This is a genomic window from Kocuria aegyptia, assembly GCF_039530085.1.
Lineage (GTDB): Bacteria > Actinomycetota > Actinomycetes > Actinomycetales > Micrococcaceae > Kocuria > Kocuria aegyptia.
The window spans coordinates 1-56964 of sequence record NZ_BAAAOA010000028.1 but is presented as its reverse complement, the minus strand read 5'-3'; the positions used below and the strand labels follow the sequence as shown (position 1 = coordinate 56964).

49 protein-coding genes (1 of these 49 only partly in view) are annotated in these 56964 nt (G+C 72.9%); 34 read left to right on the top strand and 15 right to left on the bottom strand.

Going from position 1 to position 56964, the window contains the following annotated elements:
* Positions 1-1494 carry the 5' portion of a GntP family permease gene (locus ABD220_RS11545; protein WP_344122713.1) on the bottom strand. Its footprint begins 12 nt before the window's first position, so only the first 1494 of its 1506 coding nucleotides appear in the window; it begins with the start codon at positions 1492-1494; the stop codon falls past the left edge of the window.
* A 189-nt stretch (positions 1495-1683) separates the two neighbouring features.
* Here ABD220_RS11545 and ABD220_RS11540 point away from each other — a divergent pair, with 189 nt between their 5' ends.
* A complete protein-coding gene (locus ABD220_RS11540; RefSeq protein ID WP_344122711.1) occupies positions 1684-2415 on the top strand; it encodes a FadR/GntR family transcriptional regulator in 732 nt (243 codons plus the stop codon).
* A 31-nt stretch (positions 2416-2446) separates the two neighbouring features.
* On the top strand, positions 2447-3223 hold the full coding sequence (locus ABD220_RS11535; RefSeq protein ID WP_344122709.1) for an SDR family NAD(P)-dependent oxidoreductase: 777 nt from the start codon (positions 2447-2449) through the stop codon (positions 3221-3223).
* 68 nt (positions 3224-3291) lie between these two features.
* Here ABD220_RS11535 and ABD220_RS11530 read toward each other — a convergent pair whose 3' ends face one another.
* The 3 genes from ABD220_RS11530 to ABD220_RS11520 form a co-directional block, all read right to left on the bottom strand.
* Positions 3292-4704 carry an alpha/beta hydrolase family protein gene (locus ABD220_RS11530; RefSeq protein WP_344122708.1) on the bottom strand — a complete coding sequence of 471 codons (1413 nt, stop codon included), beginning with the start codon at positions 4702-4704 and terminating at the stop codon, positions 3292-3294.
* Positions 4705-4817: 113 nt separating this feature from the next.
* On the bottom strand, positions 4818-5294 hold the full coding sequence (locus ABD220_RS11525) for a MarR family winged helix-turn-helix transcriptional regulator (protein ID WP_344122707.1): 477 nt from the start codon (positions 5292-5294) through the stop codon (positions 4818-4820).
* Between the two features lie 81 nt (positions 5295-5375).
* The gene (locus tag ABD220_RS11520; RefSeq protein ID WP_344122705.1) at positions 5376-6359 is read right to left on the bottom strand and encodes an aldo/keto reductase; all 984 of its coding nucleotides are present in this window, start codon (positions 6357-6359) and stop codon (positions 5376-5378) included.
* A gap of 190 nt (positions 6360-6549) precedes the next feature.
* Here ABD220_RS11520 and ABD220_RS11515 point away from each other — a divergent pair, with 190 nt between their 5' ends.
* The 8 genes from ABD220_RS11515 to ABD220_RS11480 all read left to right on the top strand — a co-directional run bounded on the left by ABD220_RS11515 (position 6550) and on the right by ABD220_RS11480 (position 16806).
* The gene (locus ABD220_RS11515; protein ID WP_344122702.1) at positions 6550-7593 is read left to right on the top strand and encodes a LacI family DNA-binding transcriptional regulator; all 1044 of its coding nucleotides are present in this window, start codon (positions 6550-6552) and stop codon (positions 7591-7593) included.
* 168 nt (positions 7594-7761) lie between these two features.
* On the top strand, positions 7762-9450 hold the full coding sequence (gene araB / locus ABD220_RS11510) for a ribulokinase (protein ID WP_344122700.1): 1689 nt from the start codon (positions 7762-7764) through the stop codon (positions 9448-9450).
* Positions 9447-10199: an L-ribulose-5-phosphate 4-epimerase gene (locus ABD220_RS11505; protein ID WP_344122697.1), complete on the top strand. Its 753-nt coding sequence runs from the start codon at positions 9447-9449 to the stop codon at positions 10197-10199. Before araB ends, ABD220_RS11505 begins: the two co-directional genes overlap by 4 nt.
* Positions 10174-11688 (top strand): L-arabinose isomerase, encoded by a 1515-nt coding sequence (araA, locus tag ABD220_RS11500; RefSeq protein WP_344122695.1) that lies wholly within the window; start codon positions 10174-10176, stop codon positions 11686-11688. The genes ABD220_RS11505 and araA overlap by 26 nt, the downstream gene beginning before the upstream one ends.
* 93 nt (positions 11689-11781) lie before the next feature.
* Positions 11782-12900 carry a multiple monosaccharide ABC transporter substrate-binding protein gene (chvE, locus tag ABD220_RS11495; protein WP_344122693.1) on the top strand — a complete coding sequence of 373 codons (1119 nt, stop codon included), beginning with the start codon at positions 11782-11784 and terminating at the stop codon, positions 12898-12900.
* Between the two features lie 79 nt (positions 12901-12979).
* Positions 12980-14509 (top strand): multiple monosaccharide ABC transporter ATP-binding protein, encoded by a 1530-nt coding sequence (gene mmsA / locus ABD220_RS11490; RefSeq protein ID WP_344122690.1) that lies wholly within the window; start codon positions 12980-12982, stop codon positions 14507-14509.
* A gap of 93 nt (positions 14510-14602) precedes the next feature.
* Complete coding sequence (gene mmsB / locus ABD220_RS11485; RefSeq protein WP_344122824.1) at positions 14603-15766, top strand: multiple monosaccharide ABC transporter permease; 1164 nt, start codon at positions 14603-14605, stop codon at positions 15764-15766.
* On the top strand, positions 15763-16806 hold the full coding sequence (locus ABD220_RS11480) for an aldose epimerase family protein (protein ID WP_344122688.1): 1044 nt from the start codon (positions 15763-15765) through the stop codon (positions 16804-16806). The genes mmsB and ABD220_RS11480 overlap by 4 nt, the downstream gene beginning before the upstream one ends.
* A gap of 288 nt (positions 16807-17094) precedes the next feature.
* On the opposite strand, the gene ABD220_RS11475 is transcribed toward ABD220_RS11480, so the two are convergent.
* Together ABD220_RS11475 and ABD220_RS11470 are read right to left on the bottom strand one after the other, a co-directional pair.
* Positions 17095-18036, bottom strand: a complete 942-nt coding sequence (locus ABD220_RS11475) for a sugar phosphate isomerase/epimerase family protein (RefSeq protein ID WP_344122687.1) — start codon at positions 18034-18036, stop codon at positions 17095-17097.
* 89 nt (positions 18037-18125) lie between these two features.
* Complete coding sequence (locus ABD220_RS11470) at positions 18126-19550, bottom strand: GntP family permease (protein WP_344122686.1); 1425 nt, start codon at positions 19548-19550, stop codon at positions 18126-18128.
* Positions 19551-19762: 212 nt separating this feature from the next.
* Between ABD220_RS11470 and ABD220_RS11465 the strand changes: the two genes are divergently transcribed.
* The 5 genes from ABD220_RS11465 to ABD220_RS11445 all read left to right on the top strand — a co-directional run bounded on the left by ABD220_RS11465 (position 19763) and on the right by ABD220_RS11445 (position 24887).
* Positions 19763-20476 (top strand): GntR family transcriptional regulator, encoded by a 714-nt coding sequence (locus ABD220_RS11465; protein WP_344122685.1) that lies wholly within the window; start codon positions 19763-19765, stop codon positions 20474-20476.
* Between the two features lie 179 nt (positions 20477-20655).
* Positions 20656-21651 carry a 3-hydroxyacyl-CoA dehydrogenase family protein gene (locus ABD220_RS11460; RefSeq protein WP_344122683.1) on the top strand — a complete coding sequence of 332 codons (996 nt, stop codon included), beginning with the start codon at positions 20656-20658 and terminating at the stop codon, positions 21649-21651.
* A gap of 96 nt (positions 21652-21747) precedes the next feature.
* Positions 21748-23544, top strand: coding sequence for a dihydroxyacetone kinase family protein (locus ABD220_RS11455; RefSeq protein ID WP_344122682.1), 1797 nt, complete (start codon positions 21748-21750; stop codon positions 23542-23544).
* A 9-nt stretch (positions 23545-23553) separates the two neighbouring features.
* Entirely contained in the window at positions 23554-24303 is a 750-nt protein-coding gene (locus ABD220_RS11450) for a triose-phosphate isomerase (RefSeq protein WP_344122681.1), read from the top strand.
* A 116-nt stretch (positions 24304-24419) separates the two neighbouring features.
* The gene (locus ABD220_RS11445) at positions 24420-24887 is read left to right on the top strand and encodes a ribose-5-phosphate isomerase (RefSeq protein ID WP_344122680.1); all 468 of its coding nucleotides are present in this window, start codon (positions 24420-24422) and stop codon (positions 24885-24887) included.
* Between the two features lie 58 nt (positions 24888-24945).
* On the opposite strand, the gene ABD220_RS11440 is transcribed toward ABD220_RS11445, so the two are convergent.
* Positions 24946-25812 (bottom strand): alpha/beta fold hydrolase, encoded by an 867-nt coding sequence (locus ABD220_RS11440; protein WP_344122678.1) that lies wholly within the window; start codon positions 25810-25812, stop codon positions 24946-24948.
* A gap of 149 nt (positions 25813-25961) precedes the next feature.
* On the opposite strand from ABD220_RS11440, the gene rocD reads away from it, so the two are divergent.
* Positions 25962-27227, top strand: coding sequence for an ornithine--oxo-acid transaminase (gene rocD, locus ABD220_RS11435; protein ID WP_344122676.1), 1266 nt, complete (start codon positions 25962-25964; stop codon positions 27225-27227).
* Positions 27228-27233: 6 nt separating this feature from the next.
* Here the strand turns inward: rocD and ABD220_RS11430 are convergent, their stop codons facing one another.
* Positions 27234-27755, bottom strand: coding sequence for a glutathione peroxidase (locus ABD220_RS11430; RefSeq protein ID WP_344122674.1), 522 nt, complete (start codon positions 27753-27755; stop codon positions 27234-27236).
* Between the two features lie 148 nt (positions 27756-27903).
* Positions 27904-28626, bottom strand: coding sequence for a GntR family transcriptional regulator (locus ABD220_RS11425; RefSeq protein WP_344122673.1), 723 nt, complete (start codon positions 28624-28626; stop codon positions 27904-27906).
* A gap of 164 nt (positions 28627-28790) precedes the next feature.
* Here ABD220_RS11425 and ABD220_RS11420 point away from each other — a divergent pair, with 164 nt between their 5' ends.
* The 13 genes from ABD220_RS11420 to ABD220_RS11360 all read left to right on the top strand — a co-directional run bounded on the left by ABD220_RS11420 (position 28791) and on the right by ABD220_RS11360 (position 42912).
* Positions 28791-30125 (top strand): ABC transporter substrate-binding protein, encoded by a 1335-nt coding sequence (locus ABD220_RS11420; RefSeq protein ID WP_344122671.1) that lies wholly within the window; start codon positions 28791-28793, stop codon positions 30123-30125.
* A 51-nt stretch (positions 30126-30176) separates the two neighbouring features.
* Positions 30177-31151, top strand: a complete 975-nt coding sequence (locus ABD220_RS11415; RefSeq protein WP_344122670.1) for a carbohydrate ABC transporter permease — start codon at positions 30177-30179, stop codon at positions 31149-31151.
* Between the two features lies 1 nt (position 31152).
* Positions 31153-32034: a carbohydrate ABC transporter permease gene (locus ABD220_RS11410; RefSeq protein ID WP_344122668.1), complete on the top strand. Its 882-nt coding sequence runs from the start codon at positions 31153-31155 to the stop codon at positions 32032-32034.
* A gap of 42 nt (positions 32035-32076) precedes the next feature.
* Positions 32077-32865 (top strand): glucosamine-6-phosphate deaminase, encoded by a 789-nt coding sequence (nagB, locus tag ABD220_RS11405; RefSeq protein ID WP_344122666.1) that lies wholly within the window; start codon positions 32077-32079, stop codon positions 32863-32865.
* The gene (locus ABD220_RS11400; protein ID WP_344122664.1) at positions 32862-33848 is read left to right on the top strand and encodes a glycoside hydrolase family protein; all 987 of its coding nucleotides are present in this window, start codon (positions 32862-32864) and stop codon (positions 33846-33848) included. The genes nagB and ABD220_RS11400 overlap by 4 nt, the downstream gene beginning before the upstream one ends.
* A complete protein-coding gene (locus ABD220_RS11395) occupies positions 33845-34744 on the top strand; it encodes an endonuclease/exonuclease/phosphatase family protein (RefSeq protein WP_344122661.1) in 900 nt (299 codons plus the stop codon). Before ABD220_RS11400 ends, ABD220_RS11395 begins: the two co-directional genes overlap by 4 nt.
* Positions 34745-34791: 47 nt before the next feature.
* Positions 34792-36021 carry an N-acetylglucosamine-6-phosphate deacetylase gene (gene nagA, locus ABD220_RS11390; RefSeq protein ID WP_344122660.1) on the top strand — a complete coding sequence of 410 codons (1230 nt, stop codon included), beginning with the start codon at positions 34792-34794 and terminating at the stop codon, positions 36019-36021.
* A 217-nt stretch (positions 36022-36238) separates the two neighbouring features.
* Positions 36239-37036: a VOC family protein gene (locus tag ABD220_RS11385; RefSeq protein ID WP_344122658.1), complete on the top strand. Its 798-nt coding sequence runs from the start codon at positions 36239-36241 to the stop codon at positions 37034-37036.
* 132 nt (positions 37037-37168) lie between these two features.
* Entirely contained in the window at positions 37169-38875 is a 1707-nt protein-coding gene (locus ABD220_RS11380) for a carbon starvation CstA family protein (RefSeq protein ID WP_344122656.1), read from the top strand.
* A gap of 4 nt (positions 38876-38879) precedes the next feature.
* A complete protein-coding gene (locus ABD220_RS11375) occupies positions 38880-39155 on the top strand; it encodes a cory-CC-star protein (RefSeq protein WP_344122654.1) in 276 nt (91 codons plus the stop codon).
* Positions 39146-40174 (top strand): ArsA family ATPase, encoded by a 1029-nt coding sequence (locus ABD220_RS11370; RefSeq protein WP_344122652.1) that lies wholly within the window; start codon positions 39146-39148, stop codon positions 40172-40174. The genes ABD220_RS11375 and ABD220_RS11370 overlap by 10 nt, the downstream gene beginning before the upstream one ends.
* A gap of 13 nt (positions 40175-40187) precedes the next feature.
* Complete coding sequence (locus ABD220_RS11365) at positions 40188-41750, top strand: molybdopterin-dependent oxidoreductase (protein ID WP_344122650.1); 1563 nt, start codon at positions 40188-40190, stop codon at positions 41748-41750.
* A gap of 145 nt (positions 41751-41895) precedes the next feature.
* Complete coding sequence (locus ABD220_RS11360) at positions 41896-42912, top strand: magnesium and cobalt transport protein CorA (protein ID WP_344122648.1); 1017 nt, start codon at positions 41896-41898, stop codon at positions 42910-42912.
* Positions 42913-42955: 43 nt separating this feature from the next.
* Here ABD220_RS11360 and ABD220_RS11355 read toward each other — a convergent pair whose 3' ends face one another.
* Both ABD220_RS11355 and ABD220_RS11350 read right to left on the bottom strand, forming a co-directional pair.
* Positions 42956-43777, bottom strand: coding sequence for an ABC transporter permease (locus ABD220_RS11355; protein WP_344122646.1), 822 nt, complete (start codon positions 43775-43777; stop codon positions 42956-42958).
* Positions 43774-44823 carry an ABC transporter ATP-binding protein gene (locus ABD220_RS11350; protein WP_344122644.1) on the bottom strand — a complete coding sequence of 350 codons (1050 nt, stop codon included), beginning with the start codon at positions 44821-44823 and terminating at the stop codon, positions 43774-43776. Before ABD220_RS11350 ends, ABD220_RS11355 begins: the two co-directional genes overlap by 4 nt.
* Positions 44824-45020: 197 nt before the next feature.
* On the opposite strand from ABD220_RS11350, the gene ABD220_RS11345 reads away from it, so the two are divergent.
* The 3 genes from ABD220_RS11345 (at position 45021) to ABD220_RS11335 (ending at position 49675) form a co-directional block, all read left to right on the top strand.
* Positions 45021-46370: an MFS transporter gene (locus ABD220_RS11345; RefSeq protein ID WP_344122641.1), complete on the top strand. Its 1350-nt coding sequence runs from the start codon at positions 45021-45023 to the stop codon at positions 46368-46370.
* Between the two features lie 346 nt (positions 46371-46716).
* The gene (locus ABD220_RS11340) at positions 46717-48441 is read left to right on the top strand and encodes an ATP-binding cassette domain-containing protein (protein ID WP_344122639.1); all 1725 of its coding nucleotides are present in this window, start codon (positions 46717-46719) and stop codon (positions 48439-48441) included.
* A 118-nt stretch (positions 48442-48559) separates the two neighbouring features.
* A complete protein-coding gene (locus ABD220_RS11335; protein WP_344122637.1) occupies positions 48560-49675 on the top strand; it encodes an NAD(P)-dependent alcohol dehydrogenase in 1116 nt (371 codons plus the stop codon).
* Positions 49676-49711: 36 nt separating this feature from the next.
* Here the strand turns inward: ABD220_RS11335 and ABD220_RS11330 are convergent, their stop codons facing one another.
* On the bottom strand, positions 49712-50386 hold the full coding sequence (locus tag ABD220_RS11330) for an SDR family NAD(P)-dependent oxidoreductase (protein ID WP_344122634.1): 675 nt from the start codon (positions 50384-50386) through the stop codon (positions 49712-49714).
* Between the two features lie 533 nt (positions 50387-50919).
* On the opposite strand from ABD220_RS11330, the gene ABD220_RS11325 reads away from it, so the two are divergent.
* Positions 50920-51480: a hypothetical protein gene (locus tag ABD220_RS11325; RefSeq protein ID WP_344122632.1), complete on the top strand. Its 561-nt coding sequence runs from the start codon at positions 50920-50922 to the stop codon at positions 51478-51480.
* Here the strand turns inward: ABD220_RS11325 and ABD220_RS11320 are convergent.
* Positions 51477-52781: a class I SAM-dependent methyltransferase gene (locus tag ABD220_RS11320; RefSeq protein WP_344122630.1), complete on the bottom strand. Its 1305-nt coding sequence runs from the start codon at positions 52779-52781 to the stop codon at positions 51477-51479. The two genes, ABD220_RS11325 and ABD220_RS11320, sit on opposite strands and share 4 nt — an antisense overlap.
* A 326-nt stretch (positions 52782-53107) precedes the next feature.
* Between ABD220_RS11320 and ABD220_RS11315 the strand changes: the two genes are divergently transcribed.
* The gene (locus ABD220_RS11315) at positions 53108-53824 is read left to right on the top strand and encodes a hypothetical protein (RefSeq protein ID WP_344122628.1); all 717 of its coding nucleotides are present in this window, start codon (positions 53108-53110) and stop codon (positions 53822-53824) included.
* Positions 53825-53958: 134 nt separating this feature from the next.
* Here the strand turns inward: ABD220_RS11315 and ABD220_RS11310 are convergent, their stop codons facing one another.
* Entirely contained in the window at positions 53959-54774 is an 816-nt protein-coding gene (locus tag ABD220_RS11310) for an IclR family transcriptional regulator (protein WP_344122626.1), read from the bottom strand.
* Between the two features lie 145 nt (positions 54775-54919).
* Positions 54920-56866, bottom strand: coding sequence for a BCCT family transporter (locus ABD220_RS11305; protein ID WP_344122624.1), 1947 nt, complete (start codon positions 56864-56866; stop codon positions 54920-54922).
* Positions 56867-56964 lie beyond the last annotated feature (98 nt).

Genomic DNA, 56964 nt, shown 5'->3' with positions numbered 1-56964 from the left:
GAGGTTGAGGACGAACAGCAGCGGAATGGACCCCGCCCAGACCGCGGTGGTGATGCCGGACCAGCCTTTCAGCGCGTCGGTGCCCTGCAGCCCGGTGAAGCGGGTGACCACCCAGAAGTAGGAGTCGTTGAAGTAGCTGAACACCATCGAGCCCGCGGTGCACGCCATGGCCGCGACGACGGGGTCGATGCCCAGCGTGGTCACCAGCGGCGCCGAGACGGAGGCCGCGGTGATCATCGCGACCGTGCCGGAGCCCTGGGCGATGCGCACCAGGGTGGCGACCAGGAACGGCACGAGGAACGCGGGCAGCGGGGTGGCGGCGATGGCCTCGGCCAGGGCGTCGCCCACCCCGGAGCTGCGGAGCACCTGGCCCAGTGCGCCGCCGGCGCCGGTGATGAGCAGGATCAGCCCGGCCGAGGCCGCGGCCTCGGCGAACCAGCCGTGCGCCTTGTTGCGGGGCGTCCACCGGGGCAGGAGCACGTAGAGGGCCAGCACCATGCCGATGATCAGCGCGACCACCGGGTTGCCGATGAAGGCGAAGGGGACCGCCCAGGCGGACGGCTCGTACTCGTCGCCGCCGATGACGCCCTGGGCGTTCTGGTCGACGGCGCCCGTGACGGTGTTGAGGATGATCAGCAGCAGCGGGATGAGCAGCGGCAGGGACGCGACGAGCGCGCCGACCTTGTGCGGCTTGGCGCCGGCCGGGGGCTCGCCGAGATCGTAGGCCGGATCCGCCGTGGGGCCCTGCGCGGCCTCGTCGTCGAGACCGTCCCGGGGGCCCTCCTGCAGGTCCGTGCCCGAGGTGCGGGCACCGCCGCCCCCGACACCGGCCGTGGCGACGGTGCCGTAGACGGCCTCGCGCACGTGCTCCTCCACCTTGGGCTCCAGCTGCGGGCCGATCCAGCGGGCGTAGAGGACCACGACGGGCAGCAGGAGCACGGTGAAGGCCAGGCCGGCGAGAATGATGGCCCCGAGGTCCGCGTCGAGGATGCCGGCCACGGCCAGCGGGCCGGGGGTGGGCGGCACGAGGTGGTGCGTGAGCGTCATGCCGCAGCCCAGCGCCAGAGCGAGGGTCACGTAGCCGGCCCGCTTCACCCGGGCGATGGACCGGGCGAGCGGGTTCATGATCACGTAGCCGGAGTCGCAGAACACCGGGATGGAGACCAGTGCGCCCACGCTGCCCATCGCCCACGGCTCGCGGCCGTGGCCGAAGACGCGGAGGAAGGCGAGCGCGAGCGCGTTGGCGGCCCCCGAGACCTCGAGGATCTTGCCGATGCCCACACCGAGGCCGATCACGATGCCGATCGAGGCGAGCGTGTTCCCGAAGCCGGTGGTGATGGCCGAGACGATGTCGAGCACCGGCTGACCTGCGACCAGGCCGGTGACGAGGGCGGCGATGAGCAGCGCCACGAACGCGTCCAGGCGCGTGCGCAGCACCAGGACGATGATGGTGGCGATGCCCAGCACGAGTGCCAGGAGTAGTTGCAGGTCCACGGTGATCGGCTCCTCGGGTACGTGGGACGGCCGGACGGGCGACCCGGCCGCGGGAATTGACGAGACCGGCGCTGCATGTGAGGCTAGTCACACATATGACGTCTGACAAGAGGCAGGTACGCGTTGTGAACCCCCACCCCGACGTGCGCACCCCCCCTCTCGGGAAGGCCGCTTCGGAACGGCGAGCCGATGGCTAGGAAGTCGCTGGTCGAGGCGGTCGCCGAGGACCTGCTCGAACGCATCCTCGGGGGTGAGGTGGCTCCGCACGAGGCCCTCCCGCCCGAGGCCGAGATCGCCCGGGAGTCCGACGTCAGCCGGCTCACCGTGCGCGAGGCGCTCAAGGCCCTGCAGGCGCAGAACATCGTCTACGTGCGGCGCGGACTGGGGACCTACGTGAACCCGCCCGACGCGTGGACCGGTCTCGAGGCGATCCTGAAGGCGGCCTCCCGCGGCGCGACGTCCCACCAGGTGGCGCTGCGGCTGCTGGAGGTGCGGCGCATGGTGGAGACCGGTTCCGCGGAGCTGGCCGCCGTGCACGTCGCCCCGGAGGACCTCGCCGCCATGGAGACCGCGGTCCGGGACCTCGAGCGCGCGCACGAGGCGCAGGACCTGGACGAGGTCACCCGCGCCGACATGGCCTTCCACGACGCCGTGCTCCGGGCCTCCGGCAATCCGTTCGTTCCCGTCCTGCTGGCCCAGCTCTCCCAGCTGCTCTACGCCGAGCGCCGGGCGACCTCCGCGTTCCCCGAGGTCCAGCGGCACGCCATCGAGCACCACCGGCTGGTCCTGGAGGCCATCGGCACCCGGGACCCCGAGGCGGCGCGCAAGGCCATGGAGGCCCACATCGACCAGACCTACGCCGACTACGAGCACTACGTCGGCCACGGGACCGCCCCCGGCGGCCCCGGTCCGGCACCCTGATCCGCCCTCACCAGCACAGGAGATGACTGACATGACCGAGATCACCGCCTTCCCCGCCGAGCGCACCGCCGTGCTGACCGGCGCCGCGTCCGAGCGCGGCATCGGCCGCGCCACCGCCGACCTGCTCGCGAGCCAGGGGTGGAACGTCGCCGTCCTCGACATCGACGGCGACGCCGCCGCCCGGGCCGCGCAGGACATCGCCGGCCGGCACGGGGTGCAGGCCCTCGGGCTGCGCACGGACGTGTCCGACCAGGACTCCGTGAACGAGTCCGTGGCGCGGGTCGAGGCGGAGCTGCCGCCGATCGTGGCCCTCGTCAACCTCGCGGGCATCAGCTCCCCGACGGAGTTCATGCAGGAGACCCGGGAGGCCTGGGACCGGGTCTTCGCCATCAACATGACCGGTACGTTCATGGTGACCCAGCGCGTGCTGGCCGGGATGATCGAGCGCAAGGTCGGTCGCGTGGTCAGTGCCTCCTCGATCTCCGCCCAGCGCGGCGGCGGGACCTACTCCAAGGTGGCCTACAGTGCGTCCAAGGCCGCGATCATCGGCTTCACCCGCGCCGTGGCACGCGAGATGGGACAGCACGGGATCACCGTGAACTGCATCGCACCCGGCCCTGTGGACACCGACATCATGGGCGGAACCCTGAGCGACGAGCGCAAGGCGGACATGGCCAAGGACATCCTCGTCGGGCGCGTGGGCACCGTGCGGGACATGGCCGCCCTGCTCGCGTTCCTCGTCGGCGAGGACGCCGGGTTCATCACCGCGGCGACGTACGACATCAACGGCGGACTGCAGATCTCCTGATCACCCCGCGAGGGCCGGGCCGGATCCCAGTGGGTCCCGCCCGGCCCTCGTCCTGCCGAATCCCTCGATCAGGGGGTGCCGTCCCAGGTGCGGTCCCCGACGAACTCGCCCGGGCGGTGATCGACGAAGGCGGCGCTGTCGAGGCCGAGGGACTCCGCGCTGCGCTGGAGCGTGGAGGTCCTCGCGAGGGATCCCCAGCGGCCCGTCTCCAGGCGCTCGTCCATGGCCTCGACGGCGGCGACATTCTCGGCGACGGTGAACGTGCAGTGGCCCTCCCGGTCCACGAAGGCCTGCCGGAAGAGGGACTGCTCACCGGCCCGCCGGACCGTCTCGGCGTACTCCTCCTGGTACTCGACGGGGGCCAGCAGGTCGACCAGCGTGTGGGTGGCCAGGACGGGGACCTGCAGCTCGCCGGTGGGCGTCGAGGTCCGCAGCATCCACTCCAGGCCGTCCTCGTCCGGGGTGATGTCGGCGCCGCGGCTCAGCGTTCCGAGGTCCGTGGCGAGGTCGAGGCCGGCGAGCCGATACATGTGCCGGACCTGGTGGCGGTGGTCGGAGGACCGCAGCAGCCGGGTGTAGTCGACCCCGGCGGTCCAGCCGCTGTCGCCGCCGGCGGCGGTGACGATGGTGTGCCGGCGCTCGATGACGGTCGGCAGGGTCTGCAGGACCAGCTCGGCCTGGGCGGCGGCGAGCGCCTCGGGGTCCTCGGCGTCCACGCCGTCCAGCTCCGTGGGGGCGTGCAGCAGGGCCGCCACCAGGGCGATGCGGGCCCTGCCCTCCGCGGAGCCGCGGGCCTCCTCCAGGGCGGCCCGCAGTGCGGCGATGGTCGAATCGGAGTCGTCCGGGGCGGTGAACCCGGTCAGCTGCACCTCCTGGCCGGGCAGCAGCAACTCGGCCGCGGCGTGGGCGGCGTCCAGCTGGTAGTTGTTCAGGGCCACGCCGCCGCCCACCAGCCCGCAGGCGCTGACGGCGCCGTCGATGCCGGCTCCCGGCACCTCCGCCATCAGGCTGGTGACGAGCCCGCCCATGGAGCGGCCCACGGCGATGACCCGGTCGGCCTCGCCGAAGCGCTGCTCGAAGGCCGCGAGGGTGTCCAGCTGGTCCTGGACGGCCGTCTCGAGCGCCCAGCCGGTCGTGGCGTAGGAGGACGACGCGACGGCGTAGCCCCGGCGGATCAGTTCCTGCGCCGTCGGGTCGAACCCGGCGTCCCAGGCGGGGTTCGCGGGTCCGGGACGGAAGCCGTGGGCGAAGAGGACCACCTTGCCGTTCCAGTCCGCCGGCACCTCCGCCTGCCAGGCGGCACCGTTGTCCAGGGTTCCGGTGGCCACGGTCGTGGCCGCCGGGGCGGACGTGCCGGGGGAGGCGGCGACGAGCGTGGTCGGGGCGGCCGCGGCGGGAAGGGCGGCGGCGGTGGCGAGAGCGACGGCCAGCGCGGCGGCCGGGACGAGGGCGGTGCGACGGGAGCGGGGGGAACGGACCACAGGATACCTCCGGAAGTGAACAGTTCAATTAGTGAACTGATCCTGCGCCCGCCGGGAGGGTGTGTCAAGGGTCACAGCGAGCGCGTGGTGCTCGGTGCGGGTTCCTCCTGACGTCAGAAGGCGACCTTTCGCAGCAGGTGGGCGAGGTCCGCCCGGTCCTGGGGGCCCAGGGCGCCCAGCGACGCCTCGGTGGCGAGGTCCACCGCCGCCTTGGCGCTCGCGTAGAGCTCCCGCCCCGGACCGGTGGCAGCCACGATCTTGGAGCGGCGATCACGCGGATCGGACTGGCGCTCCACCAGGCCGCGCTGCTCCAGCTCGTCGAGGATCGCCACGGTCTGGCTGGGCTTCATCCTCAGCAGGTCGCCGAGCTCCCGCTGCGTCGGCCCGGTGCCGCTGCAGGCCACCGCCAGGATGGAGTAGCTGCGGACCTTCAGTCCGAACGGTGCGAGTCCCTGGTTGGCCAGCGCGGAGCCCAGCGCCGCCGCCCGGGCCATCAGGAAGATCGGCTCCGCGGCCAGGTCGGTCCCCGTCAGCCGGTCGAAACCGTCGGGCGCGGGCTCGGGGTGCTCCGCGCTGGGGCTGGGGGTCATCGGGGCGGCTCGCTTTCACGGGTGGATCCGGACCATCCTACGAGCTGGAGCCGCCCCCGGGGGCCCTCGGGGGCGTGGTGGTCACCAGCGGGGGTGGACGTCCTCCCGGAAGAAGGCGTCGTAGATCCTGCGGACACCGGCGTCGATCTCCCGGCCCAGGTCCTCGGTGTCCGCCGCCGAGGCGTTGCCGCGGACCTGCTCCACGTTGCGGGCCCCGGGGATCACGGTGCTGACGCCGTCCTGGGCGATGATCCACGCGAGCGCGGTCTGCGCCGTGGTCACCCCGTCGGGGAGCAGCCCGGCGAACTCGCGGACGGCCTCGAGGCCGCGCTGGAAGTCCACCCCGGAGAACGTCTCCCCGACGTCGAAGGCCTCGCCGCCGCGGTTGTAGTTGCGGTGGTCGTCCGCGGCGAAGCGGGTGTCCTCCGTGTACTTCCCGGACAGCAGCCCGGAGGCCAGCGGCACCCGGGCGATGATCCCCACCCCGGCCTCCCTGGCCGCCGGCAGCACGGCGTCCAGCGGCTTGAGCCGGAAGGCGTTGAGGATGATCTGGACGGTGGCGGTGCTGCCGCGGGCGATGGCCGCGAGCGCCTCGTCGGTGCGCTCCACGCTGACGCCGTAGTGGCGGACGGCGCCCTCCTCGACCAGGGTGTCCAGGGCGTCGTAGACCTCCTGGTCGCTGTAGACCGGCGTGGGCGGGCAGTGCAGCTGGACCAGGTCGAGGGTGTCGGTGCCCAGGTTCCGGCGCGAGCGGTCCACCCACTGCCGGAAGTTCGCGAGCGTGTAGTTCTCCGGCACCTGGTCCGCGCGGCGGCCCATCTTCGTGGCCACGGTGATGTCCAGGTCCGGGCGCTCGCGCAGGAACGCGCCGATGGTCTGCTCGCTGCGCCCGTCGCCGTAGACGTCGGCGGTGTCGAAGAACGTCACGCCCGACTCCACGGCGGCCTCCAGCACGGCCGTGGCCTCGGCGGGGTCGACGTCCCCCCAGTCCGCGCCCAGCTGCCACGTGCCCAGGCCCACGGTGGAGACCTTCCGTCCTGTCCTGCCGAGTGTGCGTTGTTCCATGCGTCGAATCCCGTTCCGCGATCGGTGGAGGGTCTCCCGGAGACCCGGGGGACGGCGGCCCGGGGAGCCGGGAGCGCCGGGGACCACCATGCGGGGTGACGTGTCCACCGCGCAAGCACCGGGCGGGCCCGTGCCGTCCGGGTGCCCCCTGCGCTGGGCCCGTCCGGCGCCGTGCAGTACCGTTCTGGCCATGACCGTCGAGGGTGGTGCGAACTCCGCACGGCCTCCGCGCGCCCCCAACATCCGGGACGTGGCCCGTGCGGCCGGGGTCTCCCACCAGACCGTCTCCCGGGTGATCAACGGGCACCCCGCCCTGCGCGACTCGACCCGTCAGCGGGTGCTCCAGGCCATGGAGGAGCTGCGCTTCCGGCCCAACCGGGCGGCCCGTGCCCTGGTCACCAGCGAGTCCAGGACCATCGGCGCCCTCGTCTCCTCGGGCGCCGAGTACGGTCCGTCGGCCAGCCTCCGGGCGGTCGAGACCGCCGCCGACGAGGCCGGCTACGTGGTGGACACCGCCCACATCGACCACGCGGACCGCGCCTCCATCGAGTCCGCCCTGGATCGGATGGTCGCCCACGCGGTGGAGGGGCTGGTGATCCTCGCGCCGCAGTCGCGCACGCTGGAGGTGATCGAGCAGCTGTCCATCCGGATCCCGTTCGTCACCGTGCACTCCCTGCACAGCGAGGACCACCGGATGTCGGTCGACCAGCTGGCCGGCGCCCGGCTGGCCACCCGTCACCTGCTGGAGCTGGGGCACCACCGCGTGGTGCACGTCCCTGGTCCCGAGGGCTGGGTGGAGACCGACGCCCGCCGCCAGGGCTACCGCGAGGAGATGGCCGCCTGGGGGCTCGAGCCCGTGGTGGTCCCCGCCGGCGCCTGGACGGCGGACTCCGGCTACCGCGCGGGGCTCGACCTGCGCGCCGGCAGGCAGTTCAGCGCGGTCTTCTCCGGCAACGACCACATCGCGCTGGGCCTCGTGCACGCCTTCGCCGAGGCCGGGCTGGACGTGCCCGGGGACGTGAGCGTGGTGGGCTTCGACGATGTCCCGGAGGCCGCGCACTTCCTGCCGCCGCTGACCACGGTGCGCCAGGACTTCCCGGAGCTGGGCCGGCGGTGCGTGGCCGTGCTGCTCGCCGAGCTGCGGGGGGAGCGGCCGGTCCGGCCGGGGGACGTGGAGCCCGCGCTCGTGGTGCGCGACTCCACGGCGGCGCCGGGGCCGGGCCGGGACGGCTAGACCCCGCACCACGCCGTTATCAGATCGTTATCGAGTGATCTGGAACACATACTGAACCCTGCGATAGGTTGGCCCGAACATCAGATGTGACCGTTCACATTCCGAGGCGGGCCCGGCCGGTGGCCACTCTTCCCGGAGCGTGCGGCTCGAACGACAACGAGGTCCTCCGTGAGCCAGCCCAGCCCGAACCCCACCTACGTCATCGGCGTCGACTACGGCACCCTGTCAGGGCGGGCCGTCGTCGTGCGGGTGCACGACGGCGCCGAGATGGGCTCCGCGGTGCACGAGTACCGGCACGGCGTGATGGACACCGTGCTCGCCGCCACGGGGGAGCCCCTGCCGCCCGAGTGGGCGCTCCAGGTCCCCGCGGACTACGTGGACGTCCTGCGGCAGGCGGTGCCCGCCGCCGTCCGGGCCGCCGGCGTGGACCCGCGGGACGTGGTGGGCGTGGGCACCGACTTCACCGCGTGCACCATGGTCCCCGTCCGGGCCGACGGCACGCCCCTCAACGAGCTGCCCGGTCTGGCCGGCCGACCGCACGCCTACGTGAAGCTGTGGCGCCACCACGCCGCGCAGGGCCAGGCCGACCGCATCAACGAACTCGCGGCCGGGCGCGGGGAGCGCTGGCTGGCCCGCTACGGCGGTCTCATCTCCAGCGAGTGGGAGTTCGCCAAAGGCCTGCAGCTGCTCGAGGAGGACCCCGAGCTCTACCAGCTCATGGACCACTGGGTGGAGGCCGCCGACTGGATCGTGTGGCAGCTGACGGGCACCTACGTGCGCAACGCGTGCTCGGCCGGGTACAAGGGCATCCTGCAGGACGGCGAGTACCCCGACCGCGAGTTCCTGGGCGCCCTCAACCCCGGGTTCGCCGGATTCGCGCAGGACAAGGTCGACCACCCGATCGGCGCCCTCGGCGCCGCCGCGGGCACGCTCAGCGCGCAGGCCGCGGCGTGGACGGGCCTGCCCGCCGGCATCGCCGTGGCGGTGGGCAACGTCGACGCGCACGTGAGCGCCCCCGCCGCCCGGGCCACCGCACCGGGGCAGATGGTGGCGATCATGGGCACCTCCACCTGCCACGTCATGAGCTCCGAGACCCTGCGCGAGGTCCCCGGGATGTGCGGCGTGGTGGACGGCGGGATCATCGACGGGCTCTACGGCTACGAGGCCGGGCAGTCCGGGGTGGGCGACATCTTCGGCTGGTTCACCGCCCACTTCGTGCCGGGGAGGCTCCAGGAGGAGGCCGCCGGGCGCGGGCTGAGCGTGCACGAGCTGCTCACCGAGCAGGCGAGCCGCGAACCGGTGGGCGCTCACGGGCTCCTGGCCCTGGACTGGCAGTCCGGCAACCGGTCCGTGCTCGTGGACCACGAGCTCTCGGGGCTGCTCGTGGGCCTGACCCTGGCCACCCGACCGCACGAGGTGTACCGCGCCCTGCTGGAGGCCACCGCCTTCGGGACCCGCACCATCGTCGAGGCCTTCGCCGCCTCCGGGATCCCCGTCACCGAGTTCGTGGCGGCCGGCGGGCTGGTCAAGAACTCCTTCCTCATGCAGATCTACGCGGACGTGCTCGGCATGCCGATCTCGGTGATCGGCAGCGACCAGGGCCCGGCCCTGGGCTCCGCCATCCACGCGGCCGTGGCCGCCGGCGCCTATCCGGACGTCCGGACCGCGGCCGCGGCGATGGGCCGGCTCGAGCGCCACGCCTACACCCCGAACCCCGCGCGCACCGAGGCGTACTCCGTGCTCTACCAGGACTACACCGCGCTGCACGACCACTTCGGCCGCGGCGGCAGCGACGTCATGCGCCGGCTCAAGGCGCTGCGGCGCAACGCCCGCTCCAGCCAGGAGGTCTCCGCATGAACGCCCTGACGCCCGAGCTCGAGGAGCGCGTCGTCCGCGTGCGGCGCGAGGTCGCGGAGCTGCACGCCGAACTGGTCCGCTACGGGCTGGTGGTCTGGACGGCCGGCAACGTCTCCGGGCGGGTGCCCGGCACGGACCTGTTCGTCATCAAGCCCAGCGGCGTGAGCTACGACGACCTCGCCCCGGAGAACCAGATCCTGTGCGACCTGGACGGCCGCCCGGTCCCCGGCACCCCGGGCGCGGAGCGCTCGCCGTCCAGCGACACCGCCGCCCACGCCTACGTCTACCGGCACCTGCCGGAGGTCGGGGGAGTGGTCCACACCCACTCGCCCTACGCCACCGCCTGGGCGGCCCGCGGCGAGGCCATCCCCTGCGTGCTGACCGCCATGGCGGACGAGTTCGGCGGGGAGATTCCCGTGGGGCCCTTCGCGATCATCGGCGACGACTCCATCGGACGCGGCATCGTGGAGACCCTCTCCGGCCACCGCTCCCGCGCGGTCCTCATGCTCAACCACGGTCCCTTCACCGTCGGCAAGGACGCCCGGGACGCCGTCAAGGCCGCGGCCATGCTCGAGGACGTGGCCCGCACCGTGCACCTCTCCCGCCAGCTGGGCGAGCCGCTGCCCATCGAGCCGGCGCACGTCGACTCCCTGTTCGACCGCTATCAGAACGTCTACGGCCAGCAGCCCGCAGCCGTCCCCGCCACCCCAGGAGCGCACTCCCGTGAACCCTCTGCCCACCGCCCTTGACCACTACGAGGTCTGGTTCCTCACCGGCAGCCAGGACCTCTACGGCGAGGACACCCTGCGCCAGGTGGCCGAGCAGTCCCGCGAGATCGTCCGCATGCTCGGGGAGGCCGGGCTGCCCGTCCGGGTGGTCCCCAAGCCCACGCTGAAGGACGCGGACTCGATCCGCCGCACGGCCCTGGAGCTCAACGCCGCGGACGGCGTGATCGGCGCGATCGCCTGGATGCACACGTTCAGCCCGGCCAAGATGTGGATCACCGGCCTCGACGCGCTGCGCAAGCCGCTGCTCCACCTGCACACCCAGATCAACGTCGAGCTGCCCTGGGGCGAGATCGACTTCGACTTCATGAACCTCAACCAGGCCGCGCACGGCGACCGCGAGTTCGGCTACATCCAGACCCGGCTCGACGTCCCGCGCAAGACCGTGGTCGGCCACGTCTCGGCCCCCGGTGTCACCGAGCAGATCGCCTCCTGGCAGCGGGCGTGCGCCGGCCGCGCGGCGGTGCAGGGGCTCAAGGTGGCCCGGTTCGGCGACAACATGCGCAACGTCGCCGTGACCGAGGGCGACAAGACGGAGGCCGAACTGCAGTTCGGGGTCTCCGTGAACACCTGGGGCGTCAACGACCTCGTGGCCGTGGTGGACGCCCAGTCCGAGGACCGCGTGGACGAGCTCGTGGCCGAGTACGAGGAGCTCTACGACGTGGCCCCCGAGCTGCGCCGCGGCGGTGAGCGCCACGAGTCCCTGCGCTACGGGGCGCGGCAGGAGCTGGGCATGCTCCAGTTCCTGGAGGAGGGCGGCTTCGGGGCCTTCACCACGAACTTCGAGGACCTCGGCGGGCTGCGCCAGCTCCCGGGCCTGGCCGTGCAGCGGCTCATGGCCCGCGGCTACGGCTTCGGGGCGGAGGGCGACTGGAAGACGGCGCTGCTGGTGCGGGCGGCCAAGGTCATGGGCGCCGGGCTGCCCGGGGGCGCGTCCCTCATGGAGGACTACACCTACCACCTGGTGCCGGGCGAGGAGAAGATCCTCGGCGCCCACATGCTGGAGATCTGCCCGACCCTCACCACGGCACGGCCCTCCCTCGAGGTGCATCCCCTGGGCATCGGAGGGCGGGAGGACCCCGTGCGCCTGGTGTTCGACACCGACGCCGGCCCCGGCGTGGTCGTGGCGATGTCCGACATGCGGGACCGGTTCCGGCTGACCGCCAACACCGTGGACGTGGTGCCCCCGGACGCCCCGCTCCCGCACCTGCCGGTGGCCCGTGCCGTCTGGCGGCCGCACCCCGACCTCGCGACCTCCGCCGCGGCCTGGCTCACCGCCGGCGCCGCCCACCACACGGTCCTCAGCACCGCGGTGGGTGCCGAGGTGATCCGGGACTTCGCCGAGATGACCCGGACCGAGCTGCTCGTCATCGACGGCTCCACCACCCTGCGGGAGTTCCAGCGGGAGGTGCGGTGGAACGCGGCCTACTACCGGCTCGCCCAGAAGCTCTGACCGGGACGACCACGACCCCTCGGGACCACCACGACCGCTGACCACCACCACGACCACCGGGCAGTGCGGCCCGGACCGACGAAAGGCACGACCATGATCGCCAGGACCACAGTGAAGAAGACCCTCACCGGGGTGACCGCCCTGACCCTCGCCCTGGGCCTCACGGCCTGCGGAGGCAGCCGCGGCGCCGGCGCGGAGGAGGGCTCGAACGAGGGCGCCCGGATCGGCGTGGCGATGCCCACGCAGCAGTCCGAGCGCTGGATCGCCGACGGCGAGAACGTCAAGGCCCAGCTCGAGGAGCTCGGCTACGAGGTGGACCTCCAGTACGCCAACGACGACATCCCCACGCAGATCTCGCAGATCGAGAACATGATCAACGGCGGGGCCAAGGCGCTGGTGATCGCCTCGATCGACGGCACCACGCTGACCAGCGTGCTGGACACGGCCGAGACCCAGGAGATCCCCGTGATCGCCTACGACCGGCTCATCAACGAGTCGGACACCGTGGACTACTACACGACCTTCGACAACTACGAGGTGGGCGTCCAGCAGGGCACGTCGCTGCTCACCGGCCTCGGGGTGCTCGACGAGAACGGCGAGCCGACCGGCGAGAAGGGCCCGTTCAACGTGGAGCTCTTCGCCGGCAGCCCCGACGACAACAACGCGACCTTCTTCTGGAACGGCGCGATGGACACCCTCAAGCCGTACCTGGACGACGGCACGCTCAACGTCCCCAGCGGCCAGACGGAGTTCGAGCAGGCCGCCATCCTGCGCTGGCTGCCGGACACCGCCCAGGACCGGATGGAGGACCTCATCACGGTGGGCGGCGGCGACCAGCTCGACGGCGTGCTCTCCCCCTACGACGGCCTCTCGATCGGCATCATCTCCGCGCTGCGCTCCGGCGGCTACTCCCAGGACGAGCTGCCCGTGGTGACCGGCCAGGACGCCGAGATCGGATCCGTGAAGTCCATCGTCAACGACGAGCAGTACTCCACGATCTTCAAGGACGTCCGCGAGCTCGGTGAACGCGCGGTGCTCATGGTGGACTCCCTGATGCAGGGCGAGGAGCCCGAGGTCAACGACGAGGAGACCTACGACAACGGCGTGAAGGTGGTCCCCGCCTACCTGCTCGAGTCGCAGATCGTCACGAAGGACAACTACCAGGAGGCCCTCGTGGACAGCGGCTACTACGAGGCGTCCGAGGTCGAGTGACCGCGACCGGCCGGGCGGCCCGACGCCGCCCGGCCGGCCCGTCCCTCACCACCACCCAGCCCGAGACGAGGAGCCCCGCATGAGCAAGCACGTTCTGGAGATGCGCCGGATCAGCAAGTCCTTCCCCGGCGTCAAGGCGCTGCAGGACGTCACCCTGGCCGTCGCCCGCGGCGAGGTCCACGCGATCTGCGGGGAGAACGGCGCCGGCAAGTCCACCCTCATGAAGGTGCTGTCCGGCGTGTACCCGCACGGCACCTACGAGGGGGACATCGTGCTGGAGGGCGGGACCGTCTCCTTCCGGGACATCAAGGACAGCGAGCGCAGCGGGGTGGTCATCATCCACCAGGAGCTGGCGCTGTCCCCGTTCCTGTCCGTCGCGGAGAACATCTTCCTCGGCAACGAGCGCGCCACGCGCGGGGTCATCAACTGGAACGAGACCAACGCCCGGGCCGCCGACCTGCTCCGGCGCGTGGGTCTCGACGTGAACCCGAGCGTCCCGGCCGGGGACATCGGGGTGGGCAAGCAGCAGCTCGTGGAGATCGCGAAGGCGCTCTCCAAGGACGTGAAGCTGCTCATCCTCGACGAACCCACGGCGGCCCTGAACGACGAGGACTCCGCGCACCTGCTGGGTCTGGTCCGGGGGCTGCGCGAGGACGGGATCACCTGCATCATCATCAGCCACAAGCTCAACGAGATCCGGGCGATCGCCGACTCCGTGACGATCCTCCGCGACGGGCAGACCATCGAGACCCTGAGCCTGCACGACGGGTCCGTCACCGAGGACCGGATCATCAAGGGCATGGTGGGCCGCGAGCTCACGAACCGGTACCCGGAGCGGGTCCCCGAGATCGGCGCGGAGGTGCTCCGCGTCGAGGACTGGACCGTGCACCACCCCCGGGAGCACTCGCGGGTGGTCGTGGACCGGGCGCAGCTGACCCTGCGGGCGGGCGAGATCGTGGGGATCGCCGGGCTCATGGGCGCCGGGCGCACCGAGCTGGCCATGAGCATCTTCGGGCGCAGCTACGGGGCCAGCATCACCGGACGGATGTACAAGAACGGCCAGGAGATCACGGCACGCACCGTCAGCGAGGCGATCCGGCACGGCATCGCGTACGCCACGGAGGACCGCAAGCGCTACGGGCTCAACCTGATCGACGACATCAAGCGGAACATCTCCTCGGCGGCCCTGGGCAAGCTCACGTCCGCGGGCTGGGTGGACGGCGGGCGCGAGACGCTGGTGGCGCAGGGCTACCGCACCAGCATGAACATCAAGGCGCCCTCGGTGTCCTCGATCACCGGCAAGCTCTCCGGCGGCAACCAGCAGAAGGTCGTCCTGTCCAAGTGGATGTTCGCTGACCCGGACGTCCTCATCCTGGACGAGCCGACCCGCGGCATCGACGTGGGCGCGAAGTACGAGATCTACACGATCATCAACACGCTGGCCGCGCAGGGGAAGGCGGTGCTGGTGATCTCCTCCGAGCTGCCGGAGCTGCTGGGGATCTGCGACCGGATCTACACGCTCGCCGAGGGGCGGATCACCGCCGAGGTGCCCATCGCCGAGGCCACCCCCGAACGACTCATGCAGCACATGACCAAGGAAAAGGACTGACCCATGGCTTCCACCCTCGTCGACGAGGACCGGGCCCTCGACAGCAGAGGCCCGCAGAAGACCTCCACCGTGGCCGGCGCCGGCCGGTTCCTCATGAGCAGGCTCCGCCAGATCGGCATCTTCCTGGCCCTGCTGGTGATCGTGACGCTGTTCCAGGGCCTGACCGGCGGCGCGCTGCTCCAGCCGGACAACGTCTACAACATCATCGTCCAGAACAGCTACATCCTGCTGCTGGCGATCGGCATGGTCATGATCATCGTGGCCGGGCACATCGACCTCTCGGTCGGCTCGGTCGCCGCGTTCGTGGGCGCGATGTCCGGGATCATGATCCGGGACTGGAGCCTGCCGTGGTGGGCGGCCCTCGTGGCCGCCCTCGCGGTCGGCGCTCTCGTGGGGGCCTGGCAGGGCTTCTGGGTGGCCTACATCGGGATCCCCGCCTTCATCGTGACCCTCGCCGGCATGCTCGTCTTCCGCGGCCTGACGCAGATCGTGCTCGAGAACCAGCGGATCACCGGCTTCCCGACCGAGTACCGCCAGCTCGGCGGCGGCTCCCTCTTCCCGGGCCTGTTCCCGCCGGCGACCAACATCCTGGACTGGACCACGGTGGGCATCGGCCTGATCGCCACGGCGATGCTCGTGGTGAGCCAGCTCCGGGGCCGGGCCAACCGCGCGAAGCTCCACCTCGAGGACGAGCCGCGCGCCTGGTTCCTCACGCGCCTGGTCTTCGGCGTCGTCGTCATCCTCGCGCTCACCTTCCTGCTGGCCAGCTCGCGCGGCGGGACGCCGATCGTGCTCGTGGTCCTCGGCGTGCTGGTGGTCGCCTACAGCGCCGTCATGAACCGGACGGTCTTCGGCCGTCATGTCTACGCCCGCGGCGGCAACCTCCAGGCGGCCCAGCTGTCCGGCGTGAACACCAAGCGCGTCGACTTCCTGCTGTTCGTCAACATGGGCGTGCTGGCCGCGCTGGCCGGGCTGGTGTTCACCGGCCGGCTCAACTCCGCCGGACCGGGCGCCGGAAGCCTGTTCGAGCTGGACGCGATCGCCGCGGCCTTCATCGGCGGCGCCGCCGTGACCGGTGGTGTGGGCACGATCATCGGCGCCATCACCGGCGGTCTGATCATGGGCGTGCTCAACAACGGCATGTCCCTCATGGGCGTGGGGATCGACTACCAGCAGTTCATCAAGGGCCTGGTGCTGCTGCTGGCGGTCGGGTTCGACGTGTTCAACAAGCGCCGCGCCTCGAACGCCCTCAAATGACCGTGACCGCCCCGAGGTCCTTCGGGGTGCTGCCCGACGGGCGGGAGGTCACCGTCCACACCCTGGGCACCCCGGGCGGGCCGGTGCTGCAGGTCCTGGACCTCGGGGCCACGATCCAGGCCCTGCACCTGCCCGAGCGCACCGGCGGCACGACCAACGTGGCCCTGGGCCACCGCGACGCCACCGGCTGCACCGCACCCCCGGACGCCTTCCTCGGAGCGGTCGTGGGCCGCTACGCCAACCGCATCGCCGCCGCCGGCTTCGACCTCGACGGCACCACCGTGCACCTGGCCGCCAACGAGGGCACCACCACCCTGCACGGCGGCCCCGACGGCTTCCACAGCCGCCTCTGGCGCACGGTGGAGGCGGGCCCGGACCAGCTGGTGCTGGAACTGCTCAGCCCGCACCGGGACCAGGGCTTCCCCGGGGCCCTCACCGTGCGCGCCATCTACACCGTGAGCGGACCCACCGTGGCCCTGGAGCTGACCGCCCGCACCGACGCCCCCACCGTGGCCGGACCGGCCAGCCACCTCTACCTCAACCTCGCCGGCGAGGGCTCGGGCACGATCGAGGACCACCGGCTCACCGTCGCCGCCGAGCACTACCTGCCCGTGGACGACCACGGGCTCCCCACGGGCGGGCTCACCCCGGTCACCGGCACCGTCTTCGACCTCACCACCCCGGCCCCGCTGGGGGAGCGGATCCGCTCGGCGCACCCGCAGATCACGGCCGCCGGCGGGATCGACCACTCCTTCCACCTGCGCGGCACCGGGCTGCGCACCGCCGCGCTGCTGGAGCACCCCGTCAGCGGGCGGGCCGTGGAACTGATCACCGACCAGCCCGCCCTGCAGGTCTACACCGGCAACGCGCTGGACGGGACCATCACCGGCCCCGGCGGGCACCGCTACCCCCGCTGGGCCGGCATCGCCCTGGAACCCCAGCACCACCCCGACTCCCCCAACCGGCCCGAGCTCACCGACCCGGTGCTGCGCCCGGGGCGGACCTGGCGCTCCCGCACCGAATGGCGCTTCCGGTACTAGCGGCCGCCGGCCCTCTTCTCGCGCCGCTTCGCCATGATGCGGCCGAAGACCGCGGTGCCGACCATGAACAGGATCCTTCGCATGCTGGTGCTCCTTCTCCTCGGTGGTGCTCGGACGACGTGCCCGGTCCACGCTACGGCCTGTCCCGGAAAAAGGTAAGGGGGCTGAAGAACAGCATGGTGCGTTGCCGGGACGGATCGCGCCCCGGTCCTGCGGCGCCGACGGGCGGGGGGGGNCCCGCCCGCCCGCTCCTCGGGGCGCCCAGGATCTCCGCTCCTGGGCGCCCGGTCACTCCTCGGGGAGCTTGGCCGCGAGGATCCCGCGGATGTAGTCGCGGTTCATGGCCGTCACCGTGAGGCCGTCGCCGCCGTAGTGCTCCACGCACATGGGGCCGTCGAAGCCGGCCTCCAGGGCCATGCCGATGGCCTCGCGGTAGTTGATGAATCCGAGGGCCAGCGGCGCCGGCGCCGAGGCGTAGGAGCCGGTGGCGGGATCGAAGTCCCGGAAGTAGTTCTTGAGCTGCCAGTAGTTGGTGTGGGGGAGCATCTTGGTCAGCATCTCCCGCCAGTCTTCGACCTCCCGGTGCAGGCGGACGATGTTGCCGATGTCGGGGCACAGCCCCACGTTGGGCAGGTCCACGGCGGTGACGAGCTGCACGGAGCTGTCGGCGGTGCCGAGGAAGGTTCCCTCGTACATCTCCAGGGACACGCTGACGCCGCGCTCGGCGGCGTACTCGCCCAGCTCGCGGAAACGGGTGGCGGCCTTCTCCCGGTTCTCCGGGGTCTCCTCGTCCTCGGCGCCCTCCGCGAGCCAGAACCAGGTGGCCTGCTTCTGCGGCTCGGTGAACGGGTCGTGCAGACCCAGGCACACCATGGGCACCTCGAGGTCCGCCGCGGCGTCGATGGTCCGCTTCGTGTAGGCCATGTTCTCCCGGGCCTTGTCCTCGTCCGGGGTGATCACGCTCTTGCGGGTCACCGCGATGTCGCTGAAGGCGAGGTCGTAGGAGCGGGCCGTCTCGAGCAGTCGGCGACGGCCCTGGGCGTCGAGGTCGGCGGGCCGGACCCAGGAGTCGGTGAGGTCGACGTGGTCGAAGCCCGCGAGGCGGACCTCGCGCAGCGTCTGCTTCCAGGCCTCGGGGCCGGCCGTCGTGCGGTCGCGGCCGTCGGCGGTGGTGCCGGTGAAGTTCAGCAGGGCGGCGCCGATGGGCCAGGTCTCGGGGGTGTACGGCATGGTTCTCTCCTTGTCGGGCGTCTCGCGGGACGCCGTGCTGTGTCGGGTCTGCGGTGCGCGGTCGCACCAGTGGTCGGGACGGGGCCGGCTCACGCGGCCAGGGCGTAGACGATCCAGGCCAGGGCGAACGCCATGAAGCCGATCGCGGTGCCGACCACCGACCAGGTCTTCAGTGTGGTCAGGGTGTCGAAACCGCAGAACTTGCCGATGAGCCAGAAGCCCGAGTCGTTGACGTGCGAGAAGGTGATGGAGCCCGCCGCGATGCCGACGACGATGGCGGCCAGCCCGACACCGGACAGGCCCAGCTCCGCGACGGCCGGAGCCATGATGGAGCCCGCCGTGGTCGCGGCCACGGTGGCCGAGCCCTGGGCCACGCGGAAGGCGATCGCCACCAGGAAGCCGGCCAGGATCGCCGGGAGCCCCATCGCGTCCAGGCCGCCGGCGATGGTGCCGCCGATCCCGGTCTCGGTGAGCACGCGGCCGAAGGCGCCGCCGGCTCCCGTGATGAGGATGATCGAGCAGACGGGGGCGAGGGCGTGGTCGACGAGGTCCTCCAGGGCGCCGCCGATCGAGCCGCGGCCGCGCCGCGGCCGCAGGTACAGCAGGTACATCGCGAACAGCGTGGAGATGAGCAGCGCGATCGGGGTGTTGCCGATGAGCCGGGACAGGCGGAACAGGACGTTGTCGTCGCCCACGGCCCCGCTGGCCTCCAGTGTGGTGAACAGCGTGTTGAAGAAGATGAGCACGAGCGGCAGCAGCAGGACGAAGATGATCGTCCAGAAGCCGGGCCGGGGCGTGTCGTCGTCGAGCTCCACCTCGCCCAGGAGGTTCGGCACGGGCATGTTCGGGTAGCGCTTGGCGATGACCAGGCTCAGCCGGTAGCCGGCGAGGTACCACGTGGGCAGGCCGACCAGGAGCGAGACGAGCACGACCATCCCGACGTCGGCGCCCATCACGGTTGCCGCCGCGGTGGGGCCCGGGTGCGGCGGGGTGAGGGCGTGCATCATCAGGAAGGCGCCGATGGAGGGCAGCACGTAGAGCATGAAGGAGCCGCCCAGGCGCCGGGCGACGGTGTAGATGATCGGCAGCATCACGATGAAGCCGGCGTCGAGGAAGATCGGGAACGCGTAGAAGAGCGAGGCCACGGCCAGGGCGAGCGGGGCCCGCTTCTCCCCGAACCGCCGCAGCATCGCGTCGGCGAGCACCTGCGCGCCGCCGGAGACCTGGACCAGGCGCCCGAGCACGGCGCCGAAGCCCACGAGCAGGGCCACGTTGCCCACGGTGGTGCTGAAGCCCGCGACCACCACGCCGACGACGTCGGCCACGCCGATGCCGGCGGCCAGGGCCGTGAGGAGGCTGATGATGATCAGCGCGAAGAACGCGTGGACGCGGAGCTTGATGATCAGGACGAGCAGCGCGGCGATGGCCGCGACCGCGATGGCGAGGAGGGCCCACGTGGGCCTCTCCGCCAGGACGAGCGCGTCCGCCGTGGCGGCGGGAAGAAGGATGTGCATAGCTGAATCACCTTTGGTCAGAATGCGGGCCAGCCACCCTGGTGCTGTGGTGTGGACCACATTCGACGGGCCATTGGCCAATACCCTATAGGATATTGGTAATCTGTCCAGTGGTCGAGGCCATCGGCTGCAGGAGTGCGGACCGGCCGCCGTCTGTGCCCCGGGTGCGTGGGACAATTCCTGTGACGGCGGACGCGAGTGAGGGAATCGGCATGGAGACGGGTGTTCCGGGCGGGGCGTGGGTGCAGCGCAGCATCCTCGCGGACCAGGTCTACAAGGAGATCCTCGCGCGGCTCATGGACGGGAAGCTGAAGTCCGGGGATCCCATCAGCATCGACGGCACGGCGCGGGAGCTGGGTGTCTCGCCGACGCCGGTCCGGGAGGCCCTGGCGCGGCTGGAGTCCACGAACATGGTGGTCCGCGCCGCGCTGCGCGGCTACCGGGTGGCTCCTCTGCTGACCCACGAGGAGCTGCTGGACCTGATGGACGCCCGCCTGCTCATCGAGCCGTACAACGCCGAGCTGGCGTGCGGACACGCGGACGCGGCGTTCCTGGAGGCGCTCGAGCGAGCCATCGACGACCTCCGTGACGCCCCCAACGGGCCGCACTTCTCCGACTACCGCACCTACTGGGAGGCGGACGAGCGCTTCCACCGCCTGATCGCGGAGCAGGCGGGCAACAAGTTCGTCCTGGGCGCCTACGACTCCCTGGGTGGGCACGTGCACCGGTTCCGGCTCTTCAGCGGGCTGGGGGTCCAGGACGCCCGCAGCGCCATCGAGGAGCACGCGCGGATCCTGGCGGCGCTGCGCCGCGGTGACGCCGCGGCCGCCCGGATCGCGATGGCCGGGCACATCTGCGGGGTCCGCGAGCGGGCCATCCACGAGCACGAGAACGCCGGCGAGGACGCCCGCAGCGAGAGCGCCTGAGGCCCCCGGCTCATCCTCCGGCGGCGCCCGGTGTGGTTGACACCACACTCGGTGCCGTGGATCCTATAGGAAACACGGCCAAGACTTGACCGGTCCACGGGGTCGTCCGCGACCTGCGCTCCGCCGCCGCCGCCGTGTCCATCAGACGGAACATGTGCACATCAGAGGAGATGGGGATCATGGCTCAGCGCTCGGTAGCAGTTGTCGGTTCGGGATACATGGGCGGGGGCATCGCCCAGGTGCTCGCCCTCGGCGGCGCGCGGGTCGCGCTCGCCGACATCTCGCAGGAGATCGCCGAGAAGAACCTCGGGCGCCTCCTCGGCGAGGCGGAGCAGTTCGTCGCCGACGGGCTCTTCCCGGCGGACGCGGTCGAGCGGCTGCGCGAGAACCTGTGGGCCGCCCCCAGCATCGAGGAGGCCGTCGCGGACGCCTCCTACGTGGAGGAGGCCGTCCCGGAGATCCTCGACATCAAGCACGGCACTCTGCGCCGGATCAGTGACGCCGCGCCGGCGGACGCCGTGATCGGCTCCAACACCTCCACCATCTCCATCGCCCAGCTCGCCGAGGTCGTCGAGAACCCGGGCCGCTTCCTCGGGGTGCACTTCTCCAACCCCGCGCCGTTCATCCCCGGCGTCGAGGTCATTCCCCACGAGACCACCACGCCGGAGACGGTTGAGGTGGCGAAGGAGATCGTCGAGCTGACCGGCAAGAAGGCCGCCGTGGTCAAGGACGTCACCGGGTTCGTGCTCAACCGCCTGCAGTACGCCCTCTTCCACGAGGCCGCCCAGGTGGTCGAAGAGGGCATCGCCACCGCGGAGGACGTCGACACGCTGGTGCGCACCACCTTCGGCTTCCGGCTGCCGTTCTTCGGGCCCTTCGCGATCGCGGACATGGCCGGACTGGACGTCTACTCCTTCTGCTACGCCTCGCTGCAGACCTCCTTCCCGGAGCGCTTCGCCACGCCCAAGATCCTCCAGGACCTCGTGGACGAGGGGAAGCTCGGCACCAAGTCCGGCGCCGGATTCCTGCAGATCCCGGCCGAGCGCTCGAACGACCTCGTCGCCTACCGCAACAAGGCCTATGTGGCCATGGGGCGGCTCCTGAACGAACTGGGCCCCAGCCCGGTCGACGAGGAGACCGCCCAGCAGGGCGGGGCGTCCACCCCCGCCGGCTGAGCCGGCAAGCACCGACCACCCCTCCGGCGGGAGCGGCGCTCGACGTCGAACCCCTGCGCCTGCCGGCGATCCTCCGAGACCACCGAGGTTGGAACGATGACTTTTCTTGTGAACGATCCCGCGGAGTTCGCCGCCGACGCGCTGCGGGGTTTTGTGGCCGCTCATCCCGAGCACGTGATGGCCGCCCACGGCGGGGTGGTGCGTGCTTCCGAGACCCCGGCGGGCCAGCCGGCGCTGGTGATCGGCGGGGGCTCGGGGCACTACCCGGCCTTCGCCGGATGGGTCGGGCCCGGGATGGGCCACGGCGCCCCGTGCGGCAACATCTTCTCCTCGCCCTCGGCCTCCCAGGTGTACTCCGTGGCGCGCTCGGCGGCCAACGGCGGGGGTGTGGTACTGGGCTTCGGCAACTACGCCGGGGACGTGCTGCACTTCGGGCAGGCCGCGGAGAAGCTGCGCGCCGAAGGCGTGGACGTGCGGATCATCCGGGTCTCCGACGACATCGCCTCGGGCCCGGCCGAGTCCCACCGGGAGCGCCGCGGGATCGCCGGGGACCTGCCGGTGTTCAAGATCGCCGGGGCGGCGATCGAGGCCGGGGCCGATCTGGACGAGGCCGAGCGGGTGGCGTGGAAGGCCAACGACGCGACCCGCTCCTTCGGGGTGGCGTTCGAGGGGTGCACCCTGCCCGGGGCCGGGGAGGCGCTGTTCCACGTGCCGGCCGGGGAGATGGCGATCGGGCTGGGGATCCACGGCGAGCCCGGCGTGCGGGAGGTGCCGATGGGCACGGCCGACGAGATCGCCGATCTGCTGCTCGAGGGTGTGCTGGCGGAGGAGCCGGCCCGGGTCGAGGGCGGCTACCAGGGGCGGGTGGCGGTGCTGGTCAACGGGCTGGGCACGGTGAAGTACGAGGAGCTGTTCGTGGTCTACGCCCGGGTGGCCGAGCGGTTGGCCGAGCGGGGGCTGACCGTGGTGGCCCCGGAGGTCGGGGAGCACGTGACCAGCCTGGACATGGCAGGGTGCTCGCTGACGGTGGTGTTCCTCGACGAGGAACTGGAGCGGTACTGGCTGGCCCCGGCCGACACCCCGGCCTTCCGCCGCGGCGCGCCCGACACGGCAGGCCGGCCCGCGCGGACCGGGGTGCACGCCCCCGGGGCGGAGGAGGTGCCCGAGGCCACTGCGGACTCCCAGGAGGTCACCGGGCGGATCCTGACGGCGCTGGCGGTGCTGGAGGCCACGGCGGCCGAGCACGAGGAGGCCTTCGGTCGGCTGGACGCGATCGCCGGCGACGGCGACCACGGCCAGGGCATGGCCTACGGCACCCGGGGTGCCCTGGCGGCCGCCCGGGACGCCGCGGAGGCCGGTGCCGGGGCGAGGACCGTGCTGCTGCGCGCCGGGGACGCCTGGGCCGAGGAGGCCGGGGGCACCTCCGGTGCCCTGTGGGGCGCGGCGCTGACCGCCGCCGGGTCGGTCTTCGACGACGCCGCCGGGGCCGGGCCGGAGGAGGCGGTGGCCGCCCTGGTGGCCGGCATCGACGCGATCGTGCGCCTGGGCGGGGCGGCCCCCGGGGACAAGACCATGGTCGACGCCGCCCTGCCGTTCCGCGAGACGCTGCTGGCCGAGTTCGAGACCTCCTCCGACCTGGTGGGCGCCACGAAGAAGGCCGCCGCCGTGGCCCGGGAGGCGGCAGAGGCCACCGCGGAGATCACCGCCCGGCGCGGGCGCTCGAAGGTGCTGGGTGACAAGAGCCTGGGCACCCCGGACCCCGGAGCGCTGTCCTTCTCCGTGCTCATGGCCGCCCTGGGCGAGCACCTCGCCCAGAGCCCGGACACCCAGACCCGGGACACCCAGAGCCCTGACACCCAGAGCTCCGACATCGAGAGCCCGGGCGGGCGGTAGGAGGCGGACGTGACGGTGTGGATCGGTACGAGCTGGAAGATGAACAAGACCCTCGCCGAGGCCGGCGACTGGGCCCGGGGTCTGGCCGGGCACCTGGCCGGGCGGGACCTGGGCGACGTGGTGCCCTTCGTGATCCCGCCGGCCACCGCGATCGCCGCGGTGGCGGCGGCCCTGGCCGATGAGCCCCGGGTGCTGGTGGGGGCGCAGAACGCGCACTGGGAGGACGCCGGGGCCTGGACCGGGGAGGTCTCGGTGCCCCAGGTCGCCGACGCCGGGGCCCGGATCGTGGAGATCGGCCACTCCGAGCGGCGTGAGCACTTCGCCGAGACCGACGAGACCGTCCGGGCCAAGGTCGCCACGACCCTGGCCCACGGGCTGATCCCGCTGCTGTGCGTGGGGGAGCCCGCGGAGGTCAAGGACGCCGGCGACTCCACCGGGTACGTTCTCGATCAGGTGGCCCGTGCCCTGGCCGGTCTCGCCCCGGAGCAGCTGTCCAGGGTGCTGATCGCCTACGAACCGATCTGGGCGATCGGGGAGCACGGGCGCCCGGCCACCACCGCGGAGCTGGCCGAACCCTTCGCCGCCCTCGGCGAGTCCTGGGGGCAGCAGGTGCGCGGGCTGCTCTACGGCGGATCGGTGAACCTGGACAACGCCGCGGACCTGCTCGGCATCGCCGAGGTCGACGGGTTGTTCGTCGGGCGCACCGCCTGGCAGCTGGACGGCTACCTGCGCCTGCTCGAGATCGCCGCCGACCGCTGAACCCGTCCCACCACCTGCCGCGGCAGCACCGGCGCCACCCGGCACCACAGACCACACACGACACACCACACGACACACCACGGACCACAGACACGGACGAGATGAAGGAGCACACCATGAGCGAGAACAAGAAGCTGCGGATCGTGATCGGCGGCGACGACGCCGGATTCGACTACAAGGAGACCCTGCGCCAGGACCTCGAGGCCGACGAGCGCGTCGAGAGCGTGGTGGACGTCGGGGTCTCGAAGACCGAGAACACCGACTACCCGCACGTGGCCGTGGAGGCCGCCCGGAAGGTGGCCTCCGGAGAGGCCGACCGGGCGCTGCTGGTCTGCGGCACCGGGCTGGGGGTGGCGATCTCGGCGAACAAGGTCCCCGGGATCCGGGCGGTGACCGCCCACGACTCCTACTCGGTGGAGCGCTCGGTGCTCTCCAACAACGCCCAGGTGCTGTGCATGGGCCAGCGGGTCATCGGCCTGGAGCTGGCCAGGCGCCTGGCCAAGGAGTGGATCGGCTACGCCTTCGACCCGACCAGCGCCTCGGCGGCCAAGGTCGAGGCCATCACCGGCTACGAGAACAGCTGACCCGCCCCGCCACGGGCACAGCCTCGGCCCCGGCACGGACCCCGTGCCGGGGCCGCGACTATGTCCGCACCGCGCGCAGGTGTGCCAGGACGGCGGCAGTGACCTGCTGGGGCCGCTCCTCGGCCAAAAAGTGGCCGGCGTCCACGGCGTGGCCCGTGGCCTGCGGGAACTGCCGCCGCCACAGTGCGAGCGGGTCCTCCCGCGCGCCGACCCGCCCCCGCGAGCCCCACAGGACGAGGGCGGGCAGGTCCCGCTGCTCGTGCTCGTCCGCCTCGTCGATCTCCACGTCCGGGCCGGCCGCCGCACGGTAGTCGCGGCACCAGGCGTCGACCACGGCGGGATCCCGCGCCGCGTCCTCGTAGGCGGCGAGCGCGGCCGGGGCGAACGGGACCTGCGTGCCGCTGAGCCCCTGCAGCGTCCGGCGCACGAAGTACACGGGGTCGTGGCCGATCAGGGTCTGCGGCAGCCCCTCGCCCTGCGCGAGGAACGCCCAGTGGTAGTACTGCTGGGCCAGCCACGCGTCCATCGACCGCCACACCTCCAGGGTGGGCAGGATGTCCAGCAGGGCCACGGACGCCACCGCGCCGGGGGCGTCGAGCGCCATCCGGTGGGCGGTCCGGGCGCCGCGGTCGTGCCCGACGACGGAGAACCGGTCGTGGCCCAGCGCCCGCATGAGCTGCACCTGGTCGGCGGCCATCGCCCGGAAGGTGTGGTCCTCGCTGCCCGTGCGCGAGCGGCCGTAGCCGCGCAGGTCGGCCGCGACCACCGTGAACTCCTCGGCCAGCACGGGCGCCAGGAGGTGCCACATGGCGTGGGTCTGCGGGAAGCCGTGCAGCAGGAGCACGGGCGGGCCGTCGCCGCCCGTGCGGGCATGGATCGTGGCGTCGGCCACGGTCACGTCGTGGGCGCTGAAGTCGGGGAACACGGTTGCTCCTTCGGGTCGGGGCGGGGCGGGTCGGGGACGGGCCGCGCGGCGCGGGGCCGGGACTGGAATGCAGGCCCGGTGGCGTTGTACGTGATGGGCTGGTCCGCACGTGCACCAGACAACACCAGCGAGGAACCGGGAGAAACCCCATGAACCACGCCCCGACGCAGTCCGGCGCCCGCGCGGCCACGGCAGGGCGCGGCACGAGGACGCGGGAGCTCGTGCAGAGCGCCGAGCACTACACCGCGCGCACGTACTCCCCGCTGGACGTGGTGGTGGCCCGGGCGCAGGGCACGACGGTCACGGACGTGGAGGGCCGGGAGTACCTCGACTTCCTGGCCGGCTACTCGGCGCTGAATTTCGGCCACGGCCACCCGGCGGTCCTCGAGGCGGCCCGGACCCAGCTGGAGCGCGTCACGCTGACCAGCCGCGCGGTCCACAACGACCAGCTCGGTCCCTTCGCCCGGGACCTGTGCGCCCTGCTCGGCCAGGACATGATGCTGCCGATGAACACCGGCGTCGAGGCCGTGGAGTCGGCGATCAAGGTCGCCCGGAAGTGGGGCTACGAGCGCAAGGGGGTGGCCCCGGGTCGGGCGCAGATCGTCGTGGCGGCGGGGAACTTCCACGGCCGCACCACCACGGTCATCAGCTTCTCCGACGACGACGAGGCCCACCGCAACTACGGCCCCTACACGCCGGGCTTCGTGACCGTCCCGTTCGGGGACCTCGCCGCCCTCGAGGCCGCCGTCACCGAGGACACGGTCGCCGTGCTGCTGGAGCCCATCCAGGGCGAGGCCGGCGTGATCGTGCCGCCGCCGGGATACCTGCAGGGGGTGCGGCGGTGCACGGCCGAGCGCGGCGCCCTGCTCGTCGCCGACGAGATCCAGTCCGGGCTGGGCCGCACCGGCCGGACGCTGGCGTGCGAGCACGAGGGCGTCGAGGCGGACCTCTACCTGCTCGGCAAGGCCCTGGGCGGGGGAGTCCTGCCGGTCTCCGCGGTGGTGGGCCGCGCGGACGTCCTGTCGGTGCTGCGGCCCGGCCAGCACGGCAGCACGTTCGGCGGCAATCCGCTGGCCGGCGCCGTCGGCCGCGCCGTCGTCGCCCTCCTGGCCACCGGGGAGCCCCAGGAGCGGGCGCGGGTCATGGGGGAGAGGCTGCACACCGGCCTGGCGGAGCTGGCGCCGCTGGGCCTGGCGGAGGTGCGCGGGCGCGGGCTGTGGGCCGGGATCGACATCGATCCGCGGCTCGGCACCGGCCGGGAGTGCTGCGAGCGTCTGGCGGCCCACGGGGTCCTCGCCAAGGACACCCACGGCTCCACCATCCGGCTCAGCCCGCCGCTGGTGATCACCGAGCCGGAGCTGGAGCGGGGACTGGCCGCGCTCGCGGACGTGCTGCGGGCCATGGCGCGTCGCTGATCCGCCTCAGCCCGTCCCGGCGGTCTCCTCCCCGGGGGCCTCGTCCCTGTGGGCCAGTGCCGACTCGATGCTTCCGGCGAGCTGCGCCGGCGAGGTCTTCGGGGCGAAGCGGCGGATCACCCGACCGTCCCGGCCCACGAGGAACTTGGTGAAGTTCCACTTGATGTCGTCGCCCAGGATCCCGCCCTTCTCCTCGCGCAGCCACGACCACAGCGGGTGGGCGTCGGGGCCGTTGACGTCGACCTTCTCGAACATCGGGAACGTGACGCCGTAGTTGCGGCTGCAGAAGTCCGCGATCTCCTCCTCGATGCCCGGCTCCTGGTTCCCGAACTGGTTGCAGGGAAAGCCCAGGACCATCAGGCCGTCCTGCTTGAAGTCCCGCCACAGCTGCTCGAGGCCCTCGTACTGCGGCGTGAACCCGCACTCGCTCGCGGTGTTGACCACGAGCACCACCTTCCCGGCGTACTGGGACAGCGGATGCTCGCGCCCGTCGAGCGCGGTGGCGGTGAAGTCGTGCAGCGTGGTCATGGGAGCCTCCCGGGTGCTCGAGGACAGCGGTCTGCTCCCATCATGCCGCCGAAGTCCCGCCGAAGTCCTGCCGGTGCCCGCGCGAGCGCCCAGGTTGCGGACCACGCCGCGCCGCGACCCCCGGTGGCGTCGTGTGCGGCGTCGTGGGTCAGCGCTGCGGGCTCCTCATACGGGCGAGGAAACGGAACCGGTCCCCGCGGAACACCGAGCGGGTCCACTCCACGGGCGAGTCGTCCGCCGCGAACCCGAGCCGGTGGATCAGCAGCAGGGGAGCCCCCATCTCGATGCCCAGGATCCGGACGTCGTCCGGACCGGCGAGCTGGGTCTCCACGGTGTCCTCCGCCTCGACGATGTCGATGCCGTAGTCCTGGCGCAGCGCGGTGTACAGGGACCCGGTCCGGTCCAGGTGCTGCGCCAGGTCGGGCAGCGGTCCGGTGAGCAGGGCGACCTCGTGGGCCAGCGGCTCGCCGTTGATGAGCCGGATCCGCTCCACCCGGGCGAGCTCGGCGCCGACCGGCACGCGCAGCCGGGCCGCGGCGTCGTCGTCGGCGGACGTGCGGCTCACGTCGAGGACCGTGGAGGAGCTCGCGAGGCCCTGGGCGGCGGCGTCGTCGCTGAAGGAGGTGAGCTGACGGACGTAGGTGGACCGCGGCGGGGCCACGAAGGTTCCCCGGCCCTGGGCCCGGCCCAGCACCCCCTCGGCCACGAGCTCGCCGATGGCCTGGCGGACCGTGGTCCGGGAGGTGGCGTACTGCTCGGCGAGCGCCCGTTCCGTGGGGATCAGCGTGCCGGGGGTCGCGTTCCGCACGAGGTCCCGGAGCTGCTCCTTGAGCAGGTAGTACTTCGGGACGGTCCGCGGCTCCGCGCTCATCGGCCCAGCATATCGGCCGTCCCGCCCGCGCCGTCCGCGCCTTCCGGGCCGGCGGCCCGGGTCCTCCGGGTGTGAGCATTGACACATAAATTGGTCTAGTCCAAGCTGGGGGGACGGAAGTCATGACGATCGCGAACGGTGCGGCGGAGAGAAGGGAACTGCTCATGAGTGCACGAGCGAGGCGCCGGTCCCGCGCCGTGGTGCTGGGGACCGGTCTGTCGGTGGCCGTGGCGCTGTCCGCCTGCGGTGGCGGGGAGAGCGCGAGCGGCGGCGGGGAGGGCGACGGCGTCATCGAGGTCTGGGCCCACAGCGGCCAGGCGGCCGAGGCCGAGGCGCTCGAGGCCCTCGTGGCCGAGTACAACGACTCGCAGGAGGACGTCAGCGTCGAGCTGACCCTCATCCCCGAGGCCGACTACACCAGCACCGTCCAGGCGACCGCCGTGGAGGACCTCCCCGACGTGATGGAGATGGACGCCCCGACGATGGCGTCCTTCGTCTACGACCGCAAGCTCGTGCCCCTCGAGGACGTGGTGTCGCAGGAGACCCTCGACAACCGGATCGAGGGCGTGCGGGAGAGCGGCACGTACCAGGACCAGACCTACGCGGTCGGCATGTTCGACGTCGGGCTCGGGCTGTGGGGCAACCAGCAGCTCCTGGACGCCGCGGGCGTGGACGCCCCGGCCACCGCGGACGAGGCGTGGACGGCGGAGGAGTTCGCGCAGAACCTGCAGAAGCTCGCGGAGGTCAGCCCGTCGGGCAACGCGATCGACCTGGGCGAGGCCAACGGCTTCGCCGCCGAGTGGGGCACCTTCACCACCAGCCCGGTCCTGTGGTCCAACGGCGGCACGCTCATCCGGGACGGCGCGGCGGACGGGGTGCTCAACAGCGCCGAGAACGTCGAGGCGCTCGAGGAGTGGGCCTCGTGGAAGGAGCACACGGACCCGAACACCAGCGGCACCGCCTTCCCCGACGGGGACGTCGCCCTCACCTGGACGGGCAACTGGATGTACCCCACCTTCAGCGAGGCCCTCGGCGAGGACCTGGTCGTGATGCCCCTGCCCGACCTCGGCAACGGCACCAAGGCGGGCCACGGCTCCTGGCAGTGGGGGGTGACGCCGGCGGCCGGAGGGGACCAGGCCGCGGCCGGTGCCTTCCTCGACTTCCTGCACTCCGACGAGAGCATCGCCAGGATGGTCGAGGCCAACGCGGCGGTGCCCGGCACCACCAGCGCGCTCGAGGGCAGCGAGCTCTACGGCGAGGGCGGCCCGCTGGAGCTGTTCGCGAGCAACCTCGCCTCGGCCTGCAGCTCGGAGGAGGTCACCCAGGAGTGCATCGCGGTGGCCCGGCCGATCACCCCCGGCTACCCCACGGTCACGAGCTCCTACGGCAGCGCGCTGGCGGCGATCTGGGGCGGCGCCGACCCGCAGGGCGAGCTCGACAGGGCGGCGCGGGCCATCGACGCCGACTTCGAGGACAACAACGGCTACCAGGACGACTGATCCGCGGCGGGGCTGCTGCGCAGCCCCGCCGTCTCGTGGGAGGAGAGTGCCATGACCACGTCACCGGGCCTCGTGGCCCCGGCGCCCGCACCGGAGGTCACCGGGAGGGCGCCGCGCCGGAACCGGGTCCGGCGCGACCGGCTCGCCGGACCGCTCATGGCCGCCCCCGCCGTGCTGCTGCTTTTGCTCTTCGTGGCCCTGCCCTTCGTGGCGGCCGTCTGGTTCTCCTTCTACAACGTCCGGCTCGGGGACCCCCGGGACCCGGCCTTCATGGGCCTGACCCAGTACGCGCGCATCTTCACGGACCCCGACGTGTCCAGCCAGTTCCTCAGCGCGCTGCTGCACAACTTCGTCTTCGCCGCCGTGGTCGTGCCGGTGCAGACCGCGCTGGCCCTCGGGCTGGCCGTGCTCGTGCAGAAGAACCTGCCCGGGATCGCCGTCTTCCGCTCCGTGTACTTCCTGCCGGTCGTCTTCCCCATGGCGCTCGTCGCCCTCATCTGGGGGCTCATCCTGGCCCGTGGCAGCGACGGGCTGCTGAACTCGCTGCTGTCCTTCTTCTCGGGCGGCAGCTTCGGGGCGCAGGACTGGCTGGGCTCCGGCCGCACGGCGCTGGCCTCGGTCATCGTCCTGTCGATCTGGCAGGGCGTCGGCTTCCAGATGGTCATCCTGCTGGCAGCCCTCCAGCAGGTGCCCCGTGACCTCTACGAGGCCGCCCAACTGGACCGCGCCAACGCCTGGCACCGCTTCGTGCACGTCACCCTGCCGGGGATCCGCACCACGCTGGTCTTCGTGGCCCTGTACACCACGATCCTCTCCCTGCGGGTCTTCGACCAGATCTACGTCCTGACCCGCTCGGGCGCCGGGCTCAACGAGGACGCGGCGCGCACGGTGATGTACCAGGCCGTCAGCTCGGCCTTCGACGCGAACAACATCGGCCGGGCCAGCGCCATCTCCGTGGTGTTCTTCGTGATCGTCGTGGTCCTGTCCCTGCTCCAGCGCCGCGCGACCCGTGAACGGGAGGACTGACATGCCGCGCCCCACCTCCACGACCCGTCCCGGCGGGACCCGCTCCGGCCGGCGGGTGCGCCCCGGCGACTGGGCCCGCTACGGGCTGCTCCTCGTCACGGGCGCCCTCTTCCTCGCCCCGGTGGCCTACATGGTCGCGGCGTCCCTGGCGCCGGCGCAGCGGGCCCTGGCCGGCTTCGCCGTGTTCGACCCGCGCGGGTGGGGCCTGCACAACTACACGGGCGTCTTCGCGAGCCTGTCCTCGCCGAGCACCGGCCACCTCTGGCAGTTCTTCGCGGTGTCCTTCACCGTCACCACCTGCGTGGTGGGCCTGGGGCTGGTGGTCAACTCCATGGCGGCCTTCGCGCTGTCGCGGCTGGGCTGGCGAGGCCGCGGCGCGGTGCTGCTGGGCGTCCTCATGCTGCTGATCGTCCCCTTCGAGGCCGTGGCCGTGCCGATGTTCTACCTGTACAACGACGCGCGCAACACCCTGTGGATCCAGATCGTGCCGTTCATCGGCAACGCCCTGTCGATCTTCCTGTTCTACTCGTTCTTCTCGGGCATCCCCCGCAGCATCGACGAGGCCGCCCGGATGGACGGCGCCGGCCCCCTGCGGGTGTTCTGGCAGATCATCGCCCCGATGAGCAAGCCGGCCTACGCGTCCGTGGCGGTGCTGACCTTCCTCACGCAGTGGGGCTCGTTCCTGTGGCCGGTGCTCATGATCTCCGAACCGCAGCTGCGTCCCCTGCCGCTGCAGATCAGCGTCTTCGCCGGCCAGCTGCCGCCGGCCTGGGGACAGGTGATGGCCTTCGGCGTGCTGCTGGTCATCCCCGTGATCGTGGTGTTCCTGGTCTTCCAGCGCTGGTTCATCGAGGGCGTGGCCAGCTCGGCCGTCAAGGGCTGACCCGCCCCGCCACGCCCCCACCCGTCGTCCGGAAGGACCCCCATGGAAGTGCTCGTCCTGCCCACGGCCGAGGACGTCGCCGCGCGCGCGGCCGACGCCGTCGCCGCCCAGGTCTCGCGCCGGCCGCACACCGTGCTGGGCGTGGCCACGGGGTCGTCCCCCCTGGGCACCTACCGCGAGCTCGCCCGGCGGCGGACCGAGGAGGCGCTGGACCTGTCGCAGCTGCGGTGCTTCGCGCTGGACGAGTACGTGGGCCTGCCCGGCGGGCACCCGGCCGCCTACGCCGAGGTCCTGGAGCGCGAGCTCGCCGGCCCGTTCGGCCTGTCGGCCTCCCGGGTGCGGGTGCCGGACGGCTCCCGGCCGGACCTGGCGCAGGCCTGCCAGGACTACGAGGACGCCATCGCCCGTGCGGGCGGGATCGACCTGCAGCTGCTCGGCATCGGGGTCAACGGGCACATCGGCTTCAACGAGCCGGCCTCCTCGCTCGCCTCCCGCACCCGCGTCAAGGCGCTGTCCGCGCGGACCCGCTCCGACAACGCCCGCTTCTTCGACGATCCCGGCGACGTGCCCACCCACTGCCTCACCCAGGGCCTCGGCACGATCCTCGAGGCGCGCGAGGTGCTCCTGGTCGCCCAGGGGCGGCACAAGGCGGCCGCGGTGGCCGCCGCCGTGGAGGGGCCGGTCTCCGCGATGTGCCCCGCGTCCGTGCTGCAGCTCCACCGGAAAGCCACCGTCGTGGTGGACGAGGCGGCCGCGGGCGGGCTGGCCCTGACCGACTACTACCGCTTCGTCGCCGAGGCCGGGCGCCGGCTGCCCCAGGGGGAGACATGACGTTGCGCCTCGCGGACCACTGGGTCTGGGACAGCTGGCTGGCCGACGACGGACATGACTACCACCTGTTCTTCCTGCGGGCCAGCCGCGCCCTGCGGGATCCCCACAAGCGCCACCGCCGGGCCTCGATCGGGCACGCCGTCTCCTCCGACCTGGAGTCCTGGACGCTGCTCCCGGACGCCCTCGTGGCCGGCGACGAACCGTCCTGGGACGACCTGGCCACCTGGACGGGCAGCACCGTCCGCGGCCACGACGGCCGGTGGCACCTCTTCTACACCGGCATCGGCCGCGCCGAGGACGGGCTGCAGCAGCGCATCGGCTCCGCCGTCTCGGACGACCTGATCAGCTGGGAGCGCACCGGCGCCGGCCCGATCGAGGCGGACCCGCGCTGGTACGAGAAGCTGGGGGAGGGCACCTGGCCGGACGAGGCGTGGCGGGACCCCTTCGTCTTCTTCGACGACGACACCGGGCAGTGGCAGATGCTCGTCACGGCTCGCGCCGCCACCGGGGACCCGGACGCCCGCGGCGTGGTCGGCCACGCCGTGAGCGACGACCTGGAGCGCTGGACCGTCCGCCCCCCGCTGACCGCGCCCGCCGGTTTCGGGGAGATGGAGGTCGTCCAGTCCCAGGTCGTGGACGGCACGGGAGTGTTGATCTTCTCCTGCCTCCCGCGGCTGGCCCCCGGCATCCCGTTCTCGGAGGCGAGCACCGGGACGTGGATCGCCCCCGGCGCCGGCCGGCTCGGGCCGTGGGAGCTCGAGCGCAGCTCCAGCTTCTTCGTGCCCGGCGTCTACGCCGCCCAGCTGTTCCGCAAGCGCGACGGCCAGTGGGTGGTGTTCGGCTTCCAGAACAGCGTGGACGGGAGCTTCGCCGGCGAGATCGCGAGCCCGGTGCCGCTGACGGACCTCCTGACGGAGGGCCTGCTGTTCCCCCGCCCCGCACGACCACCCGTCCCCACCCCCTGCACCAGGAGCACCCCATGATGAAGACGCTGATCGCCGCGGGCTCCGCGGCCGCCCTGCTCATGACCACCGGCGTGCTCGGCGCGGCCCCCGCCGCGGCGGCCCCGGACCGAGCCCCGGACCGGGGCCCGGTCCGAAGCACCGACCTGCGCGTCATGTCCTTCAACATCCACCACGGCGCGGACGGGGACGACGTGCTGGACCTCGAGCGCACCGCCGCAGTGATCGAGGCGTCGGGCGCGGAGGTGATCGGTCTGCAGGAGGTCGACGACGGGTGGTCCTCGCGCAGCGACTTCGAGGACCAGGCCGCCCGCCTCGCGGAGTTCCTGGGCATGCACTACGCCTACGGCGCGAACCTCGACGTGGCACCCGCCGAGGGCCGCACCGGGAACAGCCGGTACGGCAACGCGATCCTCAGCGAGCACCCGATCATCGACGCCGAGAACCACCTGCTGACCAGCATCGAGTACACGGAGCAGCCCACGGAGCAGCGCGGTCTGCTGGAGGCGGTGATCAACGTGAAGGGTCACCACATCGGGTTCTACAGCACCCACCTCGACCACCAGCGCGCCGAGCAGCGCGAGCTGCAGGCTCGGGAGATCGCGCAGATCGCGGGGGAGAGCCGGCGCCCGGCGGTGGTCGTCGGGGACCTCAACGCCGAGCCCGGCGCCCCGGAGCTGCGGGGTCTCTTCGAGGTGTTCACCGACACCTTCGCGGCCCTGGGCCAGGACGACGCCTACACCTTCGCCCCGGACGGCGCCCCGGTCGAGGACGCGAGCCTGCGCATCGACTACGTCCTCGTCTCCGAGGGCGTGCGGCCGCAGGCCGCGCACGTGGTGCGCACCTCCGCGTCGGACCACCTGCCGATCGTCGCCGACCTCCGGATCCCCCGGTCCCCGAACGGGCTGGTCCGGTAGCCCCGGACCGGCCCGACGCCCGGCACGACCAGAAGGAGGTGAGGCCCTTGGTCACCGAGGACTCCGCGCGCAGGACGGCCCTCTCGGGCCGCGTGCACACCGGCTACGCCGAGCACCAGGACGGCCTGGTGGTCGTCGAGGGCGATCGCGTCGTCCACGCCGGACCGCGGTCCGGGTACTCCGGCGGCGACCCGGGGCGGCACCACGTCCTCGCCCCCGGACAGATGGTGCTGCCGGGGCTCGTGGACGTGCACTGCCACGGCGGGTTCGGGGCGGACTTCTCCTCCTCGGAGGAGGAAGCGATCCGCGCCACCCTCGACGCCTTCCACCGTCAGGGCACGACGACGCTCGTGGCCAGTCTGGTCACCGCCTCGCGGGAGGACCTGCTGGCCGCCGAGCCGCTGCTGGCGGAGCTCACCGGGGAAGGACTGGTCGCCGGGATCCACCTCGAGGGCCCGTTCCTGTCCACGGCCCGGTGCGGGGCGCAGGACCCCGCGCAGATGCGGGAGCCGGACCTCGAGCTGGCGGCCGACCTCGTCGCCGCCGCGGCGGGGACGCTCCGGACCATGACCTTCGCCCCGGAGCTGCCCCGCTCCCGGGAGCTGGCCGAGCTGCTCGTCGCCCACGGCGTGCTCCCCTCCCTCGGGCACACCGACGCGGACACCGGGACCGTCGACACCGCCCTGCGCCATCTGCAGGCGCTGCTGGTCGACGCCCCCGGGGGCGGTGCGCCCCGGTCGCCGACGGTGACGCACCTGTTCAACGCCATGCCCGGCATCCACCACCGCTCGCCCGGGCCGGTGCCGGCCTGCCTGCGCGCCGCGGCACAGGGCCGCGCCGTCGTCGAGCTCATCGCGGACGGCACCCACCTGGACCCCTGCATCGTGCTCTGGGCCTTCGAGCTGGCGGGGGCGGACAGCATCGCGCTGGTCACCGACGGGATGGCCGCCACCGGACTGACGGACGGCATCTACACGCTCGGCGCGGCCGAGGTGCGGGTGCGGGACGGAGTGGCCTCGCTGGTCTCCAACGGCTCGATCGCCGGAGGCACGGCCACCATGCTGGAGGTCCTGCGCCGTACGGTCGCGGCGGGCGTCCCGCTCGGGGACGCGCTGCGCTCGGCCACCGTGGTCCCGGCCCGGGTGCTGGGCCTGACCGGAGAGGCCGGGGGCCTGACGGTGGGCGCGCTCGCCGACCTCCTGGTCGTGGGGGAGGACCTCCGGCTGGGGGCCGTGATGCGCCGGGGTCGGTGGATCTCCGGAGATCTGTTCCCCTGACCCGCGGACCCCTGACCCCGGCCCCCGGGCCGCGGCGGCGACGAGGTCGCGGAGCACGGCCACGCCGCCGCGGGTGGTGGCCGACAGCCGCGACCTCGCGGCGGGGGACGGCGCGGGGAGCGGGTGGGCGGGGGTGCAGGTGGGTAACGATCCCCCGGCCGGGTCCTGCCGGTCGCGGGGGCGCGGCGTACCCTGGCCGTGTCGGAAGGAGCCCGTCATGACAGAGCGCAACGAAGCGTGGCCCGCCGGAACACCTTGCTGGGCCGATCTGACCGCGTCCGACCCCGGCCGCACGCAGGAGTTCTACCGGGAGGTGCTCGGCTGGGAGTACGGCGAGCCGCAGCCGGAGCGCGGCGGGTACCGCGACGCCCTCGTCGGCGGGAGGCCCGTGGCCGGGCTCTCCCCGGCGGCCCCGGACCTGACGGGCGTCCCGCACGTGTGGCAGGTGTACCTCGCCACGGACCGGATCGACCTCTCCGCGCAGCGGGCCCTGGCCGCCGGCGGCACGCAGCTGGTGGAACCCGTGGAGGTCGGCCCGTTCGGCCGGATGAGCATCTGGCAGGATCCCACCGGGGCCACCTTCGGCCTGTGGCAGGCCGGGGAGCACGTCGGCTTCGCCGCGGTCGACGTGCCCGGCAGCGTCGCCTGGTGCGATCTCATGACCCCGGACCACCACACCGCCCGCGACTTCTACGCCCAGGTCTTCGGCTACCACTACGAGGACATCGGCGAGGGCGGCGTCTCCTACGCCACGTTCACGGTTCCGCGCGGGGACCACCCGGCCGGCGGCATCGGCGGGACCGACCCCGCGGCGGAGAACGCGCCCGCGGTCTGGTCGGTCTGCTTCCAGGCCGACGACGTCGACACCGCTGTCCAGCGGGTGCGCGAGGCCGGCGGATCGGTCGTGGAGGACCCCTTCGACTTCGAGTACGGTCGGTTGGCGGTCGTGGCCGGCCCGGACCGGGAGTCCTTCGCGATCATGACGCCGGCGACCGCGCAGGCCACGGGCACGTAGCCCGCGACGCCCCTGCAGCGCGCCCCCGGAGCGCGGGAGCACGCCGTGACAACGGTCACCCGGCGGTAGCATGGTGACCCAGCGAACATCCCTCGCCGAGCCCACCGCCACCTCCACAGAGATCGGAGCGACATGAACTCCATCGTCCTCGCCGTGGTCGGTGTGGCCATGATGATCCTCGGGTACCTCCTGTACTCGAAGTTCGTGGCCCGCCGGATCTACCAGCTCCAGGACTCCTTCGTCACCCCCGCCCACGAGCTGGGCGACGGCGTGGACTACGTCCCCACCAACAAGTACGTGCTGTGGGGCCACCACTTCACCTCCGTGGCCGGAGCGGCCCCCATCGTCGGCCCCGCCATCGCCGTGATCTGGGGCTGGATGCCCGCCTTCCTCTGGGTGACCCTGGGCACGGTCTTCTTCGCCGGCGTCCACGACCTCGGCGCCCTGTGGGCGTCCAACCGGCACCAGGGCAAGTCCATCGGGTCGCTGTCCGGGAAGTACATCGGTCACCGCGGCCGCAACCTGTTCCTGGTCGTGATCTTCCTCGTCCTGCTCATGGTCAACGCCGCGTTCGCCGTGGTGATCTCCAACCTGCTGATCGGCACGCCCACCTCGGTGATCCCGACGTGGGGAGCCATCGTCGTGGCGCTGCTCATCGGCCAGGCGGTCTACCGCTACAAGTGGAACCTCGCCGTCGTGTCCGTCGTCGGCGTCGTGGCGCTCTACGCCCTCATCCTGGTCGGCGACCGCTTCCCGGTGGTCCTGCCGGAGACGGTCCTGGGCCTGCCCGCCAACGCGTTCTGGATCGTGGTGCTCTTCGTCTACGCGGGCATCGCGTCCGTGCTGCCCGTATGGATGCTGCTGCAGCCGCGGGACTACATCAACGGCCTGCAGCTGTTCATCGCCCTGGGCATCCTCTACGGCGCGGTGCTGATCTCCGCCCCGACCGTCGTGGCCCCGGCCTTCAACGACTCCGTGCCCGAGGGCACGCCGAGCCTCGTGCCGCTGCTGTTCGTGACCATCGCGTGCGGGGCGATCTCCGGCTTCCACGGCATCGTGGCCTCGGGGACGTCCTCCAAGCAGCTGGACAAGGAGCCGGATGCCCGCTTCGTCGGCTACTTCGGCGCCGTCGGCGAGGGCCTCCTGGCGCTCGGCGCGATCATCGCCACGACCGCCGGCTTCCGCACGATCGCCGACTGGGAGGCCGTGTACAGCGCCTTCGGACAGGGCGGCGTGGCGGCGTTCGTCCAGGGCGGCGCCTCGGTCGTGAACTCCGGCCTGGGCATCCCCCCGTCGCTGAGCGCCACCATCCTGGCGACCATGGCCGTGCTCTTCGCGGCCACCACCATGGACACCGGCATCCGCCTGCAGCGCTTCGTGGTGCAGGAGGCCGGCCACATCATGGGCGCCAACATCGGCAAGGTGGTCTCCACCCTCATCGTCCTCGCGGTGGCCATGGGGCTGACCTTCAGCGCCGGCGCGGACGGCTCGGGCGGCATGCTCATCTGGCCGCTGTTCGGCACCACCAACCAGCTGCTGGCCGGCCTGACGCTGTCGATGATCGCGGTGATCCTGCTGCGCAAGGGCCGCCCGGTGCTGCCGGTGCTGGTCCCCCTGGTGTTCCTGCTCGTGATGTCGGTGTACGCGCTCATCGTCCAGCTGGGGCAGTTCTGGGCCGCGGAGAACTGGTTCCTGCTCGTGCTCGACGTGATCATCCTGATCGCGGCCCTGTGGGTCATCGTCGAGTCCGTGACCGCGATGAACGCGGCCCGGAAGAGCCCGCCCGAGCTGGAGGAGGAGACCGTCAGCACCTCGGCCGGGGAGAACCGCTCCCTGTGAGCCGGTGAGCGCCCTCGACCGGCTGCGCTCCGTGCAGGCCCGCCTCGGCGCGGGCCTGCACGAGTTCTACGTGGCGCCCTACCGGCGCACCTTCGCCCGCGCCCAGCGCGACGAGGAGGACCTGTTCATGATGCTGGTCCTCTCCGAGGCGCTCGGCGTGCCCAATCCCGCCAGCTACTACACCGTGGAGCTGCTGCCCGTGGTCTACGACCGGTTCCACGACTGGCACCGGCGGATGGGCATGGAGCGCTCACCCCTGGAGCACATCTCATGCTGCTAGAGCTCGCCGCCGACCGCCGGGTGCTGTTCGTCGGCGGCAAGGGCGGTGTCGGCAAGACCGCCGTCGCCTCCGCCATCGCCCTCGCCCAGGCCCGGGCGGGTCGCCGGGTGCTCGTCGTCTCGACCGACCCCGCCCACAACCTCGGGCACCTGTGGGAGCGCCCGGTGGGCGACCGGATCACCCGGCTCGCCCGGGCCCCGGGCGGCGCGGGTCTGCTCGACGGCATCGAGGTGGACCCCGTCGCCACGGCCGACGCCCACCTCGCCGCGGTGGGCGCCACCATCCGCCGGCTCATGCCCGAGCACCTCGCCGCCGAGGTGGACAAGCACATGGAGCTCGCCCGCGACTCGCCGGGCACCCACGAGTCGGCGGTGCTCGAGCGGATCGCCGAGCTCGTGGAGACGGGCCTGGACGACTACGACCTCATCGTCTTCGACACCGCGCCGTCCGGGCACACCGCCCGGCTCATGGCCCTGCCCGAGATCATGTCCGCCTGGACCGAGGGGCTGCTGCGCCGGCGCGGGAAGGCGGAGCGGTTCGGCGCCGCCCTGCGGGGCCTCGAGGACCGGGACGCCGCGAGCGAGAGCATCGTGGGCACCGGGCGGCCCCGGGACCCCCGCGAGGAGCGGGACCTCGAGATCCGGCGGATCCTGCTGCGCCGCCGCGAGCGCTTCGAGGCGCTGCGCGAGGTACTGGTGGACGCCGAGCGCTGCAGCTTCGTCATCGTCCTCGCGGCCGAGCGGCTGCCCGTCCTCGAGACCGTGGAGCTGCACGAGCAGCTGGTCCGCGCCGGCGTGCACGTGGGGGCCCTCGTGGTCAACAAGCGCTCCCCGGCGGACGCGGGGGACTTCCTCGCCGAGCGCCGCGCGCTGGAGGAGGTGCACGTCGCCACCCTGCGCGGCGCCCTCCCGGACGTCCCGCTGCTCCAGGTCCCCCTGCTGCCGGGGGAACTCGTGGGGCAGGAGGCGCTCGAGCGGTTCGGGGACGCACTCGCCCAGGCGGATCTCAGGGCCGCGTGACACGCTGACGCGCATGACCTCCACCGCGGACCGTCCGGACACCGGGCGACGACGACGGGCCCCCGCCGACCTCGGAGCGTGGATCCTCGCCGGTGTCGCCGCGACCGCGCTCGCCGTGGGCCTGGCCGAGCTGCTGGCCTGGGTGACCGGACCGGTCGGCGCGCCGCTCACGGCGGTGGGCGGGGTGATCGTGGACGCGGTGCCGGCCCCGGTCATGGACGCGGCGATCGCCCTGTTCGGCACCGCGGACAAGCTCGTGCTGCTGCTCGTCATGGCCGCCGGGCTCGTGGCGGTCGGCGCGGGCATCGGGGCGGCGCAGCGCGCCGAACCCCCGATGGGCGCGGTGCTGCTCGGCGTGCTGGGGCTCCTCGGGCTGCTGGCCGTGCTGACGCGGGCGGGGCCGGCCGTGGCGGACACGGTCCCCGTCGTCGTCGGCACGGGAGCCGGGGCGCTCTTCCTGACGGTGCTCACCCGCCGGACCGCTCCGGGTGACCGGCCCGCGGCGTCCCTGGACCGCCGCGGCTTCGTCCGGCTCTCCGCGGCCGCCGCCGTGCTGGGCACCGCCGCCGGCGTCGCGGGGCGCTGGGCGTCCGCGGCCGCGGCCCGGGTGCCCGCCGCCCGGGACCTGCTCCGGATTCCCGCGCCGGCCGTGCGGGACCCGGTGCCCGCCGGGGCCGATCTCGGCGTGGCGGCCGTGGAGCCCTGGCTCACGCCCGCCGGCGACTTCTACCGCATCGACACGGCCCTGTCCGTCCCGCGCATCGACGTGGCCGAGTGGGAGCTGCGGATCCACGGGATGGTGGAGCGCGAGCTGACCCTGGGCTTCGAGGAGCTCACGGCCCGGCCGCTGGTCGAGCGGATCGTGACGCTGGCGTGCGTGTCGAACCCCGTGGGCGGCGACCTGGTGGGCAACGCGGTGTGGACGGGCGTGCCGATCCGGGACCTGCTCGCCGAGGCCCGGCCCTCCGCCGGGGCGGACATGGTGCTCTCGACCTCCGAGGACGGGTTCACGGCGAGCACCCCGCTGGAGGCCCTGACCGATCCCGGCCGGGACTCCCTGCTCGCGGTGACCATGAACGGGCAGCCGCTGCCGTTCGAGCACGGCTACCCCGTGCGGATGGTGGTGCCGGGACTCTACGGCTACGTCTCGGCCACCAAGTGGGTCGTGGACCTCGAGGTCACCCGCTTCGACCGGGCGGAGGCGTACTGGACCTCGCGCGGCTGGGCGGCCCGGGGGCCGATCAAGCTGTCCTCGCGCATCGAGGTGCCGGCCGAGGGCGGGCGCACGGAGGCGGACCCCGTGGTCCTGGCCGGCACGGCGTGGGCCCAGCACACCGGGATCGCCGCCGTGCAGGTCAGTGTGGACGGGGGGTCGTGGCAGGACGCCGAGCTGGGCTCCGTGGGCACGGACGACACCTGGCGGCAGTGGGTGCTGCGCACCGGGCTCCCGAGCGGCCGGCACACCGCGCGGGTGCGGGCCGTCGACCGGGACGGGACCGTCCAGACCGCCGAGCAGGCCCCGCCCGCCCCGGACGGCGCCACGGGGTGGCACGAGCGCACCTTCACGGTGGCCTGACCGGCCCCGGTGCACGAGCCCCTCCGCTCCCGGGCGGAGCCGGTGAGCCCGCGGAGGGGTGCTGCGAGGGGGTGGTCCTGGCCCGGGGCGGGTCCTGCCATGATGGGGCGGGACGAGCGACGGGCAGGACGGAAGGCGGTGCACGGTGACGCTGGTGGACAACGTGGTGTACGTGGAGGGCCGGCGCGCGTCGACCCCTGAGGACCTCGACGAGACCTACGCGGCGCTGCGCGGTCGCGGCGGGATGGCCTGGATCGGGCTCTACCGGCCCGAGCCGGCCGAAGTGCAGTCCGTGGCCGCGGAGTTCCGGCTTCACGACCTCGCGGTGGAGGACGCCCTCAAGGGCCACCAGCGCGCCAAGCTGGAGCGCTTCGGCGACACCCTCTTCGTGGTGCTGCGCCCGGCCCGCTACCTGGACGACGTGGAGAAGGTCGAGTTCGGGGAGCTGCACGTGTTCGTGGGCCGCGACTTCGTGGTGACGGTCCGCCACGCCGAGTCCCCCGACCTGGCCAAGGTCCGACGCCGGCTGGAGGCCGCACCGGAGCTGCTGGGCACGGGCCCGCAGGCGGTGCTGTACGGGATCCTCGACGAGGTGGTCGACGGCTACGCCCCCGTGGTCGCGGGGCTGGAGAACGACATCGACGAGATCGAGGACGAGATCTTCGGCGCGGACCGCGACGTCTCCCGCCGCGTCTACGAGCTCTCCCGGGAGGTCATCGAGTTCCAGCGCGCCGTCCACCCGCTGGTGGCCATGCTCGGGGCCCTGCAGGCCGGGGCGGAGAAGTACGGGCTCGACCTCGAGCTGCAGCAGCGGCTGCGGGACGTGCAGGACCACGCCATCCGGGTGGGGGAGCGCGCGGACGCGTTCCGGGCGCTCCTGCAGAACGCCCTCACGGTGCACGCCACCCTGGTGGGACAGCGGCAGAACGACGAGATGCAGCGGCTCACCGAGTCCGCCCTGGCGCAGAGCGAGGAGGTCAAGCGGATCTCCTCCTGGGCCGCGATCCTCTTCGCCCCGACCCTGGTGGGCACGGTGTACGGGATGAACTTCGAGCACATGCCCGAGCTCGCGTGGCCGCTCGGCTACCCGTTCGCGCTGCTGGCCATGCTGGGCATGGGGGTGGCTCTCTACGGGGTGTTCAAGTGGAAGCGGTGGCTCTGAGCGGCCACGGGGCCGGCTCCCGGCGACATCCCGGGGGGACAGCTCAGATGCTGTTGCGCATCGCCCTGATCCCCACGGTCAGGCCCAGGACGGCCAGCACGACCGCCGCGAGCGCGCCGGCCGCCACCGCCGGGTCGCCGAACTGGCCGTTGAACAGGGCCCGCTCGGCGTCGACCATGTACGTGAGCGGGTTGAAGCGCGAGAGCACCTGCATCCACCGCGGGCCGGCCTCGAGCGGCAGGAGCATCCCGGACAGCAGCATGAGCGGGAACGTCAGTCCCTGCTGCACGGTCCAGAACATCCAGTCCCGGTTCCGGGAGACGATGGCCAGGGCGTAGCTCAGCGCCCCCAGTCCCACCCCGAAGACCGCGAGGATCGCCAGGCCCACCGCCATGCCGGGCAGGGACGGGCGGAAGCCGAAGAACACGGCCACTCCGGAGAGCACCAGCGCCTGCAGGACCAGCGGCACCATCTCCTTGCACGCGCGCCCCACCATGAGCGCCGAGCGGGTCACCGGCGCCACGAGCATCCGCTCGTGCGCCCCGGACTGGATCTCGAACAGCAGGTTCGAGCCGGTCATCGCGGTGCCGAACAGCGCGATCATCACCACGATGCCCGGCACGAACCACTGGAACGCCTGGTCCAGGGGCAGCCCGGTCATCCCGCCCAGGAGCGGGCCGAAGAAGGCGAGGAACATCAGCGGCTGCATGAGCGAGAACACCAGGCTGAAGGGGTCCCGGACCACGGGCCGGAGCTCGCGGACGAAGACGCTGACGGAGTCGTGGAGGATCCCGGCCGGGCGGGCCCGATCGCTGCCGCCGGTGGTTCCACCGGCGGACCCGCGGGTGGTCGGAACGGTGGTCATCGGGGTGCTCCCACGCTCGTGGCCTCGGGGGCCGGGTCGGTCCTGGACGGGTCCGTCCGCTCCTCGCGCAGGCTCCGGCCGGTGAGCCGGAGGAAGACGTCGTCGAGGGTCGGACGGGCGAGCTCGGCGGTCAGGACGGTGTGGCCGTCCCGGTCGAGCTCGCGCAGCAGGGCGGGCAGCACGCGCTCGCCGTGCTCGACCGCGACGACCACGTGCGTGCCCTCCCCCGCCGGGACCGCCTCCGGCTCGGCGCCGCCGGCCCCCACGGCTCCGGCCGCGCGCCGGACGGCCACCACGGCGGCGGCCGGGTCGTCGCCCAGGGTGAGGCTGATCCGGTCGCCGGCCAGGTCCGTCTTGAGCCGGGACGCGGTGTCGTCGGCGATGATCTGTCCCCGGTCCACGACCATGACCCGCTCGGCGAACTGGTCGGCCTCGTCGAGGTAGTGGGTGGTGAGGAAGAGGGTGGTCCCGTAGCGCCGGCGGAGCTCGAGGATGTGCTCCCACAGGTGCGCGCGGGACTGCGGGTCCAGACCGGTCGTGGGTTCGTCGAGGAAGAGCAACTGGGGCCCGGGGATCAGCCCGAGGGCGATGTCCACGCGGCGGCGCTGCCCGCCGGAGAGCTTCAGCGTGGGCCGGCGGACGAGGTCGCCGAGGCCGAGGGCCTCCACGAGCTCGTCCACGCGGCGCCGGGTCTCCGCCCGGCTCAGCCCGTACAGGGCCCCCTGGCTGAGCAGCTCGTCGCGGACCCGCTGGTACTGCCCGGCCCCGTTCTTCTGCCCGATGTAGCCGATGCGGGCGCGCACCTGGGCCGGTTGCCGGGCCACGTCGAACCCGCACACGGTGGCGGTGCCGCCGGTGGGCCGCAGCAGTGTGGTGAGCATGCGCAGTGAGGTCGACTTGCCCGCGCCGTTGGGCCCGAGGAACGCGGTCAGCGTGCCCGGCGCCACGTCCATGGTCAGGTCGCGCACCGCGTCGACGGTCCGGCCGCCGGGCCCGCGGAAGCTCTTGCTCAGCCCGCGGGCGCTGATGATGGGTGGGGTGCTCATGGGTCCACGGTAGAGCGGTTTCGGGTCACCGGCTGTCCGGACGGGGGCCTGAATTGCGGGACATGACGGATCCGAGGTCGCCCGGGGCCCCGGGCGGCTTCGGGACCGGCTCGGGGGCGCCCTGGCCGGCCTGCCTGCTCCGGCTCCCGGGGGATCGGGAGCGGAGGCCGGGGGATCCAGCCCTTAGAGTCGTGGGCGTGACCGTCCAGACCCCTGCCCTTGACCCCGCACGGGTCCGGCGCGCCCGGATCGCGGTGTCCGCGTTCTTCCTCACCAACGGCGCCCTCTACGCCAACCTGCTGCCGCGCCTGCCGGAGGTCAAGGACGCGTTCGGGCTCTCCAACACCTTCTACGGCCTCGTGGTCGTGGCGTTCCCGCTCGGGGCGATCCTCGTGGGCGCCCTCCCCGCCCGGGCGATCCGCCGCTTCGGCTCCGGCCGGGTGGCGGCGCTGGGCACCGTCCTGCTCTCGGCGTGCCTCGCGGCCGCCGGGGTCGGGGCGGGCCTGGGCGCCGGCACGGGGCTGGGCGTGGGGGTGTTCCTCGCCGCGATGTTCCTGGGTGGTGCCCTGGACGCCCACGTGGACACCGCCCAGAACGCCCAGGGGATGGGGGTCCAACGTGCCCGCGGCCGCTCCGTCATCAACTCCCTGCACGCCCTGTGGAGCCTGGGCGCCGTGGTCGGCGGGCTCATGGGTGCCGCGGCGCTCGCCCTCGGCGTGCCCCTGGGGTGGCACCTGCCGGCGAGCGGGCTCGTGTGGAGCGCGGTCGCCCTCGTGGCGCTGCGCTCCGCGCTCAGCCCGGCAGAGGGCCAGGAGCTGCGCACCGTCCGCCCGAGCGACCCGCTGCCGGACGGCACGACGACGGACCCCGGCACCGGCGGCTCCCGGCCGGACCCCGGCACCGGCGGCTCCCGGCCGGACCCCGGCACCGGCGGCTCCCGGCCGGACCCCGGCTCCGGGCGCGCCGGGACGGGCCGCCGGGCGACGGGGCGCATCGTCGTCGTCAGTCTCCTCCCCGTGGCCGTGATCGCGATGGCCGGGGTCATGGTGGAGGACGCCGGGCAGAACTGGTCGGCGGTGTACCTGAACACGGAGCTCGGCGCTCCGCTGGCCACCGCGGGGCTCGGGCTCGTGGCGCTCATGGCCGCGCAGTTCGTAGGCCGGATGCTCGGCGACCCCATGACCGACCGCTGGGGCCGTGCCGCGGTGGTCCGCTCCGGCGCCGCCCTGAGCGCAGCCGGGATGCTGCTCGTGGTCCTCGCCCCGGCGCCGGTCGTGGCCGTCGCCGGGTTCGCGCTGGCCGGCTTCGGCTGCGCCACGCTCGTGCCCGCGGCCTTCCACGCCGCCGACGACATCCCCGGGCTGCGGACCGGGACGGGCCTGGCCCTGGTCAGCTGGCTGATGCGGATCAGCTTCCTCGGCCTGTCCCCGGCCGTCGGCGTGCTCTCCGACGCCGTGGGACTGCGGGCGGCGCTGCTCGTGGTGCCCGGCTTCGCGCTCGTCGCGGCCCTGATGGCCGGCGTCCTGCGGGAGCCCCGCGCGCCCTGACCCCGAGCCTGTTGCGCTCCCGGCCACCCTGCGCGCGGATCCCCACGCCCGCTCCACCTCGAGCGCCGAACCCCCAGATCACCTGCCGGATCCCCAGCAATGTTCTGGGGATCCGGCAGGTGATCTGGGGACTCGGCGGAATGGGCGGACCCGGCCCTGGGACACCGCGGAGCCGGCGGCCCGGGGCTATCCTGGAGCGACCATGTACCACCACTTCTTCCTCTGACGGGTTCCGGCTCCCGCCGCACAACGCCACCGCCGCGGCGGGTCCGTCGTCCTGCCCACCCGTCCCCTCGTCAGGAGCCCCGGCCGTTGCGCCGCGCGCCGCTCCGCATCCGGAGGAAGCATGTCCGCCGTTCCCGTCCACCACCCTGCCGTGCCCGCGGGCGAGCACGCCCAGCTGACCGCCACCGGGATCCGCCTGGTCCGCGGGTCCCGCACCGTTCTGGAGGGCCTCGACCTCACGATCACCCCCACCACCCGACTCGGCGTGGTGGGGGAGAACGGCCGCGGCAAGACCTCCTTGCTGGAGGTGCTCTCGGGGACGCTCCTCCCGGACGCCGGCACCGTCCGCCGCACCGGCACGCTCGCCGTGGTCGACCAGGAGCTGCCCGTGCCGCCCGAGGGCACCGTGGGGGACCTCCTGGGCCTCGCGCTCACCGCCGAGCACACCGCGGTGGCGCAGGTCGAGGCCGCTGCCCGGGCCCTCGCCGCGGAGCAGCCGGGCGTCACGGAGCAGCCGGGCTCCGCGGGGCGACCGGGCTCCGCGGGGCAGCTGGGATCCGCGGGGCAGCTGGGCTCCGCAGGGCAGCCGGGCGCCGCGGAGGAGTACGCGCAGGCGCTGACGGTCGCCCAGGCCCTCGACGCCTGGGACGCCGACCGGCGGGTGGACCTGTCCCTGCAGGCCCTGCACGCCGTGACCGACCGCTCCCGGGTGCTCAGCACCCTCTCGGTGGGCCAGCGCTACCGGGTGCGCCTGGCCTGTCTGCTCGGCACCGTCCACGACCTCCTCCTGCTGGACGAGCCCACCAACCACCTCGACGCGGCGGGACTGGCCCACCTGGGCGCGGCGCTGCGCGAGTTGCGCGGCGGCGTGGTCCTGGTCAGCCACGACCGGCGGCTGCTGGGCCAGGTGGTCGACACCGTCCTGGACCTGGACCCCAGCCGGGACGGCCGTCCGCGCTGGTACGGCGGAGGCGTGGCGGGCTGGCGCGCCGGCCGGACGGCCGAGCGCTCGCGGTGGATCCACGACCACCGGGAGCAGCAGGCCGAGCACGTCCGGCTGGCCGGCGACCTCGACCGCGCACGCGCCCGGCTGGCCGGCGGATGGCGCCCGGACAAGGGCACCGGCAAGCACACCCGGGCCACCCGCGCCCCGGGGCTCGTCCGGTCGGTGCACCGCCGGCAGGAGGACCTCGAGCGGCACCGGGTGGACGTCCCCGAGCCGCCGCTGGCGTTGTCGGTGCCGGAGCTGCCGGCGCTGCCGGGCGTCGAGCTGGTGCGCGCAGAGGGCGTCACGGTGACGGGCCGGCTGCTCCGGCCCGTCGACGTGGTGCTGGAGTCCGGGGGCCGGCTGGTGGTCGGAGGCCCCAACGGGGCGGGCAAGTCCACCCTGCTGCAGGTGCTCGCCGGTGCGCTGGCCCCCGCCACGGGTCGGCGCGCCGCCGCGCCCGGGGTGCGGATCGGGCACCTGCGGCAGGAAGGGCTCCGGCACGGTGCGCGCTCCGCCCAGGAGGTGTACGAGCAGGAGCTCGTCCGGCTCGTGCTCGCGGGCCGGCTGGCCGAGCACGAGGTGGCCCCGCTGGAGGCCCTAGGGCTGCTGACGGCGCGGGACCGCGGACGTCCCGTGGCGGAGCTGTCCGCCGGGCAGCGGCGACGCCTCGAGCTCGCCGTGGTGCTCGCGTCCCGGCCGCACGCGCTGCTGCTGGACGAGCCGACCAACCACCTCTCGATCACCCTCGTGGACGAGCTCACCGAGGCCCTCGCCGCGACGGCCGCGGCCGTGGCGCTGACCACCCACGACCGGCAGCTCCTGCGGGACGTGAAGGGCTGGCCGCGGCTGAGGCTGTGACCGGCCCGGACCGGACGGAGGACAGGACGGGGAGCCACCCCTAGACTGCGCAGCAGGGGGCGGGTGACCGCCGTCACGGCCGGCAGCCCCGCTGCCACGACATCCCGAGGAGCACAGCATGAGGATCCGCGCCGCCGTCGTCGAGGGGATCGGCGCCCCGTTCGAGCTGGAGGACGTCGAGCTCGCCGAGCCGGGCCGCGGGGAGGCCCTGGTCCGCATCGTCGCGACCGGGGTCTGCCACACCGACGCCATCACCCGGGCGGGCGACATGCCGCTGCCGCTGCCGGGGATCCTGGGCCACGAGGGCGCGGGGATCGTGGAGCGGATCGGCGAGGGCGTCGCCGAGGTCGCGCCCGGGGACCGGGTGGTGATCGGCTGGCCCTCGTGCGGGGCGTGCCGCAACTGTCTCGACGGGCAGCCCCGGTACTGCGCCCGGACCGGGGAGGCCCTCGTCTCGGGCCGCCGCTTCCGGGGCGAGGCGGCCGGGACCTCGGCCTACACCCGGGCGGGCGGGGCGGCGCTCTCCGGCCACTTCTTCGGCCAGTCCTCCTTCGCGACCCACTCGCTCGTCCTCGCCGACGCCCTCGTCAAGGCTCCCGAGGACGTGCCGCTGGAGCTGCTCGGACCTCTGGCCTGCGGGCTGGGCACGGGCGCCGGCGCGGTGCTCAACGAGGCCCGCCCGGAGCCCGGCTCGTCGCTGGTGGTCTTCGGGGTGGGGGCCGTGGGGCTGGCCGCGATCATGGCCGCCCGCTGCACCGCCGCCACCACGGTCATCGCCGTGGACCTGCACGACTCCCGGCTCGAGCTGGCCACCCGCTACGGGGCGACCCATGTCATCAACTCCCGGGACACGGACGTGGTCGCGGAGGTCGCCCGGATCACGGGCGGCACCGCGGACTACGCCTTCGAGTGCACCGGGGTGGTCCCCGTCGTAGAACAAGCCGCGGACTGCGTGGGCATGCTGGGCACGCTCGTGCTGATCGGCGGGGCGCCCGCGCAGGCGCGCATCAGCCTCGACCACCTGCGCGCGCTGTGGGGCAAGCGGATCGTCGGGGTGCTGGGCGGCGGCAGCCGCAGCGGGAAGTTCATTCCCGCCCTGATCGAGCTGCACCGGCAGGGGCGGTTCCCCTTCGACGAGCTCGTGCGCTTCTACGAGCTCGACGAGATCGAGCAGGCCCTCGCCGACAGCAGGTCCGGCGACGTCGTGAAGCCCGTCCTCCGCATGCCCGGGTGAGCGGCCCGCCGCGGTCCGGAGCCCGGCGCGCCGGGCTCAGTCGACCCGGAGCTCGTGGACACCGCGCTCGAGGCCGCGCTCCACCGCGGCGATGACGTCGTCCACGTTGTGCCCGGGCGGGAGCCGGGGCGGCAGGCCGGTCAGCGCCCGGTCCACGAGCCCGGTGTCCATGTGGGGCAGCCGGGCGTCCACCACCGCGATCCGACGACGGCGCAGCTCCCGCCGCAACGACCCCAGCCACGAGGCCATGGCCGCCTTGCTGGCGGCGTAACCGGCCATCCCGGCCAGAGGCAGCTCCGCGACCACCCCCGTGAGGACCGCGATCGCGCCGCCGTCGGCGAGGTGCGGCACGGCTGCCCGGATCACGGCCATGGGCCCCAGGGCGTTGACCTCGAACAGCTCCTCCACGACGGCCTCGTCCTCGTCGGCGGCCGGGCCGAACGCGGCGACCCCCGTGGCGATCACCACGGCGTCGAGCCCGCCGAGCTCCTCGGCGGCCCGGTGCACCACCGCCGCGGCCTCGTCGTGGTCCACGAGGTCAAGGGCGTGGGCCGCGCGCAGGCCGAGCCCGCGCCGCAGCTCCTCGGCGCCCGAGGCGGAGCGGCCGGTCACCACGATGGCGGTGGTGCGCTCGCTCAGCCGTTCGCACAGCCGCCGGCCGAGGACGCCGGTCGCCCCCACGACGAGGATCCTCGCGCCGTTCAGGTCCATGGCCCCACTCCTGTCCCCGGTGCGGCCCCGGAGCGGAGCCGTGCTCCGAGCGTACCCAGGCTCTCCGACACCGCCCAGCGATGTGCAGTTCCACGACGATCGCCGGGCGGCCGATCCCGGCTGTTGCCGACTGCGAACTCGCGGGCGTAGATTGCAGTCCTCGGGGCCGGGCCGGGCGGACGCCCGTGACGCCGGTGCTCCGCGATCGGGGGGCCGTCCACATGTCACCGACCACGTCGCGATCGACCCGGGTCCTGGGGGCGGCCGCCGCGGCTCTCCTCCTCCTGGCCTCCTGCGGCACCCCGGGCGGCGAAAACCCGTCCGGGGAGGGGACGAGTCCCGCCGCCTCACCGACCACGGTGGCGGAGTCCCCGGCGGACTCGGCGCCGACCACGCAGTCCCCGGCGCCGACCACCGGTCCCACAGAGGGCTCGACGGCCGGGCCGACCGAGAACCCGACCGGAACACCCACCGCGAGCCCCACCGGCACGCCCACGGCGAGTCCCACCGCGAGCCCCGCTCCGGTGGAGCTCGTGACGTACTCGGGCACGGCCGCCGACGCCGCCTTCGCCTTCGAGCTGCCCGCGACGTGGAGCGTGGACGGGGAGTTCTCGGACGTCGGGGGCACGGTGGCGGTGCTCGGGCCGGACGGTGCGCCCGTCGGCCACCTGTCGGTCCTCATCGCGTGGGGCGCCGAGTGCGGCCCCGACTGCTCGATGCCGCCGGTGACCCACCTCGGGGACGTCCCGGGAGGCGTGCCCCTGTCCAGCAGCGGGCAGTTCGTGGTGCGCTCCGTGGCCATGGACCTGACGTCCGCGCCCGAACTGCGCAACGCGTACGGCTGGCCGGACGCCGTGCGCCTCGTGACCTCGCTCACCGACGCGGACTCCCCACCGCCCACCGCGATGCTGCCGCACGTCCTGTACGGGCTGGGAACGGTCGAGACGGGGGTGGTCGCGCCCAACGGCATCACCTACCGGACGGTGATCTTCAGCTCGGTCCACGACTTCCCCAGCCTCGAGGCCGCCCGGGAGTACACCGGCTCGGAGCAGCACCAGCAGGTCGAGGCGATGATCGCCTCCTTCCGCGCCTAGCGGTCCGCGGAGGCCCTCCAGGGGCGCGCGAGCGGCGGTGGCGTGTCACCGGGACGGTGCACGAGCACCTGGTTGACGCCCTGCCGGCCCGACTCGAACGTCCAGGCGGCGGCGACCATGTAGAGCCGCCACACGCGGGCGCGTCCCTCCCCGACCAGGTGGACCGCCTCGTCCCAGTGCTCCTCGAGGCGCTGCGTCCAGGCCCGCAGCGTCAGCGCGTAGTGGGGGCGCAGGGCCTCGACGTCGAGGACCTCCAGGCCGCTCGCCTCCAGCGCGCCGATCATCCGGGTGAGGCTGAGCACCTCGGTGTCGGGGAAGACGTAGCGCGCCATGAACGTCCCAGGGTCGTGCTGGGCCTCCCCGGCCCGCCAGGGGTCCCCGGTGCGCCGGGCGATCGCATGGTTGAGAAGACGGGCCCCGGGACGCAGCAGTCCGTGCAGGTGCGCGGCGTAGCCGTCGATCTGGTCGTCGCCGACGTGCTCGGACATGCCGATCGAGGAGATGGCGTCGAAGGGCCCGTCATCGACGTCGCGGTAGTCCTGGACGCGGATCTCGATCCGCTCGGCCAGCCCGGCACCGGACACCCGTTCGCGGCCCAGGGCGGCCTGCTCGGGGGAGAGAGTGACCCCGAGGACGTCGGCCCCGTACCGCCGGGCTGCGTGCAGGGCGAAGCTGCCCCAGCCGCAGCCCACGTCCAGCACCCGCATGCCGGGCCGCAGCCCCAGCTTGCGGCAGACCAGGTCGTGCTTGGCCTGCTGCGCCGCCTCCAGCCCACCGGACCGGTCGTCCCAGACGGCGCAGGAGTAGGCCAGGGAGGGGCCCAGGACCACGGCGTAGAAGTCGTTGCCGAGATCGTAGTGGTGCGAGACCGCCGCGGCGTCGCGGGCCTTGGTGTGCCGCCCGCCGTGGCCGCCGAGGTCCACCTCCTCCGGGGGCGGGGCCGGCTCCGGTCCCAGGGCGCGCAGGCTCGCGGCGGTCCGGAGCAGTCTCCAGCGCTCGCGCGCCGTCAGGGGAACGGGCTCGGTGAGTCTTCCGGTGGCGGTCAGGGCGGCGACGGTCCCGAAGACGTCGCCCGGCAGGTCGAGCTCGCCGGCCACGTACGCGCGGCCCAGGCCGAGCTGCCCGGGTGACCACAGGAGGCGCCGCAGGGCCCGCCGGGACCGGATCTCGATCACCGGCGCACCGGGCGGACCGGCCTCCGAGCCGTCCCAGGCGCGCAGCCGGACGGGGATCCGGTCCGTGCCCAGCACGATGCCCAGCGCCTCGGCCAGTCGCGGGGCCGCCGCAGTCGTCCACACCATGTCGAACGATCCTCCTCCGGCGTCGGTGACCGCCACGCTGCTGCTCCGGCCGTCGAGCCGCCTCCCGGCCGGGCCCGGGCTGTGGACGGCGGCGCGCGTGGGCCTTGGTCCTCACCCTAGGAAGACGCCGTGAGGTGTCGCCATGGTCTGCCGGATCCGCACGAACATGTCGCGGCCGGACCGGCGCGCGCCCGAGCACATCACGAATCGTGGACGCTTGTGCCGGAACCGTTGCCGGGGACGGGCCGGGCCGCCTAGATTGCAGATCCGGCACCACGCCCCGGCGGCGCCCGGTGCCGGGCAGGGACGGAACGAGGGCGGAGACCATGTCACAGACCGGACGACCACCAGCTCGGTGGGCCCTGGGCACGGGGGTCGTGCTCCTCCTCGTGCTGGTGCCCGGGGCGATGTCCTCCACGGGGGAGCTGCCGGCCGAGGACCCGTGCCCCTGGTCCACGCCCGCGCCGGACCGGGCGATCACGCACTCCGGTCAGGCCGTGGGGACCTCGTTCACGTTCGAGACGCCCTCGGCATGGTCGATCGACGGCGAGTTCACCGACGACGGCGGAGGGGTTGTCGTCGTCACCCCGGAGGGTGCCTCGGTCGCCTCCTTGACCGTGCTGAGCGGCTGGGGCGCCGTGTGCGGCCCCGAGTCCGCCTGTGTTCCTCAGCGTGTGGTCCATGTCGAGGACGTGCCGGGGGAGGAGGCCCTGTCCGGCAGCGGCGATTTCGTGGTGCGCACCATCGCCATGGACCTGACCGACCGGCCCGACCTCCGGGAGGCGTTCGGTTGGGAGGACGACGTGCGGCTCGTGACCTCTCTGACCGACGGCGACGAGCCCGTGCCCGAGACCATGCTGCCGCACCTGATGTACGGCCTGGGGTCGATCGTGGCGGGGGACCCGGCGAGCGGCGACGACCGCAGCGGTGTGGTGATCTTCAACCTGCAGCGCGAGTTCTCCACGATGGAGGAGGCACAGGCCTACGCCCGGTCGGAGGAGCACCGGCAGCTGCAGGGCGTCATCGCGTCCTTTCGCGGCTAGGCCGGCGCCCCGTTCTCCCCGGCGTCCTGGGACGGGACGGCAGAGCCGCGGGCGCTCTGCCGTCCCCAGGCCGTCGCTCGCCGATCGGCGTGCCGTGGACCACGTCGTGCCCGGGCGGCGCGGCGCGGAATCCTCTACCGGGGGTCGTCGAGGGGTGCGTAGCCCATGCGCCGGCTGATCCGCAGGCCGGCCTGCTTGAGGTCCTCCACGAGATCGGCCATCGTCTCCTCCGTGAACCGGAACGCCGGTCCCGAGACGCTGACGGAGGCGATGACCGTGCCGAGATGGTTCCGCACGGGCACGGCGACGGAGTTCAGCCCGATCTCGAACTCCTCGCACACGGTGGCGTAGCCCCGGGCGGCCACCTCCATCAACTGGCGTTCGAGCTGCTTCCTCGACGTGATCGTGCGCGCGGTGAGAGCCGGCAGGCCCTGGGTGCGGAGGACATGGGCTCTCTCGTCGGACGGCAGCCCCGCCAGCAGCACCTTCCCGCTGGACGTGGCGTGCAGGGGGGTCAGGCTGCCGATCCAGTCGTGGGTCGAGACGGAGGAGGGCCCCATCTCCTGGTCCACGTTGACGGCGTGGCCCTCCCGGAGGACCGCCAGGTTGACCGTCTCGGAGTGGATCCGTGCCAGGCTCCGGATCTCGTCCCGCGCCTCGGCCACCACGCTCAGCCGACCGGGGATCGCGTGCGCCAGGCGCAGGATGCCGAAACCGAGCTGGTACTTGCTGCCGTCGCTCGGGTGGTGCACCAGCCCCCGGGACTCCAGGGCGCCGAGCAGCCTCGACGCGGTGGACTTGTGCACTCCCAGCTCTGCGGCCACCTCGGTCACCGTCGAACCGCCGGTCCGGGCGAGGACCTCGAGCACCGTGATCGCCCGGTCGACGGACTGGACACCACCGGGGGTGACCCCGTCGGAGCCGTTCTGCTCCGTTGCGTCGTCGGACATGGGCGAAGGTCTGGAGGCTTGTGGGGACATGGCCCCATGGTAGTCATTCGTCACTGTCGCGCTCCCGTCTGCTATGCCGAGGGCGGGCGGCCCCGATGGGGCCGGCCGCCCGGTCCGGGTGCGTGTCCCGGTCCAGCTCGGTCCCTCAGGAGATGTTCGTCTCCTTCTTCCGGGCCCGGCCGTTCTGCTGGGCGTAGATCGGCTGACCGGCGGCCGTGGCGTCCACCGCGCGGAACTCGGCCGTGTTCGGGTCCGTGCTCTCCCGGGTGACCAGGGTGAACTTCTGGTGCCCGTACTCGTCGACGGCGTTGCGCACCGCGCGGTTCATCACGGAGTCGGACAGGCGCTTGCGCAACCACATCGGGTCCTGGCGCAGGTCCCGGGCCACCGCGAAGCACAGCAGGAACATCACCAGGATGAACGGCAGAGCGGAGACGATCGTCATCCGTTGCAGGCCGCCCAGGGCGGCGGCGGGATCGTCGCCGCCGGCCAGGAGCATCACCGCGGCGACGCTGCCCATGAGCACACCCCAGAAGATGATGACGGGGCGGGAGGGCTCCAGGCTGCCGCGGGAGCTCAGCGAGCCGGTCACGATGGATGCCGAGTCGGCGCCCGTGACGAAGAAGATCCCGGTGAGCACCATGGCCAGCACGGCGAGACCGACCGTGACGGCCTGGGGCAGGTCCAGGCCGGTGAACATGTCGTAGATCGCGCTGTCGAAGGAGATGGTCGGGGACCCGTCCACCACCGTGGCGATGCCGTCGTTCGGGTCCGGCGTGGCATCGGCCCGGCTCTGGATGTCGATGGCCGTGCCGCCGAAGACGGCGAACCAGAGCAGGGACACCAGCGAGGGCACCACGAGGACCCCCACCACGAACTGGCGGATGGTCCGGCCGCGGCTGATCCGGGCGACGAACATGCCCACGAAGGGAGTCCAGGACACCCACCAGGCCCAGTAGAAGATGGTCCACCCTGAGAGCCACTCGCGCATCCCCTCGTCACCCACGGCTTCCGTGCGGGCGGACATCTCCGGGAGCATCTGCGCGTAGGAACCGATCGAGGAGGGAATGAGGTTGAGGATGAAGACGCTGGGGCCCACCACGAAGATGATGATTGCCATGATGAGGGCCAGCACCATGTTGGTGTTCGAGAGGAACTGGATGCCCCGGGCGATTCCGGACACGGCCGAGGCCACGAAGCAGAACGTCAGCACCGCGATGACGACCACCAGCATGGGGGTGGTCACCTCGGCGACGACGCCGTTGAACTGCAGGCCGCTGCCGATCTGCAGGGCGCCCAGGCCGAGCGACGCGGCAGTGCCGAACACGGTCGCGAAGATGGCGAGCATGTTGATGATCTTCCCGCCCACGCCGTCCACGGCCTTGCGCCCGAAGATGGAGACGAACGCCTCGGAGAGGAGGTTCTTGCGGCCCAGCCGGAAGGTGCCGTAGGCGATGGCGATGCCGACCACCGCGTACATCGCCCACGGGTGCAACGTCCAGTGGAACAGGGACGTGGCCATGGCGGCCTCGATGGCCTCGGCCGTCTGCGCGTCGGCCGTGGCCGGCGGCGGGGAGATGTAGTGGTAGAGCGGCTCGGCGACGCCGTAGAACATCAGGCCGATGCCCATGCCGCAGGCGAACATCATCGAGATCCAGGACACCGTCCGGAACTCCGGGCGTTCGCCGTCCTGGCCCAGTGGGATGTTGCCGAAGCGCCCGATCGCCAGCCAGAGGACGAAGACGACGAACAGGGAGGCCAGGAGCACGAAGAGCCACCCGGTGCTCTCCAGCACCCAGCCCAGCGCCACTGTCGAGGCATTGGACAGGCTCTCCGTGTTGAGGAATCCCCAGAGCACGAATGCGGCCACGAGGGCTCCGGTGACCACGAAGATGGTCTTGTCGAGTCCCTCGAGACCTGCGCGGAAGGATTTCCGCCGCTCCACCACGCCGGTCCTGAGCTCGTGGAGGATCGCGGCCTCCTCCGCCTCCGCCTCGTGCAGCAGGGTCGTGTCGTCCACGGGCGGCGTCGCGGGCGGCGCGGTGGACTCCTCGGCGGGCGCCGGCTCGGCGCGATAGTCGTCGTTGCTCATTGGACCTTCTCCTGGCTCTTGGAACCGGTCTGCCCCGGGATGACGTCGCCGACTTTGTCGGTGATCCAGTCGTGGAAGGCGCCGATGTGGTGTTCGGA

Coding starts and splice junctions, on each gene's coding strand:
- ABD220_RS11540 (WP_344122711.1), top strand. CDS start 1,684: ATGGCTAGGAAGTCGCTGGTCGAGGCGGTCGCCGAGGACCTGCTCGAA.
- ABD220_RS11535 (WP_344122709.1), top strand. CDS start 2,447: ATGACCGAGATCACCGCCTTCCCCGCCGAGCGCACCGCCGTGCTGACC.
- ABD220_RS11525 (WP_344122707.1), bottom strand. CDS start 5,294: ATGACCCCCAGCCCCAGCGCGGAGCACCCCGAGCCCGCGCCCGACGGT.
- ABD220_RS11520 (WP_344122705.1), bottom strand. CDS start 6,359: ATGGAACAACGCACACTCGGCAGGACAGGACGGAAGGTCTCCACCGTG.
- ABD220_RS11515 (WP_344122702.1), top strand. CDS start 6,550: ATGACCGTCGAGGGTGGTGCGAACTCCGCACGGCCTCCGCGCGCCCCC.
- ABD220_RS11505 (WP_344122697.1), top strand. CDS start 9,447: ATGAACGCCCTGACGCCCGAGCTCGAGGAGCGCGTCGTCCGCGTGCGG.
- chvE (WP_344122693.1), top strand. CDS start 11,782: ATGATCGCCAGGACCACAGTGAAGAAGACCCTCACCGGGGTGACCGCC.
- mmsA (WP_344122690.1), top strand. CDS start 12,980: ATGAGCAAGCACGTTCTGGAGATGCGCCGGATCAGCAAGTCCTTCCCC.
- mmsB (WP_344122824.1), top strand. CDS start 14,603: ATGAGCAGGCTCCGCCAGATCGGCATCTTCCTGGCCCTGCTGGTGATC.
- ABD220_RS11480 (WP_344122688.1), top strand. CDS start 15,763: ATGACCGTGACCGCCCCGAGGTCCTTCGGGGTGCTGCCCGACGGGCGG.
- ABD220_RS11475 (WP_344122687.1), bottom strand. CDS start 18,036: ATGCCGTACACCCCCGAGACCTGGCCCATCGGCGCCGCCCTGCTGAAC.
- ABD220_RS11470 (WP_344122686.1), bottom strand. CDS start 19,550: ATGCACATCCTTCTTCCCGCCGCCACGGCGGACGCGCTCGTCCTGGCG.
- ABD220_RS11465 (WP_344122685.1), top strand. CDS start 19,763: ATGGAGACGGGTGTTCCGGGCGGGGCGTGGGTGCAGCGCAGCATCCTC.
- ABD220_RS11460 (WP_344122683.1), top strand. CDS start 20,656: ATGGCTCAGCGCTCGGTAGCAGTTGTCGGTTCGGGATACATGGGCGGG.
- ABD220_RS11455 (WP_344122682.1), top strand. CDS start 21,748: ATGACTTTTCTTGTGAACGATCCCGCGGAGTTCGCCGCCGACGCGCTG.
- ABD220_RS11445 (WP_344122680.1), top strand. CDS start 24,420: ATGAGCGAGAACAAGAAGCTGCGGATCGTGATCGGCGGCGACGACGCC.
- rocD (WP_344122676.1), top strand. CDS start 25,962: ATGAACCACGCCCCGACGCAGTCCGGCGCCCGCGCGGCCACGGCAGGG.
- ABD220_RS11430 (WP_344122674.1), bottom strand. CDS start 27,755: ATGACCACGCTGCACGACTTCACCGCCACCGCGCTCGACGGGCGCGAG.
- ABD220_RS11425 (WP_344122673.1), bottom strand. CDS start 28,626: ATGAGCGCGGAGCCGCGGACCGTCCCGAAGTACTACCTGCTCAAGGAG.
- ABD220_RS11420 (WP_344122671.1), top strand. CDS start 28,791: ATGAGTGCACGAGCGAGGCGCCGGTCCCGCGCCGTGGTGCTGGGGACC.
- ABD220_RS11415 (WP_344122670.1), top strand. CDS start 30,177: ATGACCACGTCACCGGGCCTCGTGGCCCCGGCGCCCGCACCGGAGGTC.
- ABD220_RS11410 (WP_344122668.1), top strand. CDS start 31,153: ATGCCGCGCCCCACCTCCACGACCCGTCCCGGCGGGACCCGCTCCGGC.
- nagB (WP_344122666.1), top strand. CDS start 32,077: ATGGAAGTGCTCGTCCTGCCCACGGCCGAGGACGTCGCCGCGCGCGCG.
- ABD220_RS11400 (WP_344122664.1), top strand. CDS start 32,862: ATGACGTTGCGCCTCGCGGACCACTGGGTCTGGGACAGCTGGCTGGCC.
- ABD220_RS11395 (WP_344122661.1), top strand. CDS start 33,845: ATGATGAAGACGCTGATCGCCGCGGGCTCCGCGGCCGCCCTGCTCATG.
- ABD220_RS11385 (WP_344122658.1), top strand. CDS start 36,239: ATGACAGAGCGCAACGAAGCGTGGCCCGCCGGAACACCTTGCTGGGCC.
- ABD220_RS11380 (WP_344122656.1), top strand. CDS start 37,169: ATGAACTCCATCGTCCTCGCCGTGGTCGGTGTGGCCATGATGATCCTC.
- ABD220_RS11370 (WP_344122652.1), top strand. CDS start 39,146: ATGCTGCTAGAGCTCGCCGCCGACCGCCGGGTGCTGTTCGTCGGCGGC.
- ABD220_RS11365 (WP_344122650.1), top strand. CDS start 40,188: ATGACCTCCACCGCGGACCGTCCGGACACCGGGCGACGACGACGGGCC.
- ABD220_RS11355 (WP_344122646.1), bottom strand. CDS start 43,777: ATGACCACCGTTCCGACCACCCGCGGGTCCGCCGGTGGAACCACCGGC.
- ABD220_RS11350 (WP_344122644.1), bottom strand. CDS start 44,823: ATGAGCACCCCACCCATCATCAGCGCCCGCGGGCTGAGCAAGAGCTTC.
- ABD220_RS11340 (WP_344122639.1), top strand. CDS start 46,717: ATGTCCGCCGTTCCCGTCCACCACCCTGCCGTGCCCGCGGGCGAGCAC.
- ABD220_RS11335 (WP_344122637.1), top strand. CDS start 48,560: ATGAGGATCCGCGCCGCCGTCGTCGAGGGGATCGGCGCCCCGTTCGAG.
- ABD220_RS11330 (WP_344122634.1), bottom strand. CDS start 50,386: ATGGACCTGAACGGCGCGAGGATCCTCGTCGTGGGGGCGACCGGCGTC.
- ABD220_RS11320 (WP_344122630.1), bottom strand. CDS start 52,781: ATGGTGTGGACGACTGCGGCGGCCCCGCGACTGGCCGAGGCGCTGGGC.
- ABD220_RS11315 (WP_344122628.1), top strand. CDS start 53,108: ATGTCACAGACCGGACGACCACCAGCTCGGTGGGCCCTGGGCACGGGG.
- ABD220_RS11310 (WP_344122626.1), bottom strand. CDS start 54,774: ATGTCCGACGACGCAACGGAGCAGAACGGCTCCGACGGGGTCACCCCC.
- ABD220_RS11305 (WP_344122624.1), bottom strand. CDS start 56,866: ATGAGCAACGACGACTATCGCGCCGAGCCGGCGCCCGCCGAGGAGTCC.